This is a genomic window from Enterobacter sp. CRENT-193 (assembly GCF_002787395.1).
Taxonomy (GTDB): Bacteria; Pseudomonadota; Gammaproteobacteria; order Enterobacterales; family Enterobacteriaceae; genus Enterobacter; species Enterobacter hormaechei_C.
The window spans coordinates 57,672-113,112 of sequence record NZ_CP024812.1 but is presented as its reverse complement, the minus strand read 5'-3'; the positions used below and the strand labels follow the sequence as shown (position 1 = coordinate 113,112).

Sequence of the window (55,441 nt, the reverse complement as noted above, 5' to 3'; positions counted from 1 at the left end):
GTCCATAACAATAGCCAGGTTAAGAAAGGCGATCTGCTGTTTGAGCTCGACGCCACGCCGTTTCGCAATAAGGTCGAGGCGGCGCAGATCGCGCTGGAACAGGCGCGTCTGTCTAACGATCAGCTGGATGCGCAGATTGCCGCAGCGCAGGCCAGCCTGAAAACCGCCGTGCTGACCGCGCGTAACGACAAAGTGACATTCGACCGCTACCAGAAACTGAGCACCTTGCAGAACGTGTCGCAGGCGGATCTGGATAAGGTCCGTACCACCTGGCAGAGCAGCGAGCAGTCCGTCAGCTCGATCCAGGCGAATATTCATAACCTGCGCATTCAGCGCGGCGAGCGGGATGAGCACCGTAACGTGACGCTGCAAAAATACCGTAACGCGCTGGATGAAGCGGAGCTGAATCTTGGCTGGACGAAGGTCTACGCCGAGGCGGACGGCACGGTCAGTAACCTGCAATTAAGCCCCGGTTTTTACGCCTCATCCGGTTCGGCTGCGCTGGCGCTGGTGAACACCCGGATCGATATCGTGGCGGATTTCCGCGAGAAGAGCCTGCGTCATACCCATCAGGGGACCGACGCTGCCGTGGTGTTTGACGCCTTCCCGGGGCACGTTTTCCGTGCCCACGTTACCAGCAGCGACGCGGGGATCCTCGCCGGACAGGAGGCCGTAAACGGTCAACTTTCTGAACCGGAAACCTCCAACCGCTGGGTGCGTGATGCCCAGCGTATGCGCATTCACGTGGCGCTGGACGAAGCCTTACCGAAGCCGCTGCCGACCGGCGCGCGCGCCACTGTGCAGCTCTACAACAGCGAAGGGCCGTTTGCGCGATTCTTCTCCGGGATGCAAATCCATCTGGTGAGCCTGCTTCACTATGTCTATTAGCACCCTGGCGCGGGTATTTACCCCGCACGGCAACATCGTCTATACGGCAAACGACTTTCGCCAGACCCTGCGTATCGTCTTTGCCGGGATGATTGCGCTCAGTATTTCGAGTTTCTACAACACCAGCTACGGCGTGTTTTTTGTGGTCTACCCGATCATGCTTCTCTCGCTGGTACCGGTGTTTAATCGCCACGTGGCGAAGCAGTTTATCTTCAGCGCCTCGCTGAACTGCGTTGAAATGGTGTTGATTATCGGCTATCTGTCGCAGTGGCCGGTCATCATGACGCTGGTGGTGTTTGCCCTGTACGTGATGCGTTTTCGCTTTATGAGTAAGGGGCCGCTGTTCCTGTTCGGCTCGATGGGCGTGGTTTGCCAGAGCGTGATGCTCAACTTTATGAGCTACCCCACCACCAACTGGCACACGCTTTTATTCTCTAACATCGAAGCGAGCGTGATGGCGGTGTGCCTGAGCGCGCTGATGAACTACCTGCTGCCGGACGTGGAGCCGCGCAAGCCGCCGCCGCTGATTGAGAAAGACGACGCCCGCGTGCGCCACGAGTCGCTGCTATCCGGCACCGTGGCGACGCTGATTTTCGTCGTGTTTCAGATTAGCGACTTAAGCGATTCGCTTTCGGCGCTGATGGCGGGCATTCTGATCCTGTTCCCGATGCACTATCGCGGCTCGGTTATCAGCTCCATCTGGCGCGTGGTTGGCGTGGTGCTGGGGTGCCTCTATATCCTTGTCGTCCAGCTTATCCTCTACGATCACAGCAGCCATATGCTGCTGATGATGCCGCTGATTGGCCTTGGTCTGGCGTTTGGCGCGCGTCTGCACGTAATGGAGAAGGTCGGCGCCGGGGTAGGCTTCGCCAGTATCACCACCATCGGCATTATGTTCGGGCAGAACATGCACCCGGACAGCGACCTGGTGTTCAGCGATCTGTACCGCATCACCTCCGTTACCTTCGCGCTGGTGGTCACGCTGACGATGGTCTTTCTGGTGCACCTGATCCTGAATCGCTTCGAGGCGACGCGCTACGTTATCGCGCCGCCAAAAGCGGATTAATGCCCCAGCACGGCGGGTAGCTGCGAGAGCAGAAACAGGATCAGGCCAATCGTACCGCCCACCAGGGTACCGTTAACGCGAATGAACTGAAGATCTTTACCGATATTGAGTTCTATCTGGCGTGACATGTCTTTGGCATCCCAGCTTTTCACCGTGTCGCTGATATGGCGCGTCAGGAACGCGGCGAAATCCGGCGCCACGCGGTGCGCGGCCTGCTCCAGATGCTCATTCAGCGACGCCCGCAGGCTGGCGTCGTTGGTCAGCGTTTCGCCAAACCACAGCCCGGCGTTGGCGATACGCTGCTTCACGCGGGAATCATCGCTCTGCATGTCATTTTTCAGCCACTGGCGCAGGTCAGCCCACATTTCCCCCAGATAGCGGTTAAAGGCCTCATCATTCTTGAGGTAGTGTTTGATATTCTCGGCTTTCGCCGTCATCTCCGGATCGTTTTTCAGATTGTCGATGAACTTGATCGTGGCGCGGTCAAACGCCTGACGGATCTGGTGCGTACGGTCGTGGCTGATATCGTCCAGCAGCGTGTTCACCGCGTTCGACACCATCTCCGCGCTTTGATCGCCCAGCCACACGGTGGGCAGCACCATGGCCTTGCGCGGATGCTCGGTCTTAAGCCAGTGAACGATCTGGTCAGCAATAAATTCCCGCGTGCTTTCCCGCTGAATCAGGGTAATCAGGCGGTTTATGATGGCGTCCAGCAGCACCTGGTGACGGTTGTTTTTGGTCATGCTTTCCAGCATGACGGCGCTGGTCTCGGTTAAATCGACCTTGTCGATAGCCTTATGCACCGCGCGTTTGAGCAGGCGCTGGATGCGCCCATCGTCGGTAAGTTCCAGAAAACCGCCCATCACCTGCACCAGATGCTGCCCCACGCGCCGGGCGTTATCGGGCTGGCTGAACCAGGTCCCAATCATCTGTGCGGGCTCGTAGCGACGGATAAGATCGACAAGGGATTGCGTATCGAGAAACTTTTCCTGCACGAACTGGCCGAGATTGTCGCCGATGCGGTCTTTATTGCGCGGGATAATCGCCGTATGGCGCGAGATAAAGGGAATGGGCACCCGGCGGAACAGCGCGACAACGGCAAACCAGTCCGCCAGCGCGCCAACCATCGCCGCCTCGGCAATGGCCTTTACGCCGCGCACCCAGAAGGTTTGCGGCAGGAACAGGGTGGTGATAAACGCTGCGACGGCAATCAGCAGCAGCGACAGCGCGAGAAGCTTGGCGCGTTTGAGTTCGGTATGCTTTTCCATGGGTTAAGGATAGAGGGTGATGGAGGTAAAATGCAAAATGTGCTATCTGGTGAAGAATTAAAATTCCTCTTTTAACTGACAGATCAGAAGATTTGTTGCATTCTCTTTCTGGTTCGGAGTATTCGTTTCTCATAGCTAATAATAATCTATTTTCTGGGGTATATAAAATGAATTTACTGTATCGTTTTATAAATGGAATAAAAAATAAATCCTTGGATTTATATTTGTTCCTTTTCTTTGTAGGTTGTTTTGTTTTGTTGAAAATAAAAGATCCAGTTCGGGTTTATTTGTCATATGCATTATTTATTGGCCTTTTAGTCATGCTGTATTTAAAAAGGCAGCGTGCCCGGGAAATTATTATTCATTTTATTCGGTTCGAAAGTGGCGGTGTTGTAAATAAATTGGCCGGATGGGCGTCGCTCCTTGCCTGGGGTGCGTTTCTTCTTTTTCCTTTTGCAATAAATATACAGTTTGGTTTTCTTGCAAAAGTACTGTTGGTGATGTTCTCCATTTTTATTGTTATTAGCAGCGTTTTAACAATCTTTGTTCTCGAGAAAGATGGCCATGAGAAAGTAAAAAATATACGGGTTATGTTATTTTCATTTATATCAATCTGTTATGTTTTATCTAGTGCGTTCTCGGCAAGTTTATTTCTTCAGTTGAGTAATATGGATTTATCATCCAGTCCATGGTTGGAGTTTACATGGAAGCTCAGTTCATTTTTTGTATTGATATTTTTTATATTGCAGTTGACTACTTACGTAATATTCATCGTGACTGCTGATCATGCAAAAGGATATAGACTTTTTACTATTTTTGGTGCTTTGATTCTAACGAGTTTAATCGTATTATTTGTCTCAAGCAGGCCGGATGTAGTAGCATATTATGTTTTAAAATATTCTACTGGCAGTGAATGGCGGAGTGATTTTACATGTGAGAATGAAAAAATATCACGCCCTAACGAGAGATATTTCGGTTATAATACCGATAAGTACACAGCTTACTTTTTCAATCGTAACGGAAAGTGGGGGTTCGATGAGATAACTTGTGTTAAAAACTCGCAAGAGGGGAAAGGATATACTGTAAAAAATGTATCGACAGAAAATATCCCTCATTGGGTGAAATAATTAAAATCACAGTTCCCCCTGTCGGTAAACGAAAGGGGGAAAACGTATAAGAACCCTCCGTATATACCCAACTTTACCTTCATAGTCAGACAGATTGACTACCCTTAATACCCTAAGCGGTAAAACAAGGAGATTCGATATGGCTTACCAGACAGTAAATCCTGCCACGAACCAGCTCATCAAAGAATATCCCTCTCACACTGACGCAGACGTTGAAGCGGCGCTGAAGGCAGCCGATGCGCTCTATCACTCCGACTGGGCGAAAGGTGACATAAGCCAGCGCCTGCCGGTGCTGCATAAGCTGGCGGACCTGATCGACGAACGCGCGGAGGATCTGGCGAAAATCGCCAGTCAGGAGATGGGTAAGCTCATCGAACAAAGCCGCGGTGAAGTGAAGCTATGCGCGCAAATCGCCCGCTACTATGCTGACAACGCGAAGCAGTTCCTGGCCCCGGTGAAGTATGACTCTGAACTCGGGGAAGCATGGGTTGAACATCACCCCATCGGCGTGCTGATGGCCGTCGAACCATGGAACTTCCCATACTATCAGCTGATGCGCGTTCTGGCGCCAAACCTGGCAGCGGGCAACCCGGTGATCGCCAAGCATGCCAGTATCGTGCCGCACTGTGCAGAAACCTTTGCACAGCTGGTACGTGAAGCGGGCGCGCCGGAAGGGGCGTGGACCAACCTGTTTATCTCGTCCGAACAGGTGGCGAACATCATCGCCGACGATCGCGTACAGGGGGCGGCGCTGACCGGTTCAGAAAAAGCGGGTAGCGTGGTTGCGGCACAGGCTGCGAAACACATCAAAAAATCGACCCTTGAACTGGGCGGGAACGACGTCTTCGTGGTGCTGGACGATGCGGATCTGGAGAAAGCCGTGAAGATCGGCGTTAACGCGCGGCTTAATAACGCCGGGCAGGTCTGTACCGCGGCGAAGCGCTTTATCCTGCATGAAAAGATTGCAGACGCCTTCCTGAACAAATTCACCGAGGCGTTTAAGCAGGTGAAGATTGGCGATCCGCTGGACGAAAGTACCACGCTGGGGCCTTTGTCATCCAAAGACGCGCTGGAGACGCTAACTAAACAGGTTAACGAGGCGGTGAAAAACGGCGCGAAGCTGCACCATGGCGGCAAGCCGGTTCAGCGTGACGGGAGCTTCTTTGAGCCGACCATCCTGACCAATATCTCGCGCGATAACCCGGCGTATTTCGAAGAGTTCTTTGGTCCGGTAGCGCAGATTTATGTGGTGAAAAACGACGACGAGGCGGTTGCCCTGGCGAACGACTCCCACTACGGTCTGGGCGGAGCGGTGTTCAGCCAGAACATCGAGCGCGCGAAGAAAATGGCGTCGCGCATTGAGACCGGGATGGTGTACATCAACTGGCTCACCGATACGGCGGCAGAACTGCCGTTCGGCGGCGTAAAACGTTCGGGTTACGGACGCGAGCTGTCGGATCTGGGGATCAAAGAGTTTGTGAACCAGAAGCTGGTGGTGGTGCGTAAGTGACGTAGTAATAAAAAACCTGCCGAAGGGCAGGTTTTTTTATCTATCAGGTGGCTTAGAAGCTCACGCCGCCGCCGAAGTAAGCGCCGTCTACCAGCGTGTGGTTTGGACGACCGTCTTTGCCATCAACGCTCACGTGGCGGTAGCCCACTTTCAGCGTAACCGGTTTGACCGGGGTCCAGCTTACGCCGCCGTTAGCTTCAACGTAGTTCTTCACGCTGTTGTTCAGTCCGTCTGGCGCAACGTAGCCTTCACCGAATACCCTGATGCTGTCGGTCAGGGCAACGTTCACACCGCCGCCGACCGGGAACGCCACGCCGTTATCGCCTTTCTTCGGGCCAACGTAGAGGGCCTTAGCGCCTGCGTTCAGCATTACCGGGCCGACCTCGAAATTGTAGCCTGCGCCCACGCCACCGGTCGTGGTGCCGTCGTCGGTGTTTTTCAGCCAATTACCTTCGGTGTACAGACCGGAGGTTGATTTGCCCATTTCCACATTCAGATTGGTAAAGTTTTTACCCTGCTCAATACTGCCGCCCATTGCCAGTGCGGAGCCCGATACGGCGGTGAGAGCAGAAAGGATGAGAACGTTAAGCTTTTTCATGCGTGTTTCCTCGTATCAAATTAATCTGAGGGCACCTTAACAAGGGATGTTTATGACTGCAAATGTGATGGGTATCGCAGTTTTATGCTGTTTTTGTTGGGTTTTTTAATCTTAAATGTTGATGAGATGTTTTTATGGCAGATCGTCAATCCTCAATCCATTCGTGTTTAGGGAAAGTTTATATTTTTGGCTAAACGTTTAATGAACGAGGCGAAGAAAGCCGTTTGAGGTGAATTAATTAAGTTTCTAATAATTTCCAAAAGTATTTCGGCTGTCACAGATCAAGACAGAGGTTTACATTTCTGGCGATTGCTATACGTATTTCTTTGCCGATCCGCTGTCTTTTCATGTCATTTTTCTGACACGTTTCTTCATTACGTTGTTGGCTTCACTTACTGGATGCTAACAATATGAAAAGAAAAATTATTCCTGTGCTTATCGGTTGTGCGCTCTCTTTCTCTGGACTGGCTGCGCAGCCTACCGCTGAGCGCTATATCGTCAGCTTCCCTGACGCCTCCCATGTGAAATACAGCGGCGCGTTTGCCGATGCGTTCCCGAACGGGCTCCCGGTGGGGATGGGTTCTGGCCTGCTGTTTACGGGCAAGCAGGGCGATGCGCTGACGTTTGCGACCGTGACCGATCGCGGTCCTAACGCGGATTCGCCAAAAATGGGGAAAAACGATGCCAAAATATTTGTTACCCCGGATTTCGCTCCGCTGCTGATGACGATCCGCGTGCAAAACGGTAAAGCGGAGGCCGTGGACGCGCGACCGCTGCATGACGATAAAGGCGAGATCAACGGCCTGCCACTGCAAAGCGGTGTGATTGGTTCCACCAATGAAGTCGCGCTAAGCGACACCTTAAAAGTACTGAAAGGCGATAACCGCGGGCTGGATACGGAAGGCATCACGCCGGACGGGAAGGGCGGCTACTGGCTGTGCGATGAGTATGGCCCGTTCCTGATTAACGTCGACAGTAAAGGGAAAATCCTCGCGATCCACGGTCCGCAGGCCGCGGAAGGGGAGAAATCCATCGCGGGCGGTCTGCCAAACGTTATCAAATGGCGTCAGGCAAACCGGGGCTTCGAAGGGCTGACCCGCATGCCGGACGGACGTATTATTGCCGCCGTGCAAAGCACGCTGGATATCGACGGGAAGAGCAAAAAACAGGCGCTGTTTACCCGTCTGGTGAGCTTCGACCCGGCGACCGGGAAAACCGCGATGTACGGCTACCCTGTCGACAGCGCGGCCTACAGCAAAAACAGCGACGCCAAAATCGGCGACATAGTGGCGCTGGATAACCACACCATCCTGCTGATTGAACAGGGTGAGGATAAAAATGACGCAATGCGTAACCTCATCTACAGGGTGGATCTGAGCAAGGCGAGCGATCTGGCCGCCTTCGACAAGCCGGGCGAATACCCGGAGTTTGATGATGAGAAAACGCTGGCGCAGCGCGGCATTACACTTGCTGAAAAAACGCAGGTGGTCGATCTGCGTGCGCTGGGCTGGCAGCAGGAAAAGGCCGAAAGGCTGGCGCTGATTGACAGCAAAACGCTGGCGGTAGCGAACGATAACGATTTTGGCGTGAAGGTAGCGATGCAAAACCCGGTCGAGGGCAAGAAGCTCAAGGATTATCGGGTGAACGCGGAAGGCAAGCTGACGCTGGATGATAAACCGGTGGAAACCACGCTCAGCGTGAAGCCGCTGAAGAAGCCGGAGTCCGACAGCGAGCTGTGGATTGTGACGCTGCCGGAGGCGTTGAAATAAGTTTCCCCCTCACCCTAACCCTCTCCCCGCGGGGGAGAGGGGATGATCGGTGCGATTTACTTTTTCAGCCCCGCAAACGCTGCCCGAATTTCTTCTTCCGGCAGCTGGATGCCAATAAACACCATCACGCTGTGCGGCGTTTCATCGCCCCACGGGCGATCCCAGTCGGCGCTGTACAGGCGCTGCACCCCCTGGAACAGCAGGCGGTTCGGCTCGCCGTCGATCCACAGCATCCCTTTATAGCGCAGCAGCTTGTCGGCAAACGACAGCAGCAGGTTTTCCATCACGCGGGAGACCTCGCTGATGTCTACCGGGTAGTCCAGCTCCACCACAATCGACGCCACGTCGTTTTGCTTGTCGGACATAAAGTGAAAGCGCGGTTTCGCGGTAACGTTCTCTTCCAGCATAAAGCCGTTGGTGTTGAACAGCTGAGCGAGATCGATATCGCCGTGCGTCACCGTATAAATGGGCGCACGCGAGTTGATGCGCGTCAGGCGCTCGCGCAGTTTTTCGCTTTCACCTGCCACGTCGGTTTTGGTCAGCAGGATGCGGTCGGCGTAGCCCACCTGAGACTGGGCGATGGTGAACTGGTTCATCTGCTCGTCGGCGTGTACCGCATCCACCAGAGCGATAACACCGTCCAGCAGGTAGCGCTGGCAGAGGATCTCGTGGGAGAAAAAGGTCTGAATAATCGGGCCGGGGTCGGCCATGCCGGTGCACTCGATCACCAGACGGTCGAAGACGATGTCACCGCGATCGCGGCTGTCGAGCAGGTCCAGCAGGGCGTCTTCTAATTCGTTAGAGCGGGTGCAGCAGATGCAGCCGTTGGTCAGGGTTTTGATCTGGGTGGCGCGGTCGCCAATCAGCTGATCGTCAACGGAGACTTCGCCAAATTCGTTTTCGATGACGGCGATTTTGAAGCCGTGCTGCTCGTTCAGAATGTGGCGCAGCAGGGTGGTTTTACCGGCGCCGAGAAAACCGGTCAGCAGGGTAACGGCAATCGGGGTCATGGTTTCTCCTTTAGCAGCAGCGGACGCCGCCTTCTCCACTTCCGCCGTAGCGCGCTTCCTGACGCTCGCGGAAGAATTCAGTGTAAGTCATGTACGGCTTATCCGGATGGTTGGTCTTCATATGCTCAACGTAGTTGTCATAGTCCGGAATGCCAATCAGCATTTTCGCCGCCTGACCGAGGTATTTTTTTGCTTCGCCTAAGTTACCAAACATTGAGGGTTCCAGATAGAAGAAGCCCGGAGGCGCGCAGCGATCCGGGCCTACAGTAACATGCTTAATTAATGGTGTGAGGAGGTCTTCACGCCGCCTTCCGGCACCGGCACGTACGGGGTTTCTTTATCCGTACGGCCCTCAACGTTACGCACTTTCATCCAGGTTTTGATGCCGTAGAAGATAATGCTGTACACCACCACCAGGAACAGAATGCTCAGACCCGCGTTGGTGTAGTTGTTCACCACGATATGGTTCATGTTGGCAATCTGCTGCGCGGTCAGATCCGCGCCGCCTGCGGCAATCTTCTCTTTGTACTGGTTAGCCATGAAGAAGAAGCCTTCCAGCTGCGGGTTGGTGCTGAACAGTTTCAGACCCAGCGCCCAGGTAGTGCAGAGCAGCAGCCACAGCGCAGGCACCACGGTGACCCAGATGTATTTGGTGCGTTTCATCTTCACCAGGACAACGGTACCCAGCACCAGGGCCACAGCCGCCAGCATCTGGTTAGAGATGCCGAACAGCGGCCACAGGCTCTTAACGCCGCCCAGCGGGTCAACAACGCCCTGATACAGCAGATAACCCCACAGGCCTACGCAGCCCGCGGTACCCAGAACACCGGCCACCAGAGAGTCGGTTTTCTTCAGGAATGGCACGAAGTTACCCAGCAGATCCTGCAACATGAAGCGGCCTGCACGCGTACCGGCATCCAGCGCGGTGAGGATGAATAGCGCTTCAAACAGAATACCGAAGTGGTACCAGAAGCCCATGTCCGCCCACGGCAGCACTTTGTGGAACACGTGTGCGATACCCACCGCCAGCGTTGGCGCGCCACCTGCGCGGTTCAGCACGGACGGTTCGCCGATGTCTTTCGCGGTCTGCATGATCTGCTCAGGCGAAATTACGAAGCCCCAGGAGCTGACGGTCGCCGCCGCGTGTGCGCTGGCGTCTTTCAGCTGCGCCAGGATCAGCGCGGTATTTTCGCCGCCCATCTCATGCAGGTTTGGCATGGTGATGCCGAGACCCGCTGGTGGGGTGTTCATCGCAAAGTACAGACCTGGCTCGATAATCGACGCTGCAACCAGCGCCATGATCGCCACGAAGGACTCCATCAGCATCGCGCCGTAACCGATGAAGCGCGCGTCGGTTTCGTTGGCCATCAGCTTCGGCGTGGTGCCCGAGGCGATCAGCGCGTGGAAGCCAGACACGGCACCGCAGGCGATGGTGATAAACAGGAACGGGAACAGAGCGCCTTTCCACAGCGGACCGGTACCGTCAATGTACTGTGTCACCGCTGGCATTTTCAGCTCAGGATTGATGATCACAATCCCGATTGCCAGCCCGACGATCACGCCGATTTTCAGGAAGGTCGCCAGGTAGTCGCGCGGAGCCAGAATCAGCCACACCGGCAACAGCGCTGAGATGAACGCGTAACCGATCAGCGCGAAGGTGATGGTGGTGTCTTTAAAGGTCAGCGCCGGGCCCCAGTACGGGTCGTGCGCAATCACGCCGCCGAAGTAGATGGAGGCGACCAGCAGCACGATACCGATGACCGACACCTCGCCAACGCTGCCAGGGCGCAGGAAGCGCATGTAGATGCCCATGAACAGCGCAATCGGTACGGTAGAGCAGACGGTGAAGACGCCCCACGGACTTTCGGCCAGCGCTTTCACCACGATCAGGGCCAGCACCGCCAGGATGATGATCATGATCAGGAAGCAGCCGAAGAGGGCGATGGTGCCCGGCACGCGGCCCATCTCCTCTTTGATCATCTCACCCAGCGACGAACCGTTACGGCGCGAGGAGATAAACAGCACCATAAAGTCCTGCACCGCCCCCGCCAGCACCACGCCCGCCAGCAGCCAGAGCGTACCCGGCAGGTAGCCCATCTGCGCAGCCAGCACCGGACCGACCAGCGGACCCGCGCCTGCAATGGCGGCGAAGTGGTGACCAAACAGCACGTAACGGTTGGTTGGCACGTAGTTCAGGCCGTCATTGTTAATGACCGCCGGGGTGGCGCGCGTCGGGTCGAGCTTCATGACCTTCTGCGCGATGTACAAGCTGTAGTAGCGATAAGCCACAAGATAGACGGAAACTGACGCGACCACGATCCACAGGGCGCTGACGTGCTCGCCCCGGCGTAATGCGACAACCGCCAGACAGAAAGCACCGATGATCCCGAGGATGGCCCAGGGCACGTGCTTAAGTAGTTTTTTAGTATCCATAGTAAGACCTGGTTTTTTATGTAAAGAAAAAAGGGTCAGGGTTCGTTGTGAGGAGGTATTGATTAATGCTGGAGCGATCGTGCCAGATCCTCGCGCGTATAAAGCACGGTAAATAGGTGAGTGGTTGAAAGCGATGCGTGAGCGGTCAAAAGCGAGGGTGAGTGGTTAAGGCTCACCCACGGTGGAAGAAAATATGTGATTGAGATCACTGAGAATAATCTACCCCTGCGGGGTTTCGTCGTTCGCTTCAGGGCAGTGCACGCAGCGGCAGGTCTGATACGCAGGCAGCAGCTGATAGCGCCCTTTGCCGTCGTGTTCAATAATCGGGGAAAGCGCCTGCAAATCGCGGTACACCGTACGTTCGGTAATGCCAAATTTTTGCATCAGATCGCGTCGATTAACGCTTCCGTTGCGGTGCAGGGCAATAATGATGTCAACCAGACGTTCAGCCGAGCGGCTTCGGGGTGAAGGGGCCATAAGACTTTCCAGCGTTAAGGGGGCGCCTGACGACGTCGCCAGCCGCCCCGGAAAATTTATCTTATGGATAGTTAACGGCGCACCTTTGCGGAAACCTTAGCGTTTTTTGTGCAACGGGATCAAATCGCGGCTTCCATCTCCATCATCACCGGGTGGAAACGGCGTTTGAAGTAGATCAGGCCGTGCCCCTCGCTGCTGAGGATGATGTTCTTAATCTCCACAAGGTAGACCAGATGGGTACCGATGGTTTGCACCTGGGTTATCTCGCCTTCCAGGCTTGCCAGAGCGCCTTTCAGCACCGGCTGCGCCAGCGGTCCTTTCTGCCAGCAGGAGAGAGCAAAGCGCTCCTCCATTGCCATGCCGGTCATCCCGGCAAAGTGGCGGGCCATGATCTCCTGCTCGTGGTTCAGCACGTTGACACACAGTTTGCCGTTGCCCTGGAAGACCGGGTTCATGGCGCTGTTGGCGTTGATGCAGACCATGACCGAAGGCGGGGTGTCCGTGACCGAACAGACGGCGGTGGCGGTAATGCCGCAGCGACCCGCATCGCCCTCGGTGGTGACCACATTCACCGCCGCCGACAGGCTGGCCATCGCGTCGCGAAAACGCAGGCGTTCTTCAGATTGCATTGAAACCTCCCGCTGCGTTATTTCAGCAGCTTATCCAGCATGTTGATATCAGTGTTGTCGTGCAGGTGCGGTACGGTCCAGCCGTGCTGGTCGTACTCGGACATGCAGCGGTCAACCATCGCCATCATCTTGTCCATGTTGCCGGAGCTTTGCGCCTGACGCAGGCATTGCAGGCGGATCTCATCCTGGCTACCGGAGTAGTTGATTTCGTACAGCTCGTGACGTCCGCCAAACTCGCTGCCGATGGCATCCCACATCAGTTTCAGAATCTTGATGCGTTCGACATGATCCATCCCGTTGGAGCCGCACACGTACTTCGCCAGATACTGGTCGATCTGCGGGTTGTTCAGGTCCCGCGCGCTGGACGGTAGGTAGATCAGCCCGGAGGTCACGTTACGTTCGATGATGTTCTTGATCTTCGCATAGGCCATTGGCGCCATCACGCGGTAGGTCTGTAACGCCGCGTGGTCAGGCAGATACGCGCCGTTTACCCACGGCGTGGCTTCGGAGCACATGGAGTCGCTCAGCGCCCAGAACATGTTGCGCCACGCCACCACTTCGCCGAGATCCGCCTGCACGCCGCGGAACTCGAGGGTGCCGGTACACTCCAGCGACTTCTTCAGCAGAGCGGTGATGAAGTCGAGCTTCACTGCCAGACGCACGCAGGCCTGAAGCGGGTACATGCGGGCGAAGCCACCTTCCATCGTCCAGCGACGGCAGCGGTCGAAATCGCGGTAGATCAGCACGTTTTCCCACGGGATCAGCACATGATCCATCACCAGAATGGCGTCATTCTCGTCAAAACGGCTGGAGAGCGGGTAGTCGTACGGGGAACCGGTCACCCCTGCCACCATCTCGTAAGAGGCGCGGGAGATCAGCTTCACCCCTTCGGCATCCATCGGCGCGACGAACATCAGCGCGAAGTCTGGGTTTTCGCCCATCACCTGCGCAGAGCCGAAGCCGATCATGTTGTAATGGGTCAGGGCGGAGTTGGTGGCCACCACTTTCGCGCCGCTGACGATGATCCCGGCGTCGGTCTCTTTCTCCAGCTTGATGTAAACGTCTTTCACCTCGTCTGCCGGTTTATGGCGGTCGATCGGCGGGTTGACGATGGCGTGGTTAAAGTACAGGCCGGTTTCCTGAATACGTGTGTACCAGTTGCGGGCGTTCTGCTCGAACTGACCGTAGAAGGCAGGGTTCGCCCCCAGCGCGCAGCCGAACGCGGCTTTGTAGTCCGGCGTACGCCCCATCCAGCCGTAGCTCAGGCGCGACCACTCGGCGATGGCGTCACGCTGCTGGCGCAGATCGTCGGCGCTTTTTGCCACGCGGAAGAATTTATGGGTGTAGCCGCCGCTGCCGGTGTCCGTGCCCCAGCAGAGGGTATCCTGCATGTCTGGCTTGTGCAGGGCATCGTACATCTGGGCGATGGACGCCGCCGCATTGCGAAATGCCGGGTGGGTAGTGACGTCCTTAACGCGCTCGCCGTAGATATAAATCTCACGGCCATCTTGCAGGCTTTTTAAATACTCTTCACCGGTTAACGGACGTTTGGCATCAGCGCGGAAATCTTCAGGCTTCATAGGGACCTCGTATCGGAAGATGGTTGTTAAATTTATGTTTTGTTTTTGTTGTTTAATTGAAGCGTGAGAGGGGCGGAACGTGAAGGGACGATTGGGACAACGGCAGGTACTTTTCGCGAGAGATCACAGAGTGTGATTTCCCTCACCCTAACCCTCTCCCAGAGGGAGAGGGGACGGTTACTCTCTCTCCATCTGGGAGAGGGCAGGGGTGAGGGGAACAGGCGACACCGGTACTTTCTGCGCCCGGTACGCGCTGGGTGAGCACCCCGTCAGTCGGTTAAAAAAACGGGCGAAATAGGCCGGATCTTTAAAACCCAGCTGCCAGGCAATTTCGCTCACTGTGCTGTCGGAAAACAGCAGCAGGCGTCTGGCTTCCCGCAGCTGGCGGTCGAAGATCAGCCGTTTCGGCGAGCGGTTGGCGAAGCGGCGACAGATATCGGTCAGGCGGGATTCGGTGAGATGCAGTTCGCTGGCGTATTCCGGCACCGTCCAGTGCTCGTGGTAATGAGCATCTGTCAGCTGGTTAAAGCGCTGAAACAGCTTCAGCTCACCGCGCATGCCGCCTGACGCGTGGTCGTCGAGCTTCGCGTTGCGCAGCAGCAGGGTAAAAACGGCCTGCGCCAGCAGGACCAGCGTATGCTCGCGACCGGGCAGCTGTTCCGTGGATTCCCGGGCAATCAGCTGCCAGTAGTGCTTCAGCGCCGCCAGCTCATCAGGCTTGTCGGCAAGCGACAGGCAGATCCCCGGCAGGCCGAACGCTTCCCGCGTGCCCGGGTAGAGCACTTCTAACAGCGGCCAGATGAGATCCTCGCGCACCGTCAGCACGTGGCCGTCGCTGTCGGATTCGGTGATAAACGCGTGCGGCACCGACGGTGGCGTCAGCACGAACAGCGGCGCCTGCACCGAGTAACGGTGGTCGTCGAGCTGGAGCTCAATCTGCCCGGTGTCGAGAAAATGCATCTGAAAATACTGGTCGTGGCGGTGCGCCTGCATGTCGCGGCCAAAAAAGGCCGCCATGCGGGCGAACGACTGGTAGTGCACATCGTCGGTGCCCAGACTTTCGTCGTACTCCTTGCTGATATCGATGTTGGTGATGGGGCTCTGACACATAGCGGCTCCTCAGTGGATCTTTTGCGCCGCGATGTCCGGCTCACGCTCAAGGCTTTCCCGGCGCGTCATCGGAATGCGCGTCAGCACCAGCGCGCCCACCACCAGCAGACCTGCCACGAACCACAGTCCCGAGCTGAAGCTGCCGGTCGCGTCGCGCAAAATACCTATCAGCAATGGGCTGACGGCAGACCCGACGTTGCCGATGGCGTTGATCACCGCCAGCGCCACCGCGCGGGATTGCAGGCTAATAACCTGATCCGGCGTGGTCCAGAATATCGCCATGGCGGTAAACGATCCGGTTGAGGCCATGATGATGCCAAGCAGCTGGATCAGACTGTGATCGGTCGCCGAGGCCAGCATCCATCCCGCCGCTGCAAAAAGATACGGCAGGATAGTGTGCTTTTTTCGCTCTTTCAGCCTGTCGGAGCGGCGGCTCCACCAGATCATCCCGAGGATGGTGCAAAACTGCGGGATCGCCGCCAGCAGGCCAATCACGATATTGCTGCTGCCGGTGTTGAAGCTTTGCAGGATCTGCGGCGTCCAGATGTTGATCGCGCTCAGCGTATTCGTCAGGCAGAAGTAGGCCAGCGTGTAGAGCAGCACGGCGGGCGTCAGCACCTCGCGCAGCGTCGATCGCGGCGTGGCGGCATGCGCAATGGCCAGCTCCTGCTCGCGGGCGATCATCGTTTTGAGTGCCTGCTTTTCGTCATCATCCAGCCAGGTGGCCTGATCCGGGGTGTCGTTAAGGTAGAACCAGGTCACCACGCCGAGCACCACCGACGGCAGCCCCTCCAGCAGGAACAGCCACTGCCAGCCCTTAAGGTTCCACAGTCCGTCCATCGCCAGAATGTACCCGGAGAGGATCGAACCGAGCATCATGGTCACCGGCATGGCGATCATAAACAACGCGTTGGCGCGGGCGCGGTGATACGCCGGGAACCACCAGGTGAGATAGACCAGAATGCCCGGCAGGAAACCGGCTTCGGCAATGCCCACCAGCATGCGCAGGACGTAGAGCGTTTCGGGGCTGGTGGCGAACATGGTGCAGGTAGAGGCGATGCCCCACACCACCATGATCCCGGCGATCCAGCGGCGGGCGCCGATCTTCGCCAGCATGATGTTGCTGGGGATCCCGCACAGCACGTAGGTCACATAAAACAGGGTCGCGGCCAGGCCAAACATGGTCGACGTGAGGCCCAGATCTTTGCCCATCGTCAGCCCGGCAAAGCCGATGTTGATGCGATCGAGAAACGAGAAGACAAACAGGATAAAAAGAAACACGATCAAACGACGGAACAGCTTATTAATAACGCGATGTTCAACAGCTTTATTATGCAGGGTTGAGGTCGTCATGTTGCGCTCCACATCGTACGTTTAGTAGACGGATTTATTGTTATCAACTGCTGTGGTGACGTCGGTAAAGCGGGCCGCCAGCGCTTCGGCGCTGCGGGCGAGCAGGGTGGTATCCACGCCGACCGCGACAAACAGCGCGCCGAGTTCAAGATAACGTTTTGCCAGTTGCTCGTTCGCCATCAGGATGCCGGGCGCTTTGCCCGCGCTGAGGATTTGGGCGATCGCCTGCTCTATGGCGGCCTGCACCTCCGGGTGCTGCGGATTACCGGCGAAGCCCATGTCGGCGCTCAGATCCGCAGGGCCGATAAACACGCCGTCCACCCCTTCCACGTCCAGGATCTGCGGCAGGTTTTTCAGCGCCTCGCGAGTTTCGATTTGCACCAGCACGCACATGGCGTCGTTAGCCTGATGCAGATACTCCGGGATGCGGTTCCAGCGCGACGCCCGCGCCAGCGCGCTGCCGACGCCGCGAATGCCGGCAGGCGGGTAGCGGGTGGCGCTGACAGCCAGACGGGCTTCGTCGGCGTTTTGCACCATCGGCACCAGCAGGGTTTGCGCCCCCACGTCCAGCAGCTGCTTGATCTGCACCGGATCGTTCCACGACGGGCGCACCACCGGCTGGCTGGGATAAGGGGCGATGGCCTGGAGCTGAGTCAGGATGGTTTGCACGCTGTTCGGCGCGTGCTCTCCGTCGATCAGCAGCCAGTCAAAACCGGCCCCGGCCAGTAGCTCAGCGCTGTAGCTGCTGGTCAGCCCCAGCCATAACCCGATTTGCGGACGGCCCGCCTTCAGCGCCGCTTTGAATGCGTTTTGCATGGTCATCTCCTTACACAAAGCGGCAGCTGATGGAGCCCATGTTGCCGTAGTCGACGTGGAAGGTGTCGCCTCTGCTGGCGGCAACCGGGCGGGTAAACGAGCCGCCGAGGATGATTTGCCCTGGCTCAAGCTGCACGTCGTATGGCGCGAGTTTGTTCGCCAGCCACGCCACGCCGTTCGCCGGGTGGTTAAGCACGCCTGCGGCGACCCCGGTCTCTTCGATCACGCCGTTGCGGTAAAGCAGGGCGGAGATCCAGCGCAGATCCAGCTCGTCGGGTTTAATCGGGCGGCCGCCGAGGATCACGCCCGCGTTGGCGGCGTTATCGGAGATGGTGTCGAACACCTTGCGCGGGCGCTGGGTTTCCGGGTCAACGTTATGGCAGCGGGCGTCGATCAGCTCCAGGGCGGGGATGACGTAATCCGTGGCGTTGTAGACGTCGAAGATCGTGCAGTTCGGGCCGCGCAGCGGTTTTGCCAGCACGAAGGCCAGCTCCACTTCGATGCGCGGGACGATAAAGCGATCCACGGGGATGTCGCTGCCGTCGTGGAAGAACATATCGTCCAGCAGCGCGCCGTAGTCCGGCTCGCTGATCTGCGAGCTGGCCTGCATCGCTTTGGAGGTAAGGCCGATCTTGTGGCCTTTCAGCACGCGGCCTTCGGCAATTTTCAGGCTCACCCATTCGCGCTGGACGGCGTAGGCGTCTTCAATGGTGATCTCCGGGTACTCCAGCGAGATCGCGCGGATCTGCTCCCGGGATTGTTCCGCCTGATGCAGACGGTGGGCGATCAGGGTATGGGTGTGTTTGTCGAGCATGGCGATATCCTGTTTTTATTTGTTTTCTCCCTCTCCCTGTGGGAGAGGGGACAGACCGTGCGGTGTTATTTAAACAACGCGTGCACGTTGTTTTGCTTGTAATTAAGCGTCGGGTGCAGCTCGTCCAGCTCGAACGAGAGCGCCAGATATCGGCCCGCCATTAGCTCTGCGAAGTGCGTTTTGATCAGCGCAAACAGCATTTCACCGACCTCTTCCCGGCTTTCCAGGCTGCGCCCCGCGCCGATCTTCAGCGTCATATGCACAAAGGCGTAATCGTGCTTACCGTCGGCCATCTGCCAGGTATCCAGCCAGTGGGCGCGGCTGCGGATGCCCCCGAGCGGGAAGATCCCCGTGGCGGCGAGCGCCTCGTTCACTTTGGCGAACAGACCCGGCAGGTCGGCCTGCTCGCGGATGTTGTTGGTACATTCAGCAATAAAGTGCGGCATAACGACTCCTTAGGCGGGCAGCGGGAAAACGGCGTTGACCTGGCCGGTGCCGGAGCTGGCGAACAGCTCGGTGAGAAACTCCACCTTACCGTCGTATTTGTCCCAGCCGAGCATCCCCAGCAGCATCACCGTGTCGTGCATGTTGCCCTCGCCGTAGCAGTAGTCGGCGTACTCCGGCAGCATGCTGCAAAACTCCTTGAACTGCCCCTCGCGCCACAGCTTCACCACGCGCTCGTCCATCTGGCGATCAAACTCGCGGGTGTAGCTGTTCATCCCTTCCTCCGCGCGCTGGTCGTCGATAAAGCGGTGCGACAGCGAGCCGCTGGCGAGCACCGCCACGGTGCCGTCGTATTTTTCGATGGCGCTGATGATGGCCTCGCCCAGCCTGCGGCTGTCGGCGAAGTCGTGAACCGTGCAGAACGCCGAGATGGAGACCACTTTGAAGTGCTTATCCGCGTTCATGTAGCGCATCGGCACCAGCGTGCCGTACTCCAGCTTGAGGCTCGGGATGTTGTGCGCCTTGGCGCGAACGCCAAGCTTCACCGCTTCGTCGGCAATCAGCTGGCCGAGTTCCGGGTTGCCGTCGTAGTCGTAGGTCATGTCGCGAATAAAATGCGGCAGCTCGTTGCTGGTGTAGACGCCTGAGAAATGGTCCGCGCAGTTGATGTGATACGCGCTGTTCACCAGCCAGTGGGTGTCGAAGACGATAATGGTATCCACGCCCAGCTCGCGGCAGCGCTTGCTGATCTCTTTATGCCCATCGATGGCGCCCTGGCGGCAGCCGTAGTTTTTGCCCGGCAGTTCAGAGAGATACATTGACGGCACGTGGGTGATTTTTGCCGCTAACGCTAATTTTCCCATGATCAGATCCCCCACTTTGGAATCGGATGGTCGCCCATGGAGATGCAGACGTTCTTCATCTCCGCGAAGACCTCGAAGCTGTACTCGCCCCCCTCGCGGCCGGTGCCGGAGGCCTTCACGCCGCCAAACGGCTGGCGCAGGTCGCGCACGTTCTGGGTGTTGACGAACACCATGCCCGCTTCGATGTTGCGCGCCAGACGCAGCACTTTGCTGACGTCCTGGGTCCAGATGTACGACGCCAGGCCATACTCCACGTCGTTCGCCAGGCGCAGCCCTTCCGCTTCGTCCTTAAACGGCAGCAGGCAGGCCACCGGCCCGAAGATCTCTTCCTGCGCCACGCGCATGCGGTTATCGACATCCGCCAGCACGGTCGGGCGCAGGAAGTTGCCGCCTTCCAGGTGCGCAGGCAGATCGGTCGGTTTGTCCGGGCCGCCCGCCAGCAGGGTTGCCCCCTCTTCAATGCCGAGGCGGATATAGCCGGAGACTTTTTCCCAGTGCTGCTGGCTGATGAGCGCGCCAATCTGGGTGTTCGGATCGGTCGGGTCGCCCACGCGCAGGCGGTTGGCGCGCTCGGCGAAGCGTTTGACGAACTCCGGGTAGATGCTCTGCTGGATGAAGATGCGCGAGCCGGCGGTGCAGCGTTCGCCGTTGATGGAGAAGATGGTGAACAGGGCGGCGTCCAGCGCGCGCTCGATGTCCGCGTCTTCAAAAATCAGCACCGGAGATTTGCCGCCCAGTTCCATAGAATACTTCTTCAGCCCGGCGTTTTTCATGATGTTACGCCCGGTGGCGGTGCCGCCGGTGAAGGAGACGGCGCGCACGTCATGATGACGCACCAGCGTGTCGCCCGCCGTGGCGCCATAGCCCTGCACCACGTTGAGCACGCCCGCCGGAATGCCCGCTTCGAGGGCCAGCTCGCCCAGACGGTCGGCGGTCAGCGGGGAGAGTTCAGACATCTTCAGCACCGCGGTGTTACCCAGCGCGAGACAGGGCGCGACCTTCCAGGTGGCGGTCATAAACGGCACGTTCCACGGCGACACCAGCGCGCAGACACCCACCGGCTGCACCAGGGTGTAGTTGAGCATCTTGTCGTCGACCGGGTAGGTTTTGCCGTTCATCTGCTGGCACACCTCGGCGAAGAACTCGAAGTTGTGCGAGGCGCGCGGAATGAGCACGTTTTTGGTCTGGTGGATCGGCAGGCCGGTGTCGGCGGTCTCCATCGCGGCAATGTCCGGCACGTTCTGGTCAATCAGATCCCCCAGGCGACGCATCAGGCGCGCACGCTCCTTCATCGGCAGGTTGGCCCATTTCGGGAACGCCTCTTTGGCGGCGGCAACGGCCTGATGGATTTCGGCTTCGCCCCCGGAGGCTACTTCAGCCAGCACCTCGCCGGAGGCCGGGTTAGTGGTTTGGAAGTACTCACTTCCGGCGACGTTTTTCCCGTTGATCCAGTGGTTAATCTTTTTCATTTTGCAGTCTCCTCACTGACAATTCGGTTTACCAGACGGCCTACGCCCTCCACTTCCACCACCACTTCATCGCCCGGTACCACGTCGGACAGCCCCTTCGGCGTGCCGGTGGCAATCATGTCGCCCGGTTGCAGGGTCATGAAATCGCTCAGATACGCAATCAGGAATGGGATGCTGAAAATGAGATCGGCGGTGGTGCCTTCCTGACGCAGTTCACCGTTAACGTAGGTGCGAAGACGAAGGTTGTGCGGGTCAGGGATGGCTTCTTTTGGTACCACGTTCGGGCTGATGGGGGTCAGCCCGTCGCGGCTTTTCACCCGCAGGTTTGGGCGATAGTAGTTTTCGAGATAATCGCGGATGGCGTAGTCGTTGCACACCGTGTAGCCCGCAACATAGTCCATCGCCTCGGCTTCGCTGACCTTACGCGCGGTTTTACCTATGACCACCACCAGCTCGGCTTCGTAATGCATGTATTCAATGTTGTTTGGGCGCACCGAGGTCTGGTTATCGCCATTAAAGGTGTTCGGCGCTTTGATAAACACCAGCGGCTCGGTAGGCGGTTTAAAGTCCAGCTCGCTGGCGTGATCGGCGTAGTTCAGCCCGAGTGCGAACAGCGTGGCGTGCGGCGGCGTGCGCGAAGCAATGGTAACGTCGCGTTCCATCACCACCAGGTTTTCCAACGGCGGAAATCCCTCTGCCAGAATGCGTACCCGATCGCCCGGGCGAATTTCGACACGGCTTTGTGGGGTACCGAGCAATATCGCATCGCCGGGGTTCAGGGTGGCAAATTCGCTCAGCGCGCTCAGCAGTTCGGCGGCGTTGCGGTGCAGATCGGCCGTGTTCCAGTGGTCCGCTTCGCGACCGTTGATCTCGGTGATGATGGTCAGGTTGTCCACGTTATCAACGGCGACAGGTTCGCCGAGCGGGCAAAATCCATCCCGACATTTGGCCTTGATCGCCGGACGGTAGAAGCTCTCTTCCGGCAGGCTGATTTCGTTGGCCAGCGCGTAGCCAGCGATGTACGCCGCCGCCTCTTCAACGCGGACTTTGCTGGCGGTTTTGCCCACCATCAGCGCCACCGTTGCGCCGCTTAACACGGTTTCTCCCTGTGGGAAGGGAATCGGCTCGCCTGCGCGAATAACGGTGTTATGTGGCTTGATAAACCACACCGCCGTTTTTGGCGGCGCGTTATAGGGGGCTTTTTCAAACGCCTCAGCCCAGGCTGCACGCTGGCTTTGGTGGTTTAGCGCTACGGCAAAAACAGTACCTTTCATTCCCATACTCCTCAAACCGGCTGTCCGGTTTTGATTTCATTAATATGTTAATGATCTGGTTTTATGCTTTTGCTGTTCGTTTCGCAATCAGAAGTGAATAATTTGTGATATGAATAACAATAAATTTACATAAATGAGTTAATTATCTTTTAATTCAATGGATTAAAAAAATGGCGTTGTTTCTGTTAGACTTTTTGGGTTACAACGCGTTGTCTATAAAAGCATCTGTTTTAAATTGTTTACTTGTTAATGATGTAAGGGGAAGGTGATGCATGACTCATTAACCATCGCGCTTTTGCAGGCGCGTGAAGCGGCGATGGGCTACTTCCGCCCGATAGTGAAGCGGCATAATCTGACCGAGCAGCAGTGGCGTATCGTCCGCGTGCTGGCCGAGCATCCCTCCATGGATTTTCACGATCTGGCGTTCCGCACCTGCATTTTGCGCCCAAGCCTGACCGGCATTCTGACGCGGATGGAGCGCGACGGTCTGGTGCTGCGCTTAAAGCCGGTGAATGACCAGCGCAAGCTGTACGTATCGCTGACGAAAGAAGGCAACGCGCTGTACCAGCGTGCTCAGGCTCAGGTGGAAGAGGCGTACCAGCAGATTGAGGCGGAATATACCCCGGAGAAGATGACGCAGCTCACGGCGCTGCTGGAAGAATTTATTGAACTTGGAAACCGACATATTGCCGCGCGGGACGAAGAGTAAAAACCCTAAATTCCAGGATGATTTTCGTAAAGTTTTCCCTTTCCAGGCCGAAAATTCTGTATCTGTCTGAGGAAAGAGAAAACATGTTAAATCGTATCAAGATTGTCACCAGCTTACTGCTGGTTTTAGCGATATTTGGCCTTTTACAACTCACATCCGGTGGTCTTTTCTTCAATGCCCTGAAGCATGACAAAGAGAATTTCACCATCCTGCAAACCATTCGCCAGCAACAATCCACCCTGAACGGTAGCTGGGTGGCGCTGCTGCAAACCCGTAACACTCTGAACCGCGCGGGTATCCGCTATATGATGGATCAGAACAATATCGGTAGCGGCTCAACCGTCGCCGAGCTGATGCAAATTGCCTCTGCGTCTCTGAAACAGGCGGAAAAAAACTGGGCGGATTACGAAGCGCTGCCGCGCGACCCGCGTCAGAGCGACGCTGCGGCACTGGAAATCAAACGTAATTACGATATCTACCACGGCGCGCTGGCCGAGCTGATCCAGCTGCTGGGGGCGGGCAAGATCAATGAGTTCTTCGACCAGCCGACCCAGAGCTATCAGGATGGCTTTGAGAAGCAGTACGTCACCTATCTGCAACAGAACGACGCGCTGTATCAGACCGCGGTTGAAGACAGCAACAGTTCTTACCGCCAGGCTATCTGGGTGCTGATTAGCGTGCTGGCTGCGGTGCTGGTGGTGATTGTTGCCGTCTGGCTGGGTATTCGTCAGGCGCTGATTTCGCCGCTGAACCGTCTGATTGACAGCATTCGTCATATCGCCAGCGGCGACCTGGTGAAGCGCATCGACGTGGAAGGCTCCAACGAGATGGGGGAACTGGCTGACTCCCTGCGCCACATGCAGGGCGAGCTGGTGCGTACCGTGGGTGACGTGCGTAACGGCGCAAACGCCATTTACAGCGGTGCGAGCGAAATCTCGATGGGTAATAACGATCTCTCATCCCGTACCGAACAGCAGGCTGCCTCTCTGGAAGAGACCGCCGCCAGCATGGAACAGCTGACTGCCACCGTGAAGCAGAACGCCGAGAACGCCCGTCAGGCGAGCAACCTGGCCCTGAGCGCGTCTGAAACCGCGCAGAAAGGCGGCAAGGTGGTGGATAACGTGGTGCAGACCATGCGCGATATCGCCGGCAGTTCGCAGAAAATCGCCGATATCATCAGCGTGATCGACGGGATTGCCTTCCAGACCAATATTCTGGCGCTGAACGCGGCGGTAGAAGCGGCGCGTGCGGGCGAGCAGGGCCGCGGCTTTGCGGTGGTTGCAGGTGAAGTCCGAAACCTGGCGCAGCGCAGCGCCCAGGCGGCCCGTGAGATCAAGAGTCTGATTGAAGACTCCGTGGGGCGCGTGGAAATTGGTTCAACGCTGGTGGAAAGCGCGGGTGAAACCATGGGTGAGATCGTGAATGCGGTAACGCGCGTGACGGACATCATGGGCGAAATCGCGTCTGCGTCTGACGAGCAGAGCCGCGGTATCGACCAGGTTGGGCTGGCGGTGGCTGAGATGGATCGCGTGACCCAGCAGAACGCCTCGCTGGTGGAAGAGTCTGCGGCGGCGGCCGCGGCACTGGAAGAGCAGGCGAGCCGTCTGACGCAGGCTGTTGCGGTGTTCCGTATTCAGCAGGAACAGATGAAGGCGCGCGAGTTCGCCTCCGCGAAAAGCGTTGCCGCTCCGGTAGTGGCGCGTAAACCGTCGACCGCAGATGCGGGCGATAACTGGGAAACGTTCTGACGCTGTGCGTTTTGCCGGGTGGCGGCTGCGCCTTACCCGGCCTGCGGAATTGGGTTTTGTAAGCCCGGTAAGCGCAACGCCACCGGGCGATCTTACAGAGGCAGGCGCATGGCGCAGCGGGAACCATACGCTAAACCGTGCGCCGTCTCTTCCTCGCGTTTCTGGCGCAGTTCCGGCGTCAGCGTCGTCAGCATTTCAAACCCTAATCGCCTGTAGAAGGGCGCATTCCACGGGACATCACGAAACGTCGTTAACGTCAGCGAGTTCAGCCCCAGACTGCGGGCATGCGCGGCGGCACGGGCGATTAACTGGCGTCCGAGACCTCGTCCCTGCCAGTCCAGGTGAACCGACAGTTCCACAATAAACAGCGACGATGGATGAGCTTCGGCGAGAATAAAGCCCACAGGCCTGTCGTCAGCCAGCTTAATCCGCGTCCGGCGTAACCGAGGTGATCTTCAACACAAATAACCTCATTGTCTGCCAGCCAGGCCAGCTCAGGAACGTCGCGAAACCGCTGCCCCGCCGCACGTTCGATGGCGGGCAGGGCAGCGACGTCGTCGATGCGCGTCGGGCGAAGGGTGAACGCCGTCATCAGCCAGCGCTGCTCACAATTTTAATCTCCACCATGCCGATCCCCAGCTTGCGCGGAGCGTGACCGAGAATATTCCCTTCGTTAGTGGACTGCGGATCGGGCGGCACAATGACCAGCGTATTGCTGCGCGTTGGGTTATCGAAGTGCAGCGTGCTGGTGGTGACATCATTGCTCAGCGTCAGCGTCTGTTCTTTATCGCCGACGCGCACCGGTATAGGGCGATTCGCGTTGGGACCAAATGCCCTGGCGGTGATCACCAGATCGAATTTCTCCGGCAGCGGATGGGTATATTCAATTTTCACCTCATCGCCTAACTGGGCGTTAGACCAGCGCCCCCATGATTCCGGCCGCGAAATACCGCTGAACTGCTTCACCTCTTCCGGCGCGCCGGCAACATTAAAGATGAAGCTGTCTGCTTTATAACGAATGTCGTTGTCGACGATTTTCAGCAGGTCAACGTTGCGCTGATAGCGTGCGGTATCAATAACCGTATCTTTAAACGCGGTTTTTCCCTGCCACTGCGGTTTGTCAACGTGTTGCACGGTCTGCTCGCCGCCGAGTTGCCCCTGAGAGACGCACCAGTCGGTGGACAGCGACAGCTGTTGCGACCAGAGCTGGCCCATTTTGTAGCATTTGTCGACCCAGACGAAATTATCGCGCGGGGCGAATTCCGCCAGCTGGAAGCGCAGTGGCGCGGAGTATTCGCTTTCCGGCAGCGGCTCGACGCGGTTATCCGACACGCGCAGCAGCAGTGGCAGGCGGAAATGGCTGCCGGAGAACGCGATCATTTTTTTATCCTGATCGATGGTGAAGTCTTTTATCTCTTTCGGGAAGTTCCACAGACGAATGATATCCGGCTTCCAGGCGAGGATTTTTTCCTTCATGTTGAGGAAGATTTCCGACAGGGACTGGCCCGACAGCGTACTGCGGCCCAGTCCAATGAAGTTATCGCCACCCAGAATATCCAGCACGGTAGCGCCGTTATCCATCGAGTTACGTTTAGCGGCAATGATCTCCTGCTGCGGTTTATCGCCGCGCAGCACAAAGAACAGGTTGCTGCGATCCAGCTTATTCAGCTCATCCCAGGCGCTGTTTTTCATCGCCAGATGGTCAGATGAGACGACGATGACCGTATTTTTGAAATACGGCGACGCTTTGATTTTTTCGATTAACGCCGCGATATGCTCCTGGCTACAGGTCACGGCGCTGAACGACTTGTTGTTTTTACCGTCAATGTCGTAGCCCTGACGTTTACAGGTGCGTGAGACAAAACCATCCGGATGATGCGTGTCGACGGTCAACGCAAACAGCGAGAAGCGTTTACCGGCGCGGGAAAGCTCCTCGAATTTCTTCCAGGTTTCATCCAGAACGGTATCGTCGTAAAAGCCCCAGTCGTTGCGGTAGGCCGGATCGGCCACCGTGGTTTTCAGCTCTTCGGAACCATACAAGTGATCGAAACCGTGGGATTTCAGGAACACATCTTTCCCGGCAAAGCGCAGGTTAGCGCCCTGCATAAAGTAGTTTTCATAGCCCGAGTTTTTCAGGATATCGCCGAGGCAAATGTTCTGCGGGAAGAAGCTCGACATTGAGGCGGAAGCGTTGCCTTCAAACGGAGCGAACAGCGGAATGCCGCACTGGGAGGCCACCATCCCGGCGATGGTGTAATCCGTGCCAGGGAGCTGCATGGTGTGGCTGAAGTCGAGGCCCTGGTTTTTCAGCGCGCCAAGCTCTGGCGTCAGGTTCGGGAAAGCATCGTTATCAAAATAGGTGCGCTCCAGACTTTCGCCGTAGATATAGACCAGGTTGAGTCTGGGATTGTCGATCTTCTTCGAGGGTTCTTTGTAATAGGCCGCAAAGTCCGGGTCGCCATCGCGCGACTGGGATTTTACCAGCTCGGTAATTTGATGGAATGCGGGGCTGGCATCCACGGAGGCCAGCGCCAGGCACAGCGCCAGCAGGCTGTAGCCATGATGATGCGGACGGTGACGGCGACGGCGCAGAACCCAGGCCAGCGCGGCGAAGATGCCCACCAGGGCGACCACCAGCCCCAGACCCGGAAGGATATACTTACCTACACCAGCGCCGGTCAGGCTGTTGGTCAACGTGTAGAGCACCGCGTCGTTAATACCGTCGCCGGTAAAATAATCGCTGGCATATAACGTAATGTTTAAAACAATAAAAATGCCGAGCACCACCAGGGTGGCCACAAACCACCAGGTGTGACGACCGGCTTTCCAGGCATAAACGCCGATGGAAGCCAGGAAAAGGACAAGGGACATTAACTCTGACAACAGCAGATCCTCATCATGCCGGACGCTTAGCCGGCTAATTGCTTATTTTTTGGGTAATACAATGTAATTGCGATGTCGCTTAGCTGCAATTTTAGTGTCACGAAAGTGTGCTGTTGTTAGGATTTGGTTTATAAAATCGGATTTTTGAATACAGTCGCATCGTGGTATACGGAGGCTGAGGTGGTGGCAGGGGATAAAAAAACGCACTTCACGCCGCGGTGTAAGACTAACGTAATAAACCCGGCGTGTTGTGGCAGAAAATGGGAGACGATCAGGAGAGGAAATTAACGCCTTGTTTCAGCACCAGATCGCAGGCTTTCGTTTTCACCTGTTTCGCCAGAGATGAATTTCCAAGGGTGCTGAGGTTCAGCTGCTGGCCATTTTGCGCGTTCAGCAGGCCCTGAATACCGTCCATATAGTTGGTGTCCGCTTTCTGCTCCTGGGTGTCCAGACCCAGTTTACCCAGCACCTGGTTTTTAATGTTTTCGGTATCGGTGACGGAAGCCAGTTTCTGCTTCGCGCAGTATTCCAGAATGCCCGCCGCATTGTTCATCGTGCCGGCGCTCAGGCTTTGGGAGCTGTTACTCAGCAGGCCGGTGAGGGACGAGGCTGACAGCCCGCCCTGGGAAGTGCCGCTCTCTTTGGTTAACTCACTTGCTGCGCTGGAGAGCGACTCCTGCCATGATGCGGCCTGCGCTGCGCCAGTCACCAGCAGGGTGCCAGTAAGGATGCTGATAAGAAACTGTTTTTTCATAATGATTTACTCAACAAGGTCCGTTTTGGGCCAGAAGTGGGTTCAGTATATACCTCTGCTCTTCCGGCGCTCCCTGGAAATATCTTAATACTCTTTGCCGGTGACGCGGCTGCGGTAGCTGTCCCAGTCGAAGATGACGTACAGGCTGTTACCCAGCTTCATGCGATCCATTACCCGCTCGCCAAGAAGTCGGGTCATCTCGTCGATATTGTGGTTCGTCAGCATACCTGTTGGGCGTTTTGACGACGAACGGCGATCGACAATCTGGTTGATGATCACTTTTTCGTAGCGGGACTCCGTCTGGACGCCGATCTCGTCGATGACCAGCAAATCCACGTTACTTAAATCATTCAGCAGCTGTTCTTCGCTGGTTTCGCGGTTGCTGAAGGTGTCCTTCATGGCGGACATAATATCGGCCACGGTGATAATCAGCACTGACTTCCCGCGCAGCAGCAGCTCGTTGCAGATAGCGGCCGCAAGGTGATTTTTCCCCGTGCCGGGTTTTCCGCTAAAGATGAAGCTGGCAATGTTGCCGTCAAATTCATCCACATACTGGCGCGCCTGGTTGAGGGCGTTCATCTGCCCCTGCGACTCGACCTTATAATTCTCGAAGGAGCAGTTCTGGTGCAGAGGGCGAATGCCAGAGCGGTTAAAGGTGCGCTGCATTTTCATCGCGCGGTTTTCGCGGGCGAGGGCAGCCGCGCGAATTTTACCCTGCTCTTTTTGCCACGCCAGCAGCTCTTCACCCGTGGTGAAGGCGGGCTTCACGTTGGCGGGCATCATCTTCTGCAAACGTTTCATCAGGTCGCCGACGTTTTTCATTTCGCACCTCGGAATCCATCAGGGATTTTTTTGTCCGGTTCTGAAAAGGCATTGATATCACGTTTTGGCTGGCCATTGTTGCTGGCGCGGTTGATTTGCAGACTGCGCGCGAACTTTTGCTGCCACTGAACATGGTGGAAGACTTTTCCTTCAGCCTGCCAGTAAGCGGTAAAGGCCGCCAGCTCTTCTGGCGTCGCGGGCTGCGCGAGGGCTATTCCCCATAAGGCCGCCTGCCGCTGAAAATCGGCGTCCGGCTGCCAACCGGCGTACATGGGAAATTTCCCCATTGGAACGGCCACCGGAGCGCTGGCGGGTTCGTCAAAAAACTGATTATCCAGCATGACATCGCTCGCCGGGCGCGACAGCTTCGCTTCAATTTCCAGAAGCTGCGCCAGACGTTCCGGCGTGACCGCATAAAACGCCGGGGCGTTGTCGGCAAATACCGCGAGCGTGCCGCCTTCGGCGTGCGTCAACACACCGCGAGGATCGCGCATAAAGGCATCAATGCCAGCAATGCTGGTGGTCAGGATTCTGGAGGACATAACACTTTCTCAACTGATTACTACGGGCGTGATTGAGGGTTATGGTAGCACAGAGAGAGGAGAGGAAAGGAGAGGATTTCCCCGGCGGCGTTACGCTTACCGGGGCTAAAATCACAGGAGCTGATTACGCGATGATGTTCAGCGTCACGTCGATATTGCCGCGCGTCGCGTTAGAGTACGGACAGACGATATGCGCCGCATCCACCAGTTTTTTGGCTTCCGCTGCGTCCATCCCTTCAACGTGGATGTTCAGCTTCGCTTCGATACCAAAACCGGTTGGCAGCGGGCCAATCCCCACTTCGCCTTCAATAAAGGCATCTTTTGGCAGAGCGAATTTGTCGCGTGCCGCAACGAACTTCATTGCGCCCAGGAAGCAGGCGGAGTAGCCCGCAGCGAACAGCTGTTCAGGGTTGGTTACTTCACCCCCCATGCCACCCATCTCTTTGGGGACACCCAGTTTGACATCCAGAACGCCATCGGAAGACGTTGCGCGGCCATCACGGCCTCCGGTTGCTTTGGCTTTGGCAGTGTAAACAACTTTTTCTAAAGACATGGCAGGTTCCTCATCTTACGTTTATATGCACTATTAAATAGCGCGCGATGTATTAAGTTAAAATCAGGCGCGTAAAGTATAGCCTTACGCGCGATGAAGCTGTTGGCGCAAAAGTTCGAGCTGGTGCTTGAGCGCCAGCATGGTGTCGGTATCACACTGCGCTGCACAGCCCACGGCGTGGGGTATCGTCACGGCCTGCTGTTGCAGCGCCCGACCCGCGTCGCTCAGGGTGACGGCGACCTGACGCTCATCCTGACGGGAACGCTGGCGGAAGATTAATCCTGCACTTTCCAGGCGTTTCAGCAGGGGCGTCAGCGTGGCGGAATCCAGGAACAGCCGCTCGCCAATGTCTGATACCGTAATATCATCCTGCTCCCACAGCACCAGCATCACCAGGTATTGCGGGTAGGTCAGGTTAAGCGGCGCCAGCAGTTGCCGGTAGAGCTTGTTAAGCGCCAGATTTGCCGAATAGAGGGCAAAACAGAGCTGGTTATCCAGCAGAAGCGCGTTAGTGGTGTCGTTCATTTTTGCATCCATGAAATGAATATAGATAGTGTGCGATACAATTGCAAGCTATTTTATTATACGCGTGGACGTTTGCGGTAAAGCCATAAGCCGGGGATCGACAGGCCGATGGAGAGCGCGCCCACAATCGACGAGGCTTTAAGGAAGTTGCTCAGAAGCAGGATCATCTGCGGTTCGCTGTAGCCAAAGTGGCTGATTTTGACGGCGGAAATCATCGCCGTATAGGCTGAAATACCCGGGAACATAGGAATGACTGCCGCCACGGTGAACACCTTCGGATGCGCCAGATACCAGCGGGACCACTGAATACCGATGCTGCCGACCAGCATGGAGGCGATAAACGTCGACCATTCGATATTAAAGCCCGCGGTCATCATGATCATACGTGAGCCGTGGCCAATGGCACCCAGCAGCGCACACCAGGGTAATGCACGCTGCGGGACGTTAAACACCATCGCAAAGCCAACGGCGGGAAGGGCTGCCAGGAGCATGTCCTGCGCCAGTGCGAGCAGAAAATCGATCACGCCCATCCGCGTAACCCCCAGAGTGTCATGGCCATTACCACCCCGATACAGGTCGCCAGCGTCAGCAGGCTGGCTATCGCCCAGCGCGCCAGACCGGTGTTGATGTGGCCTTTGAACATATCAGCGACGGCATTGATTAAGGGAAAACCCGGCACCAGCAGCAATACGCTGGCGGCCATCGCAACAGTAGGCGTGCTGGCGAAGTAAGGCTGGCGCAAAAGCAGGCCGGATACGGTTGTCGCCACAAATGCCGTGATGCAGAAGTTAATTTGCGGATGCAGTTGCCTGTGCGTCAACAACTGGCGGACATACATCGCGATGCTGCTGGCAAAGAAGGTCACGACAGCGCCGTCCCAGCCGCCCGCGTTGAGCTTGCAGAAGCAGGCGCAGGAGAGTCCCACCATCAGCACAACCAGCCAGCGTGGATACCGGAGAGGTTTGATCTGGTTGAAGCGTTTCTCTATTTCCCGCAGATCGAGCAGCCTGTGTTCAGCAAGGATCACAATGTGCTGCACTTCCGTCACGACGTGCATGTTAATGCCGCGGTCATGATTTTTACGAGTGGAGGTGAGGCACTGTCCGTCTTTAATGGTGGTCAGTACAATGGCATTTGACGAGATGGAGCTCTCAACGCTGTCCATCCCCAGCGCCAGACCAAGGCGTGTGGAAAGTTCTTCGACGAGGGCGCTTTCTGCCCCGTGTTGTAAAAGAAAAAGTCCGCACTGAATACATAGCCGCGTGGTAGCACGTTGCGTAGACCGATTTGCCTGCATGAAACGCCCTGAAGAGAAGAGAGATTGCTTACTTTTAACACAAAGGGCAGGGCCCTTTGCGCTGGGCCAGATCAACATTTGTGCGATCAGTTGCGTGTCCAGCATGGCGAAGAGGCCGTATCTTTATTTATTTAATGAATATGTGACGAGAATTTATAAAAAAAATATATTAAGTATTTCTAATTTCATATTTTCGATCTTTTCACACAACCAGAATTAAATTCTTGTAGTCTTTATGCGATATTAAGACTGTATTGGGCGTTTCATAACCCATGTGACATTTCTTCTGATTTACGAATATTAAGCCGTTTTGTACTAAGGAATACAAACGTGTTTAACCTCGTAGGGTTAGTTCGTTCTTAAATAATGAATTCATGACATGGAGGGTCTATGTTGCCATTGAATGGTAAACACGGAGTTGTGATTAGCAGAGTGCCGGTTATGCAAAATGGGTTAGGTGGCGTCATGTCGCGTCATTTTCCCGATTTTGAGATAACGTACTGCCGTTCGATGCAGGAGTTGACGCTACTTCAGTTGCGTCGCGCCGGGGTCGTTATTGCCGATATTTCGGGTGAGTATCGTAATCCTCGCGGCACGCTTGAGCAGTATTATGGATTAATGAATCAGTATCGGGATATTCACTGGATATTCCTTGTCTCGCGTCCTCTTTATCCGCTTGCAGTAGAGCTTCTTATGCGTCCGGAAAGCACGCTGCTTTCAGATATGGAGCCTATTGAAGGCGTCATTAACGCTATTCGCGCGGGCAGTGAACGTGCCGAGCGAATAAGCCAGACGTTATTAATACCGGAAACGCCCGATATTGAAGAGGAGAGTGAGCAAATGATTGCACTCACTCTGAACGCAAGGTGTTGCGTTTACTCGGTAAAGGTTGGGGAATCAACCAAATTGCCACACTACTGAATAAAAGTAATAAAACGATCAGCGCACAGAAAAACAGTGCAATGCGTCGCTTATCACTTCGCAGTAATGCCGATATGTACGCGTGGATAAGCAGTACCCAGGGAATGCGAGAACTCAGTTTAATGTCGGCTTATGGAGAGTTTGAGGAATGGAAAAGACCACTGCAACAAGACATATCGCCGTCATCGAAAGCTGCTCAATGAGCGCTGTGGGGCTGAAGCATCTCTTTGCGATGCCCAGCCTGAGCCATTACCAGGTGCACCTGTTTAGCAGATTCGCCAGCTTTAAAGCGGCGCTCTCGGATATCTCATTCTATGCGGTTATCTATTCACTGTCTGATGAGCGTGAGGAGCGGAGAAACTGTCTTGCCTGTTTACGGGATCTCACCTTCACCCACAGCGACGTCCAGCGTATTGTGCTGGCCTCTGACGAAATGGAGGCGAGGCTGGTCAGCCATCTTTCGCCTTCTCGCTTGCATGGAATCATCAGTAAATCGGTTCCGCTAAAGCAGCTAATGGAGGGCCTGAAGACATTACTCAGCGAAACGCATCAGGTGAACGACAACATGTACAATCACTGGTGTGTTAGCAATCGTATGTTAAGCCCAACCGAGAGGGCGATTCTGCGTTATATGTCATCGGGTTTTTCGATCCCTGAAATTGCAGCACAGCTTGAACGCAATATTAAAACTATCCGGGCGCATAAGTTTAACGCCATGGTAAAGCTGGGCGTCAATTCTGACGTGGGATTACTGGATGCGGCGGATATCCTGGCGCATCTCCCTGCCCGGGAAGTTCGTCGTTCCGCTCTCACCGTTCCTTCATTCTCTTAGCGTTAAATGATGCGCCAGAGTGCTTCTGGCGCATCGTTCAAATGCACACATCTACCCATTTTGCTGCGGTCAGTTCCGCCATTCTGTCGGGCGAGATACGCACCGCACTGTGGATGGCGCCCGCTGCGGGTAACACTTCCGCGTATTGTTTTAATGTGATGTCACAGTAAACAGAAAGCGGGTTTTCCAGTCCGAAAGGGCAGACGCCGCCAACAGGATGACCTGTCAGGGTGACTACCTCATCGCTGCTGAGCATGCGGGCTTTGGCGCCGAATGTCTCTTTAAGCTTTTTGTTATCCAGACGCGCATCGCCTTTTGCAACCACCAGAATCACGTCATTTTTAATTTTTAGTGACAGCGTTTTGGCAATTTGGCCGGGTTCAACGTTGTGCGCGGCAGCAGCAAGGGCAACAGTCGCTGTGCTTTGGTTAAGCTCAATGATCTCTATATCCGGAGCGTGTTCGGCAAAAAACTGTTGTACAGACTGCAAACTCATTGATTCCTCCTGACAAATATCCTGCGTAATCTGTCATAAGAATTTAGTCGCTGTAAATATCCCTTAAGTAACAAATATCCGTCAGGGGCGATTTCTGGATCGCCTTCACATTCACGGAAACCGGTTACAGTAACCGGTTGCAGAGCGTGATGCAGAGATTAATACTGAGTGTGTAACTTCCCCTGTATCTAATAATAAGAGCTAATTATGAAACCATTCCGTTTGAGCAGTACCGCAGGTACACGATCCGGCAAGGTTGTGACGCTGATGTATGGAACAACGTGTGACGTGAGAACGTCCGAAACGAACGTATGACAGGAGATCTGCTATGTCTGCCAACCATGCTGCATTTAATCTGATTTTCCGCTTCGTTGAAAATTATGTTAGCCCTATTGCCGGGCGCATCTCTTCCCAGCGTCACGTTATGGCTATTCGTGACGGGTTTATCTCAGCGATGCCGTTTATGATTGTGGGCTCGTTTCTGTTAGTGTTCGCTTACCCACCTTTTTCGCCTGATACCACCTGGGGTTTTGCTCGCGCCTGGCTGGATATGGCGAAGCAGTTTGAAGGCCAAATTCTGACGCCGTTTGATATGACAATGGGGGTGATGTCCCTTTATATCTGTGCGGCTATTGCCTACAACCTGGGCAAACATTACGTTAAAACCCATCAGCTGGATCCGTTCATGTGCGCGATGCTGTCGCTGATGGCGTTCCTGCTGGTCGCCGCCCCTAAAACCAAAGGCGCTTTGCCGGTCGATAGCCTGGGAGGGACCGGTATTTTCACCGCGATTCTGGTGGCGATCTATTGCGTTGAGATGATGCGTTTCCTGAAAGTACACAATATCGGGATCCGCCTGCCAGACCAGGTTCCGCCGATGATCAAAAACTCGTTTGATCTGCTGATCCCGGTGCTGGTGGTGGTGCTGACGCTCTATCCGCTGAGTCTGCTGATCCAGTCGCAGTTCGGTATGCTGATCCCACAGGCCATCATGTCGATATTCAAACCGCTGGTCTCTGCGGCTGACTCGCTGCCTGCGATCCTGCTGGCGGTGCTGATTGGCCACCTGCTGTGGTTTGCCGGGATCCACGGCGCGGCGATTGTCTCCGGGATGCTGCAAATGTTCTGGCTGACGAACCTGGGGGCGAACCAGACCGCGCTGGCGGCAAGCCAGCCTTTGCCACACATCTTTATGGAAGCCTTCTGGACGTTCTTTATCGTTATCGGCGGATCGGGGGCGACGATGGGTCTGGTGTTCTGCTATCTGCGTAGCCGCTCCGCGCACCTGCGCTCTATTGGACGTCTGAGCGTGGTGCCAAGCATTTTCAATATCAATGAGCCGGTGATTTTCGGTACGCCGATTGTGATGAACCCGGTGTTCTTTATTCCTTTCCTGCTGGCGCCGATGGTTAATGCCGTGCTGGCATGGGCAGCGATGAAGTTTGATCTGATTGGCCGCGTGATTTCCGTCGTGCCGTGGACGGCACCGGCTCCGGTTGGTGCCGCCTGGGCGCTGGGCTGGGATTTCCGTGCAGCCATTCTGGTGCTGGTTTTGGCCTGCGTTTCCGCGATTATCTATTTCCCGTTCTTCAAGGTGTACGAGAAACAGTTGCTTCAGCAGGAAGCGGAAGAAGCACAGCGTAATGGAGAAGAGGAAAATGAGCAGGTCGCTTAGGTAAAAGCAAAACGGCAACGCAGGTTGCCGTTTTTAGTGTTTGTTCCCTCTCTCTGCGGGTATCAGGCCGGGCCAGACTACTTAAGCGTGCAATCGCCGCACTGCTGGACGTCCGGCAGACGGTAGCGCTGACAGCAGGTACGACGTACCAGAAGTCCCTCACGCGGAACCACGGTGCGGTAAAGAGGGTTATCCCGTCCATCCGACAGCTGTCTGGCAAAGAAACAGCTCTGACGCAGTGCATCCACTTTCTCGTCGCCGAGCAGCGGCTTCATTTCCGTTAAATACCAGTGGATAAGATACCCGGTATTACTCCAGATCAGTTTGCCGTTAATCTCTCCCGTCGCTTCCAGCGCATCAATGACCGGAACCAGCGCTCTTGTAATCAGCCGTTCCATACGCGCCTGCGCTGACAGGTGTCTCGCGCTCGGATCTTCGTGTACATCAATCCAGAAACAGGCAGCGCGCCCGGTTTCATGAAATTCAACATGAAAATGTTCCGACGAGAGATCGAGCATCGTTTCCTGGGTCAGCAGGGCTAGCATGACAGGCGGCACCATCAGCCCGATATACCACTGTGCCCAGAGGGATAACAGCGGTTTATTTTCCCGCGTCAGGGTAGGTTGGTTACGATAAATATGGTCGGAATAGGTTGCCAGCAGCGACCGCAGCTCGGCAGGACGTTGCCACTCAGTCAGCGTCAGCGCATGATGCGGCGGTGCTTCATCCAGTTTGATGAAATCCAGCAGATGGGCGCGCGTTACGGCAATTTTTTCCCGAATGGCATCCGCAAGCGTCGTTTCCCCGGCGGAGAGTGGAGCTCGCCAGAGCAGGGGCTCAACGATGTGTGCGGTACGAGTCGCCATAGTGTGGATTACAAATCTAAATGATAATGATTGCCAATCCTAACTATAGATAAAACCAAGCGCAAGCGTTTTATCCTGGCGCTGTGAAGGCGGTTTCAGGCAGTATGAAGCTCTTCGCTCAGCAGAATGCTGTTACGTCCCATATGCTTGGCTTCATAGAGGGCTTTATCCGCTTTCGCCAGCGCGCCCTCAACGTCTTCACCTTCGAACATGGCGATGCCGATGCTGATGGTCACGTTAGTGGCGACGCTTTCGTTAAACATATGGGGGATTTTAAGATCGTAAACCTTCTGACGTATGCGTTCAGCCGTCTGGCGCGCTTGCTCCAGCGGGATGTTACTCAACAGCACCATAAATTCTTCCCCGCCAAACCGGGCGACAACATCGCGTGAGCGCACGGCGTCGCGTATCGCAGCCGAGACCCTGATCAAGGCCTGATCGCCCATCATATGGCCGTAATGGTCGTTGTAGGCTTTGAAGTGGTCGATATCCATCAGCAGCACGAAGTGCTCGCCAGCGTCAGGCCTGGGAAGGTTCTCCAGCCGGCTTTGCAGCCCGCGACGGTTATACAGGCCGGTGAGCGGGTCCATCATGCTAAGATCGGTCAGGGTTTCGCGCTCCTCCAGCAGTTCGGAAAGCAGCTCCTGGGCGAAACGGTCATTGCGCCGCTGAAGAACATGGTGGATACCAATGGCGACCACCGGCAGCGCGAAAAAATAGGCCATTCTCAGCCAGTTTTCGGACGGGCTAAGCCACAGGCAGGATATAAAGGCGGGAAATGAATGTAACGTAAAGGCTTTAATATTACTCGCGAACGCCAGAGACCCTATAAAAAGCACTGTTAATAGCGCCATCATTAAATAGGTCGCGTGATCGTGCGTGATTAACAGAAATTTAGAGACGATCTGCCAGGCCCATAAAAGACCAAAAATAGCTGAAACAATAGGGATATTTATTTTTCGCGTGCTGTTTTTCCAGTGCCAGATAAGTAAGCCTGTGCTGATAGTCAGTACGGCAAAGAGCGGGACTGATAACACACGCACGGAATAGAGAGGATTTGTTACCGAGAACAATGCTGATGCGGCGTTCAGAAATAAAAACAAACGTAAAGATAGCTGATATTTCTTGTTGACTAAAGACAGCCAGGATTGTGATGTCATATGCGTGCGTTTTTATTAAAACTCAATTAAAACAATGAGCAAGGTGTTGTTGTGTAATATTGGTCGCTACAAAATTGAATTTTTATTATCAGAAAAACTTTATCGGAAGTTAACAGGTGGGCAATTTATCACCTTACACATTCTCTGTCATTATGGGAAAGCAATTGCTGGCGCAATTTCTTACGTCGCCTGCTGACAAGTGATAATTACTATCATATGATACTGGTTATCATTATCAGTGCGAGAGGTGAAACCATGTTGAGCAAAGCGCTGGGAAGTGGGTGGGGAATATTACTGCCTGGTTCCATTATCGGTGGGCTGATGTTTACCGATCTCCCCATTGATGTCTGGAAAGCAATGATTGTTTCAGGCTTGCTGGTGACATCCGCGATGATCTGGCACAAACAGTTACGGCATTATGTCCTGCTGCCTTCATGCGTGGCGCTAATCAGTGGACTGCTGGTGATTCTGATGAGTTTGAAATAAAAGAGAAAAATAAGAGGGACTGCTGAGAGGATGTAAGATAATTGGTGCGAGGGGGGGGACTTGAACCCCCACGTCCGTAAGGACACTAACACCTGAAGCTAGCGCGTCTACCAATTCCGCCACCTTCGCACAGTCATCTTACTGGTTTGATATCGCCTCGTTGGTGCGAGGGGGGGGACTCGAACCCCCACATCCTAAGGACACTAACACCTGAAGCTAGCGCGTCTACCAATTCCGCCACCTTCGCCCAGTGCGAGCAATATCAACGTGATTTATGGTGCGAGGGGGGGGACTTGAACCCCCACGTCCGTAAGGACACTAACACCTGAAGCTAGCGCGTCTACCAATTCCGCCACCTTCGCATACCATCGACACTGTAAAAGTATCGTAACCACGGAGGCGCATTCTAGATGTTTTCAGCTTTACGTCAACAGAAAATTGCGCACGTTGTTTTGATTGCTGCAAAATTGGGCGATGGCAGCGTCAGCCATCGCCGGACCGGGGGGTTACTTTTTCGCCTGGCGCGTCATCACGGTGCGATAGACCTTAAAGCGGCCCGTCTGGGCGATCACTTCGTGGAAGCCAAAGGTTTCATCCAGCACTTTCGGGTATGCGAGGAAGGCGTTCGCCACAATACGCAGCTCACCGCCGCTGTTGAGGTGACGGGTTGCGCCACGGATCAGCGTTTGCGCCGCTTCAAGGCTGGTCTCCATTCCGTCGTGGAACGGCGGGTTAGAGATGATCATGTCAAAGCGACCGGTCACATCGGAGAAGACGTTGCTGGCAATCACGTCACCTTCAATGCCATTCGCAGCAAGCGTGGCGCGGCTGGCTTCTACCGCCGGAGCGCTCACGTCACACAGGGTTAAACGCACTTTTGGTGAGTGACTGGCGAGAACCGATGACAGCACGCCCGCGCCACAGCCGACGTCCAGCACTTTGCCCTTGGTATGAGGCGTCAGGGTGGACAGCAGCAGCTTACTGCCCGTATCGAGCGCATCACGGCTGAACACGCCCGGCAGGGTTTTAATGGTCAGGCCTTCAAGCTGGTACTCGTCCCAGAAGGCGTCGGCATCGAAGGTGGTCTGTTTTTCCAGACGACCATGGTACAGGCCGCAGCGACGGGCGCTGTCGATTTTCGTCAGCGGCGCCCAGGCTTCGAGCATCTGTTCTGCGCTACGCACCCCGCTGCGGTTTTCACCGACAACAAAAATATCGCAGCCGACCGGTAGCAGAGAAAGCAGGTTCATCAGCTGGAACTGGGCTTCCGGCTTGTTTTTTGGCCAGTAGTAAATGAGCGTATCGCAGTCAGCAATATCGCTCTGCTCCGCCGCCAGGCTAAAGCGCGCGCGCTCGCCCATCTGACGGCTCAGCACCTGCCAGTGGTGATAGTACTGGGTGTGGGCACGGCTTTCAGCACAGTCGAAACGTGCGGGCAGGTCATCCTGCATATCTCCGGCAAACAGAATACGGCTCTCTTCGAAATCATCACTGTGACGCAGCAAGACTTCACTTGCCGGGGTAAATGCAGACATGAATTGTTCCTCAATAAACTCAGGCGGGGATTATAGTAGGTAGATGGCGCAGTTTCGACACATTTGCTATATTTGCGCGCCTGAGAGACAGGAGTTTTCGCTATGACATCCCGACGAGACTGGCAGTTGCAGCAACTGGGCATCACCCAGTGGGCTTTGCGTCGCCCGACGGCGTTGCGGGGCGAAATAGCCATCTCCATCCCTGCGCATGTCCGCCTGGTGATGGTGGCAGAAGTGCCGCCTGCCCTGAACGAGCCCCTGATTAAGGATGTCCTTCGCAGCCTGAAGGTGACCCACGATCAGGTATTACAGCTGGCGCCCGAAAGCGTCGCGATGCTTCCCTCTGACAGCCGCTGTAACAGCTGGCGAATCGGGGCGGTGGATGAGCTACCCCTTGAAGGAAGCCAGATCAGTTCTCCAGCGCTGGACGAACTGAAAGCCAACCCAAAAGCGCGTAGCGCGCTATGGCAACAAATTTGCGAATATGAACACGATTTCTTCCCTCACGACGGCTGACCTGACCACCGCGTTCGCGATTGAAACCCGCGCCCATGCCTTTCCGTGGAGCGAAAAGACGTTTGCCAGCAATCAGGGCGAACGCTATTTAAATCTCCGCCTGGACGTTGACGGTGCGATGGCTGCGTTCGCCATCACGCAGGTCGTTCTGGACGAGGCGACGCTGTTTAATATCGCGGTCGATCCCGCATACCAGCGCCGCGGGCTGGGCAGGGAACTGCTTGAGCACCTCATTCGTGAGCTGGAAACCCGTGACGTTTTCACCCTGTGGCTGGAGGTGCGCGCGTCCAATGTCGCCGCCATCGCGCTCTATGAAAGCTTAGGCTTCAACGAGGCGACTATCCGCCGTAACTACTACCCCACCGCAGAGGGACGTGAAGACGCCATTATCATGGCTCTGCCGATTGGATAACGAAAATAAGGTTGTAACGATGAAATGGGACTGGATTTTCTTTGATGCCGACGAAACGCTGTTTACGTTTGACTCGTTCGGCGGCCTACAGCGGATGTTTCTCGACTATAGCGTGACGTTCACCGCGGAAGATTTTCAGGACTATCAGGCGGTGAACAAACCGCTGTGGGTGGATTACCAGAACGGAGCCATCACCGCGTTACAGCTTCAGCATCAGCGTTTTGACGTGTGGGCTGAACGGTTAAACGTGAGTCCTGGGGTGCTGAACGAGGCCTTCCTGAATGCGATGGCGGATATCTGCGCGCCGCTGCCCGGCGCCGTTTCTTTGCTGGATTCGCTGAAAGGGAAGGTGAAGCTTGGGATCATTACCAACGGCTTTACCGCGCTTCAGCAGATTCGCCTTGAACGCACCGGCCTGCGCGATCATTTCGACGCGCTGGTGATCTCCGAAGAGGTGGGCGTACCGAAGCCGGATCCGCGTATTTTCGATTATGCGTTGGCGCAAGCGGGCAATCCTGACCGCGATCGCGTGCTGATGGTGGGGGATACGGCAGAATCTGATATTCTGGGAGGTATGAGATCGGGCCTGTCGACCGTCTGGCTGAATGCGCATGGCCGCATGCTGCCGGAAGGCATCGAGCCGACCTGGACCGTTACGTCATTGAACGAACTGGAGCAGCTCCTGTGTAAACAATGATTGCCTGCCCCCTGTTGATGGGTAAAATAGCCGCATTTTTCGTATTCCATGATGCGCGGCCTGCTGCCGCGCTTACCTAAGAAGAATTGATTATGACGTTGTCTCCTTATCTGCAAGAGGTGGCCAAACGCCGCACTTTTGCCATTATCTCGCACCCGGATGCCGGTAAAACGACCATCACCGAGAAGGTGTTGCTGTTCGGACAGGCGATCCAGACCGCGGGTACCGTTAAAGGCCGTGGCTCCAGCCAGCATGCTAAATCCGACTGGATGGAGATGGAAAAGCAGCGTGGTATTTCGATTACCACCTCCGTGATGCAGTTCCCGTATCACGATTGTCTGGTGAACCTGCTGGACACCCCGGGGCACGAAGACTTCTCCGAAGATACCTACCGTACCCTGACGGCGGTGGACTGCTGCCTGATGGTGATCGACGCCGCGAAAGGTGTTGAAGATCGTACCCGCAAGCTGATGGAAGTCACCCGTCTGCGCGATACGCCGATCCTCACCTTTATGAACAAACTCGACCGTGACATCCGTGATCCGATGGAGCTGATGGATGAAGTGGAAAACGAGCTGAAGATTGCCTGCGCGCCAATCACCTGGCCGATTGGCTGCGGCAAGCTGTTCAAAGGGGTTTACCACCTCTATAAAGACGAAACCTACCTGTACCAGACCGGTAAGGGTCACACCATTCAGGAAGTGCGCATCGTGAAAGGTCTGGACAACCCGGATCTGGACGCAGCGGTCGGTGAAGAGCTGGCCGCGCAGCTGCGCGATGAGCTGGAGCTGGTTAAAGGCGCGTCGCACGAGTTCGACCGAGAGCTGTTCCTGAGCGGTGAAATTACCCCGGTCTTCTTCGGTACCGCCCTCGGCAACTTTGGCGTTGACCATATGCTCGACGGTCTGGTGGAGTGGGCCCCGCAGCCAATGCCGCGTAAAACCGACACCCGCGAAGTAGAAGCAAAGGAAGAGAAGTTCTCCGGCTTCGTCTTTAAAATTCAGGCCAACATGGACCCGAAACACCGCGACCGCGTTGCCTTTATGCGCGTGGTCTCCGGTAAGTACGAGAAGGGCATGAAGCTGCGTCAGGTCCGTATCGGTAAAGACGTGGTGATCTCCGACGCGCTGACCTTCATGGCAGGCGACCGTTCGCATGTAGAAGAAGCCTATCCGGGTGACATCATTGGTTTACACAACCACGGTACCATTCAGATTGGCGATACCTTCACGCAGGGCGAGATGATGAAGTTCACCGGTATCCCGAACTTCGCGCCAGAACTGTTCCGCCGCATTCGCCTGCGCGATCCGCTGAAGCAGAAGCAACTGCTGAAAGGCCTGGTCCAGCTTTCCGAAGAGGGGGCTGTACAGGTGTTCCGCCCTATTGCTAACAACGATCTGATCGTGGGCGCGGTGGGTGTGCTCCAGTTTGACGTGGTGGTTGCCCGTCTTAAGAGCGAGTACAACGTGGAAGCGATTTACGAATCGGTGAACGTGGCGACCGCCCGCTGGGTTGAATGTTCAGACGTGAAGAAATTCGAAGAATTTAAACGTAAGAACGAAGTTCAGCTGGCGCTGGACGGTGGCGATAACCTGACCTATATCGCCCCGACCATGGTTAACCTGAACCTGACGCAGGAACGTTATCCTGATGTTCAGTTCCGCAAAACGCGCGAGCATTAATTCCCTCTCAGAGCACGGCAGCCGCCGTGCTCTTCTTTAATTCCTGTGTTATTAATCCCTTGCGGAATGTTCTTAATTCACCGCATTTTTTCGCTATTCGTTCGTTTTTTCCCCAATTCTGAATGCACCCCTCTGATTGTGATCTATATTTAACTCAGTGTTTAGCACCGGGCGTGGATGAATTAACTGTTCAATGCATGTCCATTGGTTCTCCATTTTGCCCCGGTGTTAATTCGCAATATATAAAACCAAGATTTAGGGAAGTATGTCGCCCAAATAACGGGCAAAACACAGGAATAAATCGATGAATATGACAAGACTGAAGATTTCTAAAACTCTGCTGGCTGTAACGTTGGGTAGTGTCCTGGTAAGCGGTTCTGCTCTGGCGGAATCCAGCACCATGGATAAAGCGCAAAGTTCCGCCAATACCGCAGGGGAAAAAATCGATAGCTCTATGAATAAAGTCGGTAATTTCATGGATGACAGCTCAATCACAGCAAAAGTGAAAGCCGCACTGGTGGATCACGACTCCATTAAGAGCACCGATATTTCTGTTAAAACCGACAACAAGGTTGTCACCCTGAGCGGTTTCGTTGAAAGCCAGACCCAGGCTGAAGAAGCCGTTAAAGTGGCGAAAGGTGTTGAGGGCGTAAGCTCCGTCAGCGACAAACTGCACGTACGTGACAGCAAAGAATCGTCCGTGAAGGGCTATGCCGGAGATGCAGCAACTACCAGCGAAATCAAAGCTAAACTGTTAGCTGACGACATCGTGCCATCCCGTATGGTGAAAGTTGAAACCACCGATGGTGTGGTCCAGCTGTCCGGTACGGTTGAGAATCAGGCACAGAGCGATCGTGCCGAGTCAATTGCGAAAGCTATTGATGGTGTGAAAAGCGTCAAAAACGATCTGAAAACGAAGTAAAGCAGTACCATTCGCCCGTAAGGCTTAAAACCGCGGGCGAAATAAAAACGATTCTGGAAAAGCCGGTGAGTGACCTGAGCGCTCACGTTTAGCGGCCGACATTAACTATGGTAAAGGAGAGGCTTATGTTTCGTTGGGGCATTATATTTCTGGTTATCGCGTTAATTGCCGCCGCATTGGGCTTTGGTGGACTGGCGGGTACCGCGGCATGGGCAGCGAAAATTGTCTTCGTCGTCGGTATTATTCTGTTCCTGGTCAGCCTGTTTACGGGTCGACGTCGCCCGTAGCAAACGCAATATTTACTAAACAAACTCAAGCCAGTCCTCGTGACTGGCTTTTTCTCGTTTGAGAACCACCGGGGAAGTGCGTTACTGTGTCTCATCACAATAATGAAAACAGGAAGGCAGAGGTGGGGCAACGAATTCCCGTTACGCTCGGCAATATTGCGCCGCTGACGTTAAAACCGTTTCATGCAGGCCAGCTTGCGCTGGTCTGTGAAGGGGGCGGGCAGCGCGGTATTTTTACCGCCGGCGTGCTCGACGAATTTATGCGCGCACAATTCAACCCGTTCGATCTCTATTTCGGTACCTCTGCCGGGGCGCAGAACCTCTCCGCCTATGTCTGCAACCAGCCCGGCTATGCGCGCAAAGTGATTATGCGCTACACCACCTCCAAAGAATTCTTCAATCCGGTACGCTTCGTACGCGGCGGGAACCTGATCGATCTCGACTGGTTACTGGATGCTACCTCCAGCCAGATGCCGCTGGCCATGGATACCGCGTCACGTCTGTTCGATACCGGCAAAGAGTTCTGGATGTGCGCCAGCCGTGGCGATGACTATTCGCCGGGTTACTTTTCGCCGCAGAAAGAGAACTGGCTGGATATCATCCGCGCGTCCAGCGCGATCCCGGGATTCTACCGCACCGGCGCGTTGCTGGAGGGGATAAGCTATCTTGACGGTGGTATCAGCGACGCGGTGCCGGTACAGGAGGCGGCGCGGCGCGGGGCAAAAACCATTGTGGTGATCCGCACGGTGCCTTCGCAGATGTATTACACCCCACAGTGGTTTAAGCGGATGGAACGCTGGCTGGGCGACAGCAGCCTGCAACCGCTGGTGAATATCGCGAAGCAGCATGAAACCACCTACGGCGCGATGCAGCGTTTTATTGAAAAACCACCGGGCAAGCTGCGCATCTTTGAAATTTATCCGCCTAAGCCGCTGTTGAGCATGGCGCTGGGCAGTCGGCTGCCTGCGTTGCGTATGGATTACAAAACGGGGCGGCTGTGCGGGCGTTACTTCCTGGCGACCGTCGGGAAAATGCTGGCCGAGCAACCGCCTCTTCATCGGCATAAAAGCATCATTTTGCCGCCTGCCGTTGTGGCCAATGACGCGGTGGCGATGCCGCTGGTGGACGTGCCGCAGGCCAACGATGGCTTACTCGATAACGAGGATCTGGCATGACGCACTGCTTTATCGATACCCATTGCCACTTTGATTTCCCGCCGTTTAGCGGGGAGGAAATATCCAGTCTTGCGCGTGCGGCTGAGGCCGGTGTGAGAGCCATTATTGTGCCCGCTATTGAAGCGGCGAGATTCGACAAAGTTCTGGCGCTTGCCCGGGGGCACGATGCGCTGTATGCCGCGTTGGGTTTGCATCCGATCGTTATTGAGCACCATCTTGATGACCATCTCGACAGGCTGAATGCCACGCTGCAAAACGCGGATATGAAGCTGGTTGCCATCGGTGAGATCGGCCTCGATCTCTATCGTGAAGATCCGCAGTTTGAACGCCAGCAGACGATTCTGGACGCGCAGCTCCGGTTGGCAAAGCGCCACGATCTGCCGGTGATCCTCCACTCCAGACGTACCCATGACAAACTGGCGATGCACCTGAAGCGCATCGACGTGCCGCGCAGGGGCGTGGTCCATGGTTTCGCTGGAAGCCTTCAGCAGGCGCAGCGTTTTATCGAGCTGGGCTATAAAATTGGCGTCGGTGGCACCATTACCTATCCGCGTGCCAGCAAAACCCGTGATGTGATGGCACAGCTCCCGCTGACCTCGCTCCTGCTGGAAACGGATGCGCCTGACATGCCGCTGAATGGTTTTCAGGGCCAGCCTAACCGTCCGGAGCAGGCGGCGCGCGTTTTTGATGTGCTGTGTGAGTTGCGTCAGGAGCCTGAAGATGTGATTGCCAGCGCGCTGCTGGAAAATACCCGAGCGGTCTTCGGCATCACGCTATAGATAAAGGGCCGGGCGGATCACCGTGATCTGCTGCCGTTCCAGGGCCTGCGCCAGCGGCTCGATGTCCTCCGGCGTGGCGCTCCGCCATCTCGCCGCCTCCCCGTAAACCCCATGGGCATGAAACGCGTTGATCCGCACCGGAACGTTCCCCAACGTGTGGATAAAAGCGGTCAGCGATGGCAGATGTTGCAGATAATCACACCGATCGGGGATCACCAGCAGGCGCAGCTCCGTCAGGCGATGACGATCGGCCAGCCAGCGGATGCTCTGCTTGATCAGCGTGTTTTCGCGCCCGGTCAGAAAACGGTGATGTTCATTGCCCCAGGCTTTCAGATCCACCATCGCGCCGTCAAACACCGGAAACAGCTTTTGCCAGCCGGTTTCGCTTAACAGGCCGTTGCTGTCCACCAGGCACGTCAGATGGCGCAGGGACGGATCGGCTTTGATCGCGGTGAAAAGCGCAACCAAAAACGGCAGCTGCGTGGTGGCCTCACCCCCGCTGACGGTCACGCCCTCAATAAACGGCGCGGACGTGAGCACCCGGGAGAGGATCTCCTCGACGCTATAGCGCTGCGCCATCGGCGTCGCCTGCTGCTGACACTGGTGCAGACAGGTGTCGCACTGCTGACAGTGACTCTCCTGCCACCAGACGCGCCCGGCCTGAATCGTCAGCGCATCATGCGGACAGTGGGGTACACAGTCGCCGCAGTCGTTGCAGCGCCCTATCGTCCACGGGTTGTGGCAGGTTTTGCAGCGCAGGTTACAGCCCTGGAGGAACAACGCCAGGCGGCTGCCCGGCCCGTCCACGCAGGAGAAGGGTATGACCTGACTAACTAAAGCGCATCTGCTGTTCATGACTTATCACGCGCGGCTGACGTTCCAGAATACGGGTATTGCGCGCGGCCTCCTCGCCGAGCCAGGTGGTGTTGGTGCGCGATCCGGCTTCCCGGTACTTCTCCAGATCCGATAACCGCACCATATAGCCGGTAACGCGCACGAGATCGTTACCCGCAACGTTGGCGGTAAACTCGCGCATCCCCGCCCTGAACGCGCCGAGACAGAGCTGGACCACTGCCTGCGGGTTACGTTTTACCGTTTCATCCAGCGTCAGAATGTCGCTGATCCCGGAAGCGTAGTGCTTGTGGTGCGGCGCAACGGCCAGCAGGTGGCTGATGGGATCCGGCTCGTCGCCGTAGGGCAGGCGCGCGCCCGGCGTGGTGCCCGAGTCAGAGCTGATCCCCGACTGCGCATGAAGCATCGCGCGCTGCTTCCAGCCGTGTTTCACCGGCGTGTTTTCGACAAACGCCGCAAGCTGTTCACTGATGCGGTAGCCCAGCGCATTGGCCTGTTCGTTCTTACCGTAACGTCCCGTAATGCCTGCTTTCTGGCACAGCACGTTCACCGCTTCGGCCAGACCGTACATGCCAAACATCGGCACAAAGCGATCGGCATCAATCAGCCCCTCTTTTACCAGGAAGCTATTCTCAAAGAAGCCGGATTGTTCATATAAAAAATCGCAGCGCGCATTAATGATCGCGATTTGTTGCTGGCAGTAGTGGGGAAGGGTACGGGTGAAAAAGTCTTCCGGTGAGCGGCTGTGTTCCGCAATCGCTTTCAGGTTTAGGCGCACCAGCGTGCTGCCGCCGCCCGCCAGCGGCAGGGAGTTGTAACAGCTCACCACGCCATAGCGACCTTTTGTGAAAATTTTATCATTCACCGGGCCATTAGAAATATGCGGCTTACTACATTCACAAATGTTTTTCGCCACGCTCAGCAGCAGATCGCTGGGGGTTACATCCGGGTCGTAGATAAAGGTCAGGTTCGGCGCAACCTGCTTTAGTTCTGCATCCGCGCGAAGGATGGCTCGGGTGACAGGCGTATCCGCCGGGCCGATATTGGCATGCATAAACGCATCGGGCAGCGTTCTGTCCAGGTAACGCCAGAAACGTTTTATTCGGCTATCGATTTCATCCTGTGTTAGAATTTTAACATAGGGGCTGAGTATTTCATCGAGCTGGCCCAGATAGACCGGCATCGATGTGACGGACGGAACATGGTGATAAAGGATAGTGAGCAGCGAGAGGGCATCATCCAGATCTTTCGCCCCTTCCAGCTCCAGCCATTCTGAGCCGTTAGCCAGAAATTTAGCGTAGTCCGGCAGCACGTAGCGCGGTTTGTAAGGCGCATGGCCTTCGAACATGTCGCAGATGAATCCCTCGTCCAGTGCGGCGCGGGCCGCCTCTGGCAGAGCGGGATAGGGCAGATTGTTCTCCGCTTCCAGCGCCAGAAAATGACGTTTTTGTTCTGGGGTTAACACCGGGCTGGTCACAATGTGCTGGCAACGTTGTTGCAGGGCGTCGGGCATGTTCACTTCCTTGGTTGTTCTGCGGATAGTGAACGAATTGTAGGAAGCCAGCCTGGTGGCGCTTTGATCAGAAAGGGGATATCGCCGATTTAGTCAGCAATTAACGCACTAAAATTTGAAGAAGATCTCATTACAGTAATGCAAATTTGCACACAGTTTTCATTAACTGTGATGAATGTCGAAGTGTGGATGCGGGTGAATGTTAGAATACTCACAGACCCGCAAGGTAAAATTTATACGGCACTGCCGTTGGAGAATGTTATGACCGATTTAACTGCAAGCAGCCTGCGCGCGTTGAAACTGATGGACCTGACCACCCTGAACGATGACGACACCAATGAAAAAGTCATCGCCCTGTGCCATCAGGCGAAAACGCCAGTGGGTAACACCGCCGCCGTCTGTATCTATCCGCGCTTCATCCCGATTGCCCGCAAAACGCTGAAAGAGCAGGGCACGCCGGAAGTGCGCATTGCCACCGTAACTAACTTCCCGCACGGCAATGACGATATCGAGATCGCTCTGGCAGAAACCCGCGCAGCGATTGCGTACGGCGCAGACGAAGTTGACGTGGTATTCCCGTACCGCGCGCTGATCGCCGGCAACGAGCAGGTCGGTTTTGACCTGGTGAAAGCCTGTAAAGACGCGTGTGCGGCGGCAAACGTGCTGCTTAAAGTGATCATCGAAACCGGCGAGCTGAAAGAAGAGGCGCTGATTCGTAAGGCGTCTGAAATCTCCATCAAAGCGGGCGCGGATTTCATTAAAACCTCTACCGGTAAAGTGCCGGTCAACGCTACCCCGGAAAGCGCACGCATCATGATGGAAGTCATCCGTGATATGGGCGTGTCCAAAACCGTTGGCTTCAAACCGGCAGGCGGCGTGCGTACCGCAGAAGACGCGCAGCAGTTCCTGGCGATTGCCGACGAGCTGTTCGGCGCCGACTGGGCGGACTCCCGCCACTACCGCTTCGGCGCGTCCAGCCTGCTGGCCAGCCTGCTGAAAGCGCTGGGTCACGGCGACGGTAAGAGCGCAAGCAGCTACTAAGTTGAATTGCCGGGTGGCGCTACGCTAACCCGGCCTAAAGGATCGTGGGGCGGGTCAACATACCCGCCGCCATTCACCCGATTCCGCATGGAGGTTACCGTGTTTCTCGCACAAGAAATTATTCGTAAAAAACGTGATGGTCATGCATTAAGCGACGAAGAAATCCGCTTCTTTATCAATGGCATTCGTGATAACACCATCTCTGAAGGGCAGATTGCGGCTCTGGCGATGACCATTTTCTTCCACGATATGTCGATGCCTGAGCGCGTGTCGCTGACCATGGCGATGCGAGATTCAGGAACCGTTCTGGACTGGAAAAGCCTCAACCTCAACGGCCCGATTGTGGACAAACACTCCACCGGCGGCGTGGGCGACGTGACCTCCCTGATGCTTGGCCCGATGGTGGCAGCCTGCGGCGGTTACATCCCGATGATTTCCGGGCGCGGCCTGGGCCACACCGGCGGTACGCTCGACAAACTGGAAGCCATTCCGGGCTTCGATATCTTCCCGGATGACAACCGCTTCCGCGACATTATTAAAGACGTTGGCGTGGCGATTATCGGCCAGACCAGCTCTCTTGCTCCGGCAGATAAGCGTTTCTACGCGACGCGTGACATTACCGCGACCGTAGACTCCATCCCGCTGATCACCGCCTCTATCCTTGCCAAAAAACTGGCGGAAGGTCTGGATGCGCTGGTGATGGATGTGAAAGTGGGCAGCGGCGCGTTTATGCCGACCTATGAACTCTCTGAGGCGCTGGCCGAAGCGATCGTTGGCGTTTCCAACGGCGCGGGCGTGCGCACCACCGCACTGCTGACGGACATGAACCAGGTGCTGGCCTCCAGCGCCGGTAACGCGGTTGAAGTCCGCGAGGCTGTGCAGTTCCTCACAGGCGAATACCGTAACCCGCGCCTGTTCGATGTCACCATGGCGCTGTGCGTTGAGATGTTAATCTCCGGCAAGCTGGCCAAAGACGACGCTGACGCGCGCGCGAAGCTTCAGGCGGTGCTGGACAACGGCAAAGCGGCGGAGATCTTTGGTCGGATGGTGGCGGCGCAGAAAGGCCCGACCGACTTCGTGGAAAACTACGCGAAATACCTGCCCACCGCGATGCTCAGCAAAGCGGTCTATGCGGATAGCGAAGGCTTTGTCTCGGCTATGGATACCCGCGCGCTCGGCATGGCTGTCGTGTCTATGGGCGGCGGTCGTCGTCAGGCATCGGACACCATTGATTACAGCGTCGGCTTTACCGATATGGCCCGTCTGGGCGACAGCGTTGACGGCCAACGTCCGCTGGCGGTGATCCACGCGAAAGATGAAGCCAGCTGGCAGGACGCGGCGAAAGCGGTGAAGGCGGCAATATCTCTTGACGATAAAGCACCGGAAACCACACCGACGGTCTATCGTCGTATCACTGAATAGCGGTATACTGATCTGATCGCATTTTTATGAAGCACTAAGTACGGAGAACAATTATGAAACGTGCATTTATTATGGTGCTGGACTCATTCGGCATCGGCGCAACCGAAGATGCAGAACGATTTGGTGACGTGGGTTCCGATACCCTGGGTCACATCGCGGAAGCCTGTGCAAAAGGCGAAGCGGACAACGGTCGTAAAGGCCCTCTGAACCTGCCAAACCTGACCCGTCTGGGGCTGGTAAAAGCGCATGAAGGCTCTACCGGTAAGATCGCAGCCGGTATGGACGGTAACGCGGAAGTGGTGGGCGCCTACGCGTGGGCGCACGAGCTCTCTTCCGGTAAAGATACTCCGTCCGGCCACTGGGAAATCGCCGGCGTGCCGGTGCTGTTCGACTGGGGTTACTTCTCCGATCACGAGAACAGCTTTCCGCAAGAGCTGCTTGATAAGCTGGTGAAGCGCGCCAACCTGCCGGGCTACCTCGGTAACTGCCACTCTTCCGGTACCGTGATTCTGGACCAGCTCGGCGAAGAGCACATGAAAACCGGCAAGCCGATTTTCTATACCTCTGCTGACTCCGTGTTCCAGATCGCCTGCCATGAAGAGACGTTTGGCCTGGATAAACTGTACGAGTTGTGCGAAATCGCCCGTGAAGAGCTGACCGAAGGCGGCTACAACATTGGCCGCGTTATCGCGCGTCCGTTTATCGGCGACAAAGCGGGTAACTTCCAGCGTACCGGCAACCGTCACGATCTGGCTGTGGAGCCACCGGCGCCGACCGTGCTGCAAAAACTCGTCGACGAGAAAGACGGTCACGTGGTTTCCGTGGGTAAAATCGCGGACATTTACGCCAACTGCGGCATTACCAAAAAGGTCAAAGCGACCGGTCTGGATGCGCTGTTCGACGCCACCATCAAAGAGATGAAAGAAGCGGGCGATAAGACCATTGTCTTCACCAACTTCGTGGACTTCGACTCCTCCTGGGGCCACCGTCGCGACGTCGCCGGTTATGCTGCGGGTCTGGAGCTGTTTGACCGCCGTCTGCCAGAGCTGATGGAGCTGGTGGGAGAAGATGACATTCTGATCCTGACCGCTGACCATGGCTGTGACCCGACCTGGACCGGTACCGACCACACCCGTGAGCACATTCCGGTGCTGGTGTACGGCCCGAAAGTCAAACCGGGCTCGCTGGGTCACCGTGAAACCTTCGCGGACATCGGCCAGACGATTGCGAAATACTTTGGTACGTCTGACATGGAATATGGCAAGGCTATGTTCTAAACGGATTGGGTGAGGCCTGATGCCCTCACCCCGACCCTCTCCCACAGGGAGAGGGAAAACAGAATGTAGGCCGGGTAAGGCGCAGCCGCCACCCGGAAAAAACAACAATGTAAAAGGAACTGAAGATGGCAACTCCTCACATTAATGCAGAAATGGGTGATTTCGCTGACGTCGTATTGATGCCGGGCGACCCGCTGCGCGCGAAGCACATTGCAGAAACCTTCCTCGAAGACGTGCGTGAAGTGAACAACGTGCGCGGCATGCTGGGCTTCACCGGTACCTATAAAGGCCGCAAAATCTCCGTGATGGGTCACGGCATGGGTATCCCATCCTGCTCCATCTACACCAAAGAGCTGATCACCGATTTCGGCGTGAAGAAAATCATCCGTGTCGGCTCCTGCGGCGCGGTTCGCATGGACGTTAAGCTGCGTGACGTGGTGATCGGCATGGGCGCGTGCACCGACTCTAAAGTCAACCGCATTCGCTTTAAAGATCATGACTTTGCGGCCATTGCTGACTTTGACATGGTGCGTAACGCGGTTGACGCGGCAAAAGCGCTGGGCGTTGACGCGCGCGTGGGCAACCTGTTCTCTGCCGATCTGTTCTACTCGCCAGAAGGCGACATGTTCGACGTGATGGAAAAATACGGCATTCTGGGTGTGGAAATGGAAGCGGCCGGTATCTACGGCGTGGCGGCTGAATTCGGTGCGAAAGCGCTGACCATTTGCACCGTGTCTGACCATATCCGTACTCACGAGCAGACCACCGCTGCCGAGCGTCAGACCACCTTCAACGACATGATCAAAATCGCGCTGGAATCCGTTCTGCTGGGCGATCAAGAGTAATTTCGTTTTCTTCAGGGGGGCAGGTTTGCCCCCTATGGTGCTTACTTCGTCAACACTTCCCACATCAAATTGCTTTCCAGCGTCACCGTATCACCTATGTGATTAAACTGGCGGTCATTCAGCACCGGGGTGAGGGTGAGCTGGCACTCATCGGCGGACCACGAGGCAGGCGTAAAAAGCGTAGCCATTAGCGAAAAAGTCATCAGTAAATGTTTACCCAGGTGTTTCATTTACAGACTCCTTTAGCAGTTTCATAAAACGATTCTTTGTCCTGAGTCTCACTCAGGGATTAATCGATGCGGCATATGCGCTGCATATTATCGTCAACGGCATAAAGTGCCGGGCTATTGGACATATCAGTGACAAAAACACGCCCGCTGTCCACCGCGCTGACCAGGTAGTTGTTTTTCTCATCCACGATACTGGTCCCTTTTGACAGTCACGAGCCGTCTGCACGTTTCACTTCGAGCATTACGCGACGGGTATTCAGTACTTTGAAATCCAGCTCCCTGAAGGCTGTATGGGCGACAGAAATGTTCTTGATGCCGTTGGGCAGATCCTGACTCAGGTTAAAGCCGATCCACATATGTTTATCGGTGTTTTTCGGCGGGATAGCCTCAAGGGTCACGCGTTTAACGTCACGCCTGTATCGTCAGGAAGATCGACAATGATGGTATAGATCAGGGCCGGGAAGGTGTCGGTATTTTTTACGTTCATGGTGCCGCTGTGAGTCGACTCTTCAATAACCAGCAGCGTGGTTTCTGGCACCATTCCGGCGGCATACGCCTGAGCAAAGAGAGCAGAGAATAATAACGGTGCGGCAATGGCGCACTGAGCGATCGTGGATTCAACTGACATCAAGATTAATCCTTTAACCTGACAAAATACCTCCTCTGTTAAGAGGAGGCATAGTTCACACTTTATCGGGTTGATAATCAGAGATATTTAACGGTAATCGTGGCCTGACCATCCAGGTTGGTATCATCGGTAATCGCGAGGGCCGCGGTATTCTGAATCGCCAGGGAGGTTTTCAGCGGAAATACTGCGGTCGTGAAAGGCAGCGGCGCAGTGGTGCCGGAAGCGGCCACGGTCATCATTTCCATGTTGGCGTTTTTGATGATACCGGTAGCGGTTTTCTGCCAGGACGGGCTGTCCACGGTACCGGAGATAACGTCTGATTTCACGCCGTCGGCGGTGACGTTCGCCACATCAGCAAAGATGGAGTAAGCGCCAATTTTCACGCCGCCCGCGGTTTTGCCCACGCCGTAGGACTGGGTGGTGTCGGAAACGTTGCCGCCCGCCGCGTCTGCGGTGTTAATGGTGATCACAGAAGCACCCGGATGGGTGTCTGCGCGGTCATCGCTGATGGTCCAGCCAGCTTTAGTGGCTACCGGGCAGGTGATGGTCAGGGAGATATCTTTCTGACCCAACTGGTTAACGCTGGTCGCGGAGAGATCCGCCAGGTGGATAAGACCATAATCCACCTCGCCGCCGCCGCTTAACTGCGGGGTGCAGGCGGCAACGGAGAGTAAACCGGTCACTTTCAGTACGGCGGTAGAGGCGGCGTTAGCGGCAGTCGCGGAGAGGGCCAGCGCAACGGCAGTGGCAACTAAAATCTTTTTCATTGTTGTTCCTTAACAAATGCAGGCCATCACGCTCAGTTCACAAGCGAAATGAGCCAGTTACAGATAATGCAAAGTGATGGTGGCCTGGCCGTCG

55 protein-coding genes, 3 tRNA genes and 4 pseudogenes (2 of these 62 only partly in view) are annotated in these 55,441 nt (G+C 55.7%); 23 read left to right on the top strand and 39 right to left on the bottom strand.

What is annotated here, in order from left to right; all coding sequences use genetic code 11:
* Together CU081_RS00585 and CU081_RS00580 are read left to right on the top strand one after the other, a co-directional pair.
* Nucleotides 1-888 carry the 3' portion of an HlyD family secretion protein gene (locus tag CU081_RS00585; RefSeq protein ID WP_086527941.1) on the top strand. The gene continues 180 nt to the left of window position 1, outside the view, so the window shows 888 of its 1,068 coding nt (coding positions 181-1,068); its start codon lies beyond the left edge, outside the window; its stop codon occupies nt 886-888.
* Entirely contained in the window at nt 878-1,954 is a 1,077-nt protein-coding gene (locus tag CU081_RS00580; protein ID WP_003863094.1) for a DUF2955 domain-containing protein, read from the top strand. The genes CU081_RS00585 and CU081_RS00580 overlap by 11 nt, the downstream gene beginning before the upstream one ends.
* Here the strand turns inward: CU081_RS00580 and CU081_RS00575 are convergent.
* Complete coding sequence (locus CU081_RS00575) at nt 1,951-3,222, bottom strand: DUF445 domain-containing protein (protein WP_022650342.1); 1,272 nt, start codon at nt 3,220-3,222, stop codon at nt 1,951-1,953. The genes CU081_RS00580 and CU081_RS00575 overlap by 4 nt on opposite strands.
* A gap of 167 nt (nt 3,223-3,389) precedes the next feature.
* Here CU081_RS00575 and CU081_RS00570 point away from each other — a divergent pair, with 167 nt between their 5' ends.
* A complete protein-coding gene (locus tag CU081_RS00570; protein WP_022650343.1) occupies nt 3,390-4,349 on the top strand; it encodes a hypothetical protein in 960 nt (319 codons plus the stop codon).
* Between the two features lie 139 nt (nt 4,350-4,488).
* The gene (locus CU081_RS00565; protein ID WP_003856617.1) at nt 4,489-5,859 is read left to right on the top strand and encodes an NAD-dependent succinate-semialdehyde dehydrogenase; all 1,371 of its coding nucleotides are present in this window, start codon (nt 4,489-4,491) and stop codon (nt 5,857-5,859) included.
* Nucleotides 5,860-5,911: 52 nt separating this feature from the next.
* On the opposite strand, the gene CU081_RS00560 is transcribed toward CU081_RS00565, so the two are convergent.
* On the bottom strand, nt 5,912-6,457 hold the full coding sequence (locus tag CU081_RS00560) for a YfaZ family outer membrane protein (RefSeq protein ID WP_003856615.1): 546 nt from the start codon (nt 6,455-6,457) through the stop codon (nt 5,912-5,914).
* Nucleotides 6,458-6,867: 410 nt separating this feature from the next.
* Between CU081_RS00560 and CU081_RS00555 the strand changes: the two genes are divergently transcribed.
* Nucleotides 6,868-8,226 (top strand): esterase-like activity of phytase family protein, encoded by a 1,359-nt coding sequence (locus tag CU081_RS00555; protein ID WP_022650344.1) that lies wholly within the window; start codon nt 6,868-6,870, stop codon nt 8,224-8,226.
* Between the two features lie 56 nt (nt 8,227-8,282).
* On the opposite strand, the gene yjiA is transcribed toward CU081_RS00555, so the two are convergent.
* From yjiA to hpaG, 14 genes are all read right to left on the bottom strand, one after another.
* A complete protein-coding gene (gene yjiA / locus CU081_RS00550; protein WP_022650345.1) occupies nt 8,283-9,236 on the bottom strand; it encodes a GTPase in 954 nt (317 codons plus the stop codon).
* A 10-nt stretch (nt 9,237-9,246) separates the two neighbouring features.
* Entirely contained in the window at nt 9,247-9,450 is a 204-nt protein-coding gene (locus CU081_RS00545) for a YbdD/YjiX family protein (RefSeq protein WP_003856610.1), read from the bottom strand.
* Nucleotides 9,451-9,515: 65 nt separating this feature from the next.
* On the bottom strand, nt 9,516-11,669 hold the full coding sequence (locus tag CU081_RS00540; protein ID WP_022650346.1) for a carbon starvation CstA family protein: 2,154 nt from the start codon (nt 11,667-11,669) through the stop codon (nt 9,516-9,518).
* Between the two features lie 219 nt (nt 11,670-11,888).
* Entirely contained in the window at nt 11,889-12,146 is a 258-nt protein-coding gene (locus CU081_RS00535) for an HTH domain-containing protein (protein ID WP_003856607.1), read from the bottom strand.
* A 119-nt stretch (nt 12,147-12,265) separates the two neighbouring features.
* A complete protein-coding gene (locus CU081_RS00530) occupies nt 12,266-12,775 on the bottom strand; it encodes a 4-hydroxyphenylacetate 3-monooxygenase reductase subunit (RefSeq protein ID WP_017383854.1) in 510 nt (169 codons plus the stop codon).
* A gap of 17 nt (nt 12,776-12,792) precedes the next feature.
* Nucleotides 12,793-14,355 (bottom strand): 4-hydroxyphenylacetate 3-monooxygenase, oxygenase component, encoded by a 1,563-nt coding sequence (hpaB, locus tag CU081_RS00525; RefSeq protein ID WP_022650347.1) that lies wholly within the window; start codon nt 14,353-14,355, stop codon nt 12,793-12,795.
* 177 nt (nt 14,356-14,532) lie between these two features.
* Nucleotides 14,533-15,465, bottom strand: coding sequence for a 4-hydroxyphenylacetate catabolism regulatory protein HpaA (gene hpaA / locus CU081_RS00520; RefSeq protein ID WP_022650348.1), 933 nt, complete (start codon nt 15,463-15,465; stop codon nt 14,533-14,535).
* A gap of 9 nt (nt 15,466-15,474) precedes the next feature.
* Nucleotides 15,475-16,818, bottom strand: coding sequence for a 4-hydroxyphenylacetate permease (hpaX, locus tag CU081_RS00515; protein ID WP_003856603.1), 1,344 nt, complete (start codon nt 16,816-16,818; stop codon nt 15,475-15,477).
* 21 nt (nt 16,819-16,839) lie between these two features.
* Nucleotides 16,840-17,634, bottom strand: a complete 795-nt coding sequence (gene hpaI, locus CU081_RS00510) for a 4-hydroxy-2-oxoheptanedioate aldolase (protein WP_022650349.1) — start codon at nt 17,632-17,634, stop codon at nt 16,840-16,842.
* A gap of 10 nt (nt 17,635-17,644) precedes the next feature.
* Nucleotides 17,645-18,448: a 2-oxo-hept-4-ene-1,7-dioate hydratase gene (gene hpaH, locus CU081_RS00505; protein WP_015572593.1), complete on the bottom strand. Its 804-nt coding sequence runs from the start codon at nt 18,446-18,448 to the stop codon at nt 17,645-17,647.
* A 65-nt stretch (nt 18,449-18,513) separates the two neighbouring features.
* Nucleotides 18,514-18,894 (bottom strand): 5-carboxymethyl-2-hydroxymuconate Delta-isomerase, encoded by a 381-nt coding sequence (locus tag CU081_RS00500; protein ID WP_003856599.1) that lies wholly within the window; start codon nt 18,892-18,894, stop codon nt 18,514-18,516.
* A gap of 9 nt (nt 18,895-18,903) precedes the next feature.
* Nucleotides 18,904-19,755, bottom strand: a complete 852-nt coding sequence (gene hpaD / locus CU081_RS00495; protein WP_022650350.1) for a 3,4-dihydroxyphenylacetate 2,3-dioxygenase — start codon at nt 19,753-19,755, stop codon at nt 18,904-18,906.
* A 2-nt stretch (nt 19,756-19,757) separates the two neighbouring features.
* Nucleotides 19,758-21,224, bottom strand: coding sequence for a 5-carboxymethyl-2-hydroxymuconate semialdehyde dehydrogenase (gene hpaE / locus CU081_RS00490; protein WP_022650351.1), 1,467 nt, complete (start codon nt 21,222-21,224; stop codon nt 19,758-19,760).
* Entirely contained in the window at nt 21,221-22,498 is a 1,278-nt protein-coding gene (gene hpaG / locus CU081_RS00485) for a 4-hydroxyphenylacetate degradation bifunctional isomerase/decarboxylase (protein ID WP_022650352.1), read from the bottom strand. The genes hpaE and hpaG overlap by 4 nt, the downstream gene beginning before the upstream one ends.
* 268 nt (nt 22,499-22,766) lie before the next feature.
* Here hpaG and hpaR point away from each other — a divergent pair, with 268 nt between their 5' ends.
* Together hpaR and tsr are read left to right on the top strand one after the other, a co-directional pair.
* Nucleotides 22,767-23,207: a homoprotocatechuate degradation operon regulator HpaR gene (gene hpaR, locus CU081_RS00480; protein WP_003856591.1), complete on the top strand. Its 441-nt coding sequence runs from the start codon at nt 22,767-22,769 to the stop codon at nt 23,205-23,207.
* Nucleotides 23,208-23,290: 83 nt separating this feature from the next.
* Entirely contained in the window at nt 23,291-24,955 is a 1,665-nt protein-coding gene (tsr, locus tag CU081_RS00475) for a methyl-accepting chemotaxis protein (protein ID WP_022650353.1), read from the top strand.
* 92 nt (nt 24,956-25,047) lie between these two features.
* Here tsr and CU081_RS00470 read toward each other — a convergent pair.
* From CU081_RS00470 to CU081_RS00430, 9 genes and pseudogenes are all read right to left on the bottom strand, one after another.
* Nucleotides 25,048-25,547, bottom strand: a pseudogene (locus CU081_RS00470) (GNAT family N-acetyltransferase).
* Nucleotides 25,547-27,838 carry a phosphatidylglycerol--membrane-oligosaccharide glycerophosphotransferase gene (gene opgB / locus CU081_RS00465; protein ID WP_022650356.1) on the bottom strand — a complete coding sequence of 764 codons (2,292 nt, stop codon included), beginning with the start codon at nt 27,836-27,838 and terminating at the stop codon, nt 25,547-25,549. Before opgB ends, CU081_RS00470 begins: the two are co-directional and overlap by 1 nt.
* 271 nt (nt 27,839-28,109) lie before the next feature.
* On the bottom strand, nt 28,110-28,592 hold the full coding sequence (locus CU081_RS00460; RefSeq protein WP_003856582.1) for a DUF2501 domain-containing protein: 483 nt from the start codon (nt 28,590-28,592) through the stop codon (nt 28,110-28,112).
* A gap of 84 nt (nt 28,593-28,676) precedes the next feature.
* Complete coding sequence (gene dnaC / locus CU081_RS00455) at nt 28,677-29,414, bottom strand: DNA replication protein DnaC (RefSeq protein WP_003856580.1); 738 nt, start codon at nt 29,412-29,414, stop codon at nt 28,677-28,679.
* The gene (gene dnaT, locus CU081_RS00450; protein WP_003856579.1) at nt 29,411-29,956 is read right to left on the bottom strand and encodes a primosomal protein DnaT; all 546 of its coding nucleotides are present in this window, start codon (nt 29,954-29,956) and stop codon (nt 29,411-29,413) included. The genes dnaC and dnaT overlap by 4 nt, the downstream gene beginning before the upstream one ends.
* A gap of 124 nt (nt 29,957-30,080) precedes the next feature.
* Nucleotides 30,081-30,509 carry an organic hydroperoxide resistance protein gene (locus CU081_RS00445; RefSeq protein WP_003856578.1) on the bottom strand — a complete coding sequence of 143 codons (429 nt, stop codon included), beginning with the start codon at nt 30,507-30,509 and terminating at the stop codon, nt 30,081-30,083.
* An 84-nt stretch (nt 30,510-30,593) separates the two neighbouring features.
* Entirely contained in the window at nt 30,594-31,046 is a 453-nt protein-coding gene (locus CU081_RS00440; protein ID WP_032608457.1) for a MarR family winged helix-turn-helix transcriptional regulator, read from the bottom strand.
* Nucleotides 31,047-31,090: 44 nt separating this feature from the next.
* Nucleotides 31,091-31,564: a threonine/serine exporter gene (locus tag CU081_RS00435; protein WP_003856576.1), complete on the bottom strand. Its 474-nt coding sequence runs from the start codon at nt 31,562-31,564 to the stop codon at nt 31,091-31,093.
* Nucleotides 31,555-32,331, bottom strand: coding sequence for a threonine/serine ThrE exporter family protein (locus tag CU081_RS00430; RefSeq protein ID WP_022650357.1), 777 nt, complete (start codon nt 32,329-32,331; stop codon nt 31,555-31,557). The genes CU081_RS00435 and CU081_RS00430 overlap by 10 nt, the downstream gene beginning before the upstream one ends.
* 390 nt (nt 32,332-32,721) lie before the next feature.
* Here CU081_RS00430 and CU081_RS00425 point away from each other — a divergent pair.
* Both CU081_RS00425 and bglJ read left to right on the top strand, forming a co-directional pair.
* Nucleotides 32,722-33,455 (top strand): annotated as a pseudogene (locus tag CU081_RS00425) (helix-turn-helix transcriptional regulator).
* Nucleotides 33,452-34,084, top strand: a complete 633-nt coding sequence (gene bglJ / locus CU081_RS00420) for a DNA-binding transcriptional activator BglJ (RefSeq protein ID WP_003856573.1) — start codon at nt 33,452-33,454, stop codon at nt 34,082-34,084. Before CU081_RS00425 ends, bglJ begins: the two are co-directional and overlap by 4 nt.
* A gap of 37 nt (nt 34,085-34,121) precedes the next feature.
* On the opposite strand, the gene CU081_RS00415 is transcribed toward bglJ, so the two are convergent.
* Nucleotides 34,122-34,580: a YbaK/EbsC family protein gene (locus CU081_RS00415; protein WP_003856572.1), complete on the bottom strand. Its 459-nt coding sequence runs from the start codon at nt 34,578-34,580 to the stop codon at nt 34,122-34,124.
* Between the two features lie 328 nt (nt 34,581-34,908).
* On the opposite strand from CU081_RS00415, the gene CU081_RS00410 reads away from it, so the two are divergent.
* A complete protein-coding gene (locus CU081_RS00410) occupies nt 34,909-36,255 on the top strand; it encodes a PTS sugar transporter subunit IIC (protein WP_022650360.1) in 1,347 nt (448 codons plus the stop codon).
* A 77-nt stretch (nt 36,256-36,332) separates the two neighbouring features.
* On the opposite strand, the gene fhuF is transcribed toward CU081_RS00410, so the two are convergent.
* Together fhuF and CU081_RS00400 are read right to left on the bottom strand one after the other, a co-directional pair.
* Nucleotides 36,333-37,121, bottom strand: coding sequence for a siderophore-iron reductase FhuF (fhuF, locus tag CU081_RS00405; protein WP_003856570.1), 789 nt, complete (start codon nt 37,119-37,121; stop codon nt 36,333-36,335).
* 95 nt (nt 37,122-37,216) lie between these two features.
* Complete coding sequence (locus CU081_RS00400) at nt 37,217-38,281, bottom strand: GGDEF domain-containing protein (RefSeq protein WP_022650361.1); 1,065 nt, start codon at nt 38,279-38,281, stop codon at nt 37,217-37,219.
* 216 nt (nt 38,282-38,497) lie between these two features.
* Between CU081_RS00400 and CU081_RS00395 the strand changes: the two genes are divergently transcribed.
* Nucleotides 38,498-38,767 (top strand): DUF1435 domain-containing protein, encoded by a 270-nt coding sequence (locus tag CU081_RS00395; protein ID WP_032628028.1) that lies wholly within the window; start codon nt 38,498-38,500, stop codon nt 38,765-38,767.
* Between the two features lie 42 nt (nt 38,768-38,809).
* Here CU081_RS00395 and CU081_RS00390 read toward each other — a convergent pair.
* The 4 genes from CU081_RS00390 to rsmC form a co-directional block, all read right to left on the bottom strand.
* A tRNA-Leu gene (locus tag CU081_RS00390) sits at nt 38,810-38,896 on the bottom strand.
* 32 nt (nt 38,897-38,928) lie between these two features.
* A tRNA-Leu gene (locus CU081_RS00385) sits at nt 38,929-39,014 on the bottom strand.
* Between the two features lie 28 nt (nt 39,015-39,042).
* Nucleotides 39,043-39,129: transfer RNA gene (locus CU081_RS00380), tRNA-Leu, on the bottom strand.
* Between the two features lie 144 nt (nt 39,130-39,273).
* Nucleotides 39,274-40,302, bottom strand: coding sequence for a 16S rRNA (guanine(1207)-N(2))-methyltransferase RsmC (gene rsmC / locus CU081_RS00375; protein WP_003856567.1), 1,029 nt, complete (start codon nt 40,300-40,302; stop codon nt 39,274-39,276).
* A 102-nt stretch (nt 40,303-40,404) separates the two neighbouring features.
* Between rsmC and CU081_RS00370 the strand changes: the two genes are divergently transcribed.
* From CU081_RS00370 to CU081_RS00335, 8 genes are all read left to right on the top strand, one after another.
* On the top strand, nt 40,405-40,818 hold the full coding sequence (locus CU081_RS00370) for a DNA polymerase III subunit psi (RefSeq protein ID WP_022650362.1): 414 nt from the start codon (nt 40,405-40,407) through the stop codon (nt 40,816-40,818).
* On the top strand, nt 40,787-41,230 hold the full coding sequence (gene rimI, locus CU081_RS00365; protein ID WP_003856565.1) for a ribosomal protein S18-alanine N-acetyltransferase: 444 nt from the start codon (nt 40,787-40,789) through the stop codon (nt 41,228-41,230). Before CU081_RS00370 ends, rimI begins: the two co-directional genes overlap by 32 nt.
* 19 nt (nt 41,231-41,249) lie before the next feature.
* Nucleotides 41,250-41,927: a pyrimidine 5'-nucleotidase gene (yjjG, locus tag CU081_RS00360; protein ID WP_003856564.1), complete on the top strand. Its 678-nt coding sequence runs from the start codon at nt 41,250-41,252 to the stop codon at nt 41,925-41,927.
* 92 nt (nt 41,928-42,019) lie between these two features.
* A complete protein-coding gene (prfC, locus tag CU081_RS00355; protein ID WP_003856562.1) occupies nt 42,020-43,609 on the top strand; it encodes a peptide chain release factor 3 in 1,590 nt (529 codons plus the stop codon).
* Between the two features lie 304 nt (nt 43,610-43,913).
* Nucleotides 43,914-44,531, top strand: coding sequence for a molecular chaperone OsmY (osmY, locus tag CU081_RS00350; RefSeq protein WP_003856559.1), 618 nt, complete (start codon nt 43,914-43,916; stop codon nt 44,529-44,531).
* 125 nt (nt 44,532-44,656) lie between these two features.
* Entirely contained in the window at nt 44,657-44,818 is a 162-nt protein-coding gene (locus tag CU081_RS00345) for a DUF1328 domain-containing protein (RefSeq protein WP_003856556.1), read from the top strand.
* A gap of 122 nt (nt 44,819-44,940) precedes the next feature.
* On the top strand, nt 44,941-45,993 hold the full coding sequence (locus tag CU081_RS00340; protein WP_022650363.1) for a patatin-like phospholipase family protein: 1,053 nt from the start codon (nt 44,941-44,943) through the stop codon (nt 45,991-45,993).
* On the top strand, nt 45,990-46,772 hold the full coding sequence (locus CU081_RS00335) for a TatD family hydrolase (protein WP_022650364.1): 783 nt from the start codon (nt 45,990-45,992) through the stop codon (nt 46,770-46,772). The genes CU081_RS00340 and CU081_RS00335 overlap by 4 nt, the downstream gene beginning before the upstream one ends.
* Here CU081_RS00335 and CU081_RS00330 read toward each other — a convergent pair.
* Both CU081_RS00330 and CU081_RS00325 read right to left on the bottom strand, forming a co-directional pair.
* Nucleotides 46,767-47,627: a YjjW family glycine radical enzyme activase gene (locus CU081_RS00330; protein ID WP_022650365.1), complete on the bottom strand. Its 861-nt coding sequence runs from the start codon at nt 47,625-47,627 to the stop codon at nt 46,767-46,769. The two genes, CU081_RS00335 and CU081_RS00330, sit on opposite strands and share 6 nt — an antisense overlap.
* Nucleotides 47,602-49,137, bottom strand: coding sequence for a YjjI family glycine radical enzyme (locus tag CU081_RS00325; RefSeq protein WP_022650366.1), 1,536 nt, complete (start codon nt 49,135-49,137; stop codon nt 47,602-47,604). Before CU081_RS00325 ends, CU081_RS00330 begins: the two co-directional genes overlap by 26 nt.
* A 261-nt stretch (nt 49,138-49,398) precedes the next feature.
* Between CU081_RS00325 and deoC the strand changes: the two genes are divergently transcribed.
* The 4 genes from deoC to deoD all read left to right on the top strand — a co-directional run bounded on the left by deoC (nt 49,399) and on the right by deoD (nt 53,722).
* The gene (deoC, locus tag CU081_RS00320) at nt 49,399-50,178 is read left to right on the top strand and encodes a deoxyribose-phosphate aldolase (protein ID WP_032645921.1); all 780 of its coding nucleotides are present in this window, start codon (nt 49,399-49,401) and stop codon (nt 50,176-50,178) included.
* 99 nt (nt 50,179-50,277) lie between these two features.
* Nucleotides 50,278-51,600 (top strand): thymidine phosphorylase, encoded by a 1,323-nt coding sequence (gene deoA / locus CU081_RS00315; RefSeq protein ID WP_003856542.1) that lies wholly within the window; start codon nt 50,278-50,280, stop codon nt 51,598-51,600.
* A 53-nt stretch (nt 51,601-51,653) separates the two neighbouring features.
* Nucleotides 51,654-52,877: a phosphopentomutase gene (gene deoB / locus CU081_RS00310; protein ID WP_003856540.1), complete on the top strand. Its 1,224-nt coding sequence runs from the start codon at nt 51,654-51,656 to the stop codon at nt 52,875-52,877.
* A gap of 125 nt (nt 52,878-53,002) precedes the next feature.
* A complete protein-coding gene (gene deoD, locus CU081_RS00305; protein WP_022650368.1) occupies nt 53,003-53,722 on the top strand; it encodes a purine-nucleoside phosphorylase in 720 nt (239 codons plus the stop codon).
* Nucleotides 53,723-53,763: 41 nt separating this feature from the next.
* Here the strand turns inward: deoD and CU081_RS26405 are convergent.
* The 5 genes and pseudogenes from CU081_RS26405 to CU081_RS00285 all read right to left on the bottom strand — a co-directional run.
* Nucleotides 53,764-53,862: pseudogene (locus CU081_RS26405) on the bottom strand (hypothetical protein); the annotation flags it as partial.
* A gap of 86 nt (nt 53,863-53,948) precedes the next feature.
* Nucleotides 53,949-54,287 (bottom strand): annotated as a pseudogene (locus CU081_RS26210) (FimD/PapC C-terminal domain-containing protein); the annotation flags it as partial.
* A 59-nt stretch (nt 54,288-54,346) separates the two neighbouring features.
* On the bottom strand, nt 54,347-54,580 hold the full coding sequence (locus tag CU081_RS00295; RefSeq protein ID WP_022650371.1) for a hypothetical protein: 234 nt from the start codon (nt 54,578-54,580) through the stop codon (nt 54,347-54,349).
* A 77-nt stretch (nt 54,581-54,657) separates the two neighbouring features.
* Nucleotides 54,658-55,347: a DUF1120 domain-containing protein gene (locus CU081_RS00290; protein ID WP_003856531.1), complete on the bottom strand. Its 690-nt coding sequence runs from the start codon at nt 55,345-55,347 to the stop codon at nt 54,658-54,660.
* Nucleotides 55,348-55,404: 57 nt separating this feature from the next.
* Nucleotides 55,405-55,441: the end of a DUF1120 domain-containing protein gene (locus tag CU081_RS00285; RefSeq protein ID WP_022650372.1), read on the bottom strand. The gene runs 650 nt beyond the window's last position; 37 of the gene's 687 nt are visible here — the last part of the coding sequence; its start codon lies beyond the right edge, outside the window; its stop codon occupies nt 55,405-55,407.

Bases quoted from the DNA above. Each gene is read 5' to 3' on its own strand.
- deoC (WP_032645921.1), top strand. From the start codon at position 49,399: ATGACCGATTTAACTGCAAGCAGCCTGCGCGCGTTGAAACTGATGGAC.
- CU081_RS00430 (WP_022650357.1), bottom strand. From the start codon at position 32,331: ATGCAGGCAAATCGGTCTACGCAACGTGCTACCACGCGGCTATGTATT.
- hpaB (WP_022650347.1), bottom strand. From the start codon at position 14,355: ATGAAGCCTGAAGATTTCCGCGCTGATGCCAAACGTCCGTTAACCGGT.
- CU081_RS00540 (WP_022650346.1), bottom strand. From the start codon at position 11,669: ATGGATACTAAAAAACTACTTAAGCACGTGCCCTGGGCCATCCTCGGG.
- CU081_RS00440 (WP_032608457.1), bottom strand. From the start codon at position 31,046: ATGGATGCAAAAATGAACGACACCACTAACGCGCTTCTGCTGGATAAC.
- CU081_RS00410 (WP_022650360.1), top strand. From the start codon at position 34,909: ATGTCTGCCAACCATGCTGCATTTAATCTGATTTTCCGCTTCGTTGAA.
- CU081_RS00330 (WP_022650365.1), bottom strand. From the start codon at position 47,627: ATGAACAGCAGATGCGCTTTAGTTAGTCAGGTCATACCCTTCTCCTGC.
- osmY (WP_003856559.1), top strand. From the start codon at position 43,914: ATGAATATGACAAGACTGAAGATTTCTAAAACTCTGCTGGCTGTAACG.
- hpaI (WP_022650349.1), bottom strand. From the start codon at position 17,634: ATGCAAAACGCATTCAAAGCGGCGCTGAAGGCGGGCCGTCCGCAAATC.
- CU081_RS00290 (WP_003856531.1), bottom strand. From the start codon at position 55,347: ATGAAAAAGATTTTAGTTGCCACTGCCGTTGCGCTGGCCCTCTCCGCG.
- CU081_RS00295 (WP_022650371.1), bottom strand. From the start codon at position 54,580: ATGTCAGTTGAATCCACGATCGCTCAGTGCGCCATTGCCGCACCGTTA.
- CU081_RS00445 (WP_003856578.1), bottom strand. From the start codon at position 30,509: ATGTCTTTAGAAAAAGTTGTTTACACTGCCAAAGCCAAAGCAACCGGA.
- CU081_RS00570 (WP_022650343.1), top strand. From the start codon at position 3,390: ATGAATTTACTGTATCGTTTTATAAATGGAATAAAAAATAAATCCTTG.
- hpaH (WP_015572593.1), bottom strand. From the start codon at position 18,448: ATGCTCGACAAACACACCCATACCCTGATCGCCCACCGTCTGCATCAG.
- CU081_RS00345 (WP_003856556.1), top strand. From the start codon at position 44,657: ATGTTTCGTTGGGGCATTATATTTCTGGTTATCGCGTTAATTGCCGCC.
- tsr (WP_022650353.1), top strand. From the start codon at position 23,291: ATGTTAAATCGTATCAAGATTGTCACCAGCTTACTGCTGGTTTTAGCG.
- rsmC (WP_003856567.1), bottom strand. From the start codon at position 40,302: ATGTCTGCATTTACCCCGGCAAGTGAAGTCTTGCTGCGTCACAGTGAT.
- hpaD (WP_022650350.1), bottom strand. From the start codon at position 19,755: ATGGGAAAATTAGCGTTAGCGGCAAAAATCACCCACGTGCCGTCAATG.
- dnaC (WP_003856580.1), bottom strand. From the start codon at position 29,414: ATGAAAAACGTCGGCGACCTGATGAAACGTTTGCAGAAGATGATGCCC.
- CU081_RS00460 (WP_003856582.1), bottom strand. From the start codon at position 28,592: ATGAAAAAACAGTTTCTTATCAGCATCCTTACTGGCACCCTGCTGGTG.
- dnaT (WP_003856579.1), bottom strand. From the start codon at position 29,956: ATGTCCTCCAGAATCCTGACCACCAGCATTGCTGGCATTGATGCCTTT.
- CU081_RS00535 (WP_003856607.1), bottom strand. From the start codon at position 12,146: ATGGCCCCTTCACCCCGAAGCCGCTCGGCTGAACGTCTGGTTGACATC.
- deoB (WP_003856540.1), top strand. From the start codon at position 51,654: ATGAAACGTGCATTTATTATGGTGCTGGACTCATTCGGCATCGGCGCA.
- hpaE (WP_022650351.1), bottom strand. From the start codon at position 21,224: ATGAAAAAGATTAACCACTGGATCAACGGGAAAAACGTCGCCGGAAGT.
- yjiA (WP_022650345.1), bottom strand. From the start codon at position 9,236: ATGACCCCGATTGCCGTTACCCTGCTGACCGGTTTTCTCGGCGCCGGT.
- CU081_RS00575 (WP_022650342.1), bottom strand. From the start codon at position 3,222: ATGGAAAAGCATACCGAACTCAAACGCGCCAAGCTTCTCGCGCTGTCG.
- CU081_RS00560 (WP_003856615.1), bottom strand. From the start codon at position 6,457: ATGAAAAAGCTTAACGTTCTCATCCTTTCTGCTCTCACCGCCGTATCG.
- prfC (WP_003856562.1), top strand. From the start codon at position 42,020: ATGACGTTGTCTCCTTATCTGCAAGAGGTGGCCAAACGCCGCACTTTT.
- CU081_RS00335 (WP_022650364.1), top strand. From the start codon at position 45,990: ATGACGCACTGCTTTATCGATACCCATTGCCACTTTGATTTCCCGCCG.
- CU081_RS00370 (WP_022650362.1), top strand. From the start codon at position 40,405: ATGACATCCCGACGAGACTGGCAGTTGCAGCAACTGGGCATCACCCAG.
- CU081_RS00580 (WP_003863094.1), top strand. From the start codon at position 878: ATGTCTATTAGCACCCTGGCGCGGGTATTTACCCCGCACGGCAACATC.
- CU081_RS00530 (WP_017383854.1), bottom strand. From the start codon at position 12,775: ATGCAATCTGAAGAACGCCTGCGTTTTCGCGACGCGATGGCCAGCCTG.
- deoD (WP_022650368.1), top strand. From the start codon at position 53,003: ATGGCAACTCCTCACATTAATGCAGAAATGGGTGATTTCGCTGACGTC.
- CU081_RS00435 (WP_003856576.1), bottom strand. From the start codon at position 31,564: ATGGGCGTGATCGATTTTCTGCTCGCACTGGCGCAGGACATGCTCCTG.
- CU081_RS00555 (WP_022650344.1), top strand. From the start codon at position 6,868: ATGAAAAGAAAAATTATTCCTGTGCTTATCGGTTGTGCGCTCTCTTTC.
- yjjG (WP_003856564.1), top strand. From the start codon at position 41,250: ATGAAATGGGACTGGATTTTCTTTGATGCCGACGAAACGCTGTTTACG.
- CU081_RS00545 (WP_003856610.1), bottom strand. From the start codon at position 9,450: ATGTTTGGTAACTTAGGCGAAGCAAAAAAATACCTCGGTCAGGCGGCG.
- fhuF (WP_003856570.1), bottom strand. From the start codon at position 37,121: ATGGCGACTCGTACCGCACACATCGTTGAGCCCCTGCTCTGGCGAGCT.
- hpaX (WP_003856603.1), bottom strand. From the start codon at position 16,818: ATGACGACCTCAACCCTGCATAATAAAGCTGTTGAACATCGCGTTATT.
- CU081_RS00565 (WP_003856617.1), top strand. From the start codon at position 4,489: ATGGCTTACCAGACAGTAAATCCTGCCACGAACCAGCTCATCAAAGAA.
- CU081_RS00325 (WP_022650366.1), bottom strand. From the start codon at position 49,137: ATGCCCGACGCCCTGCAACAACGTTGCCAGCACATTGTGACCAGCCCG.
- rimI (WP_003856565.1), top strand. From the start codon at position 40,787: ATGAACACGATTTCTTCCCTCACGACGGCTGACCTGACCACCGCGTTC.
- CU081_RS00500 (WP_003856599.1), bottom strand. From the start codon at position 18,894: ATGCCGCACTTTATTGCTGAATGTACCAACAACATCCGCGAGCAGGCC.
- hpaR (WP_003856591.1), top strand. From the start codon at position 22,767: ATGCATGACTCATTAACCATCGCGCTTTTGCAGGCGCGTGAAGCGGCG.
- bglJ (WP_003856573.1), top strand. From the start codon at position 33,452: ATGAGCGCTGTGGGGCTGAAGCATCTCTTTGCGATGCCCAGCCTGAGC.
- hpaA (WP_022650348.1), bottom strand. From the start codon at position 15,465: ATGTGTCAGAGCCCCATCACCAACATCGATATCAGCAAGGAGTACGAC.
- CU081_RS00395 (WP_032628028.1), top strand. From the start codon at position 38,498: ATGATACTGGTTATCATTATCAGTGCGAGAGGTGAAACCATGTTGAGC.
- hpaG (WP_022650352.1), bottom strand. From the start codon at position 22,498: ATGAAAGGTACTGTTTTTGCCGTAGCGCTAAACCACCAAAGCCAGCGT.
- CU081_RS00415 (WP_003856572.1), bottom strand. From the start codon at position 34,580: ATGAGTTTGCAGTCTGTACAACAGTTTTTTGCCGAACACGCTCCGGAT.
- CU081_RS00400 (WP_022650361.1), bottom strand. From the start codon at position 38,281: ATGACATCACAATCCTGGCTGTCTTTAGTCAACAAGAAATATCAGCTA.